This is a genomic window from Streptomyces tyrfis (assembly GCF_037034285.1).
In the GTDB taxonomy this organism is placed as follows: Bacteria; Actinomycetota; Actinomycetes; order Streptomycetales; family Streptomycetaceae; genus Streptomyces.
The window spans coordinates 1-55892 of the sequence record NZ_JBAGJZ010000011.1 but is presented as its reverse complement, the minus strand read 5'-3'; the positions used below and the strand labels follow the sequence as shown (position 1 = coordinate 55892).

Sequence of the window (55892 nt, the reverse complement as noted above, 5' to 3'; positions counted from 1 at the left end):
GGCGTCGATGCCCTCCTCGGCGGCGACGCGCACGACCTCGTCGACGGTGCCGTTCATCGCCTGCTGGAGCCGGACGGCTGCCTCGTGGCCATGGAGCTTCGCGTAACGGTCGCGCCCGGCGATGCCGTTGTAGAGCCAGCCGCCGTTGCGCCCGGAGGCGCCGTAGCCGCAGAACCGGGCTTCGAGGACGGTGATGTTGAGGAAGGGGACCGCCTTCTTGAGGTAGTACGCGGTCCAGAGCCCGGTGTAGCCGCCGCCCACGATGCAGACGTCGGCGCTGCCGTCGCCGGGCAGGGGTTCGCGGGCGACGGGGGTGCCCCGGTCCGCGTACCAGAAGGATATGCCGCCGTTGACGGTGCTGACGGTGCTCATGCTGTCCCTGCTTCGTCCGGTGTGAAGACCTGTGTGTGAAGACCTGTGTGAAGACTTGTGTGTCAAGGCCCGCGTGTGAAGGCCCGCGGTGAAGACCTGTGGTGGGGTGGCGCGGCCGCCGGGCCCGGGGGAAGGCGGCCGTCCGGTGTTTTCTGCGGTTTTCTCCGGGCGGACGTTACTGCGCGCGGGGGGTTCTCGTCCCGTGCCGGGGCCGGGTCGCCGGGTGGTTCGTCCCGTGCCGGGCCCTGGTCAGCGGGTAGCAGGCGAGGCCGATGAGCACGGCGGTGAAGTGGCCGAGGTCGGTGAAGCTGCGGCCGGTGATGAGCGGGACGCCGTAGAAGACGACGACGGCGAAGAGGTACACGTGCCGCCAGGGCGGCGGGACGCGGTAGGTGAGAACGGCCACGACGCCCGCGAGCGCGTAACTGACGCCGACGTCGAGGGTGTTGGCAGCGGCCGGCGGCACGTGTCCGTGCCGGATCGCCCAGGCCAGTACGCCCTCGCTGACGAGCGTGGCCAGGACATGGGCGGCGATGGCGACGGCGAGCCAGCGCAGGGTGCCGAGCCAGCGTTCGGCGGGGGCGTGGAAGACGGTGTAGAGGACGGCGTACGGGGCCCACAGCCCGTTGTCGATCCAGAAGGCGCTGGCGATCAGCACGCGCACGGGGTCTTCGGAGAGCTCGTGGATGTTGGTGGACCGCTGGCGCAGGAAGTCCGCTTCGAAGCGCGGTGACATCTGGTGCACGATCACGGTGGTGACGAAGAGCGCGGTCAGCCAGAGATAGGTGCCGGGGGCACTGCGGATCCAGGCCCCGGCGCGGCGGAGCCAGGGGCCCGCGGCGCGGAGCCACGAGGCGGGGGCGGTGGGGCGTGGCCGGGTGGGCGGGGCGGGGCTGCTCGGGGCCATATCCGATTGACGCACGGTTCTACGATTGTCGGCGTGATCGACATCCCGGACGAACTGATCGCCACCCAGTCCAAGTACAACGGGGATGCCGGGCGGGCCTTCCTCGCGGCGCTGCCGGAACGGGCCGTCGGGTTCCTGGAACGGTGGGGGCTGCGGCGGGACGGCGCGGCGCGCCACGGGGTGTGCGCGCTGGTGCTTCCGGTGGTGCGGGAGGCGGACGGCCGGCGGGCGGTGCTGAAGCTCCAGCCGGTGGACGAGGAGACGGCGGGGGAACCGGTCGCGCTGCGGGCGTGGGCCGAGGCGGGCGCGGGGGCCGTGGAACTGCTGGACCACGACCCGGCGACGGGGACGATGCTGCTGGAACGGCTGGACGCCGGGCGTCCGCTGACCGCCCTGCCGGATGCGCGGGAGGCGGTCCGGGTGCTGGCCGGGCTGCTGGCCCGGTTGTCGTCCGTGCCTGCGCCGCCGGGGTGCGGGCTGCGGCGGCTCGGGGATGTCGCGGCGCGGATGCTGGAGGAGGCGCCGGGCGCGGCGGCGGCGCTGGCGGACGCGGGGGAGCGGCGGCTGCTGGCGGACTGCGCGGCAGCGGTGCGGGAGGTCGCGGGGGAGCCCGGGGACCGGCTGCTGCACTGGGACCTGCACTACGGGAACGTCCTGGCGGGCGAGGCGGGCGAGGCGGGCGAGGCGGGCGAGGCGGGCGAGGCGGGCGAGGCGGGGGAGATGGACGAGGCGGGCGGCGGCCGGAGGACAGCGGCCGATGGCCGTCGGGCGACGGATGATCGTCGGGCGGCGGGTGGTCCCCGGGAGAAGACTCACCGCTGGGTGGCGATCGATCCGAAGCCGTTGATCGGTGATCCGGGGTTCGAGCTGCTTCCGGCGCTGGTCAACCGCCCCCAAGCCCTGGAGGGACAGGGAGGGGCCCCCTCCGACGCGGCGTCGGTGCGCTGGCGGTTCGATCTGCTGACGGAGACGCTGGGCCTGGACCGGGCGCGGGCGCGGGCCTGGACCCTGGGGCGGCTGCTGCAGAACGGACTGTGGGCCGTCTCGGACGGGGAACGGCGGCTGGAGCCGGAACAGGCCGAGATCGCGCGGCTGCTGCTGGGGCGCACCTGACGAGTCCCCGCGGCGGGGAGGGGGCGTGCGGGGGGCGCGGGATGGCGGTGTCCCCGGTCGTGCTTACGCTGCCCTCATGATTCGTACCGCGACACCTGACGACGTCCCCGTCATCCACGCCATGATCCGCGAACTGGCCGACTACGAGAAGGTCCTGCACGAGGCGAAGGCCACCGAGGAGCAGCTGCACGAGGCGCTGTTCGGCGAGCGGCCCGCCGCCTACGCGCATGTCGCGGAGTCGGACGAGGATGGCGAGGCGGTGGGATTCGCGCTGTGGTTCCTGAACTTCTCCACCTGGCGCGGGGTGAGCGGCATCTACCTGGAGGACCTGTACGTACGGCCGGAGCGGCGGGGCGGCGGGCACGGGAAGGCGCTGCTGACGGAGCTGGCGCGGATCTGCGTGGAGCGCGGCTACGGGCGTCTGGAGTGGTCGGTGCTGGACTGGAACGCCCCGTCCATCGCCTTCTACGAGTCGCTGGGCGCGCGGCCGCAGGACGAGTGGACGGTGTACCGGCTGACGGACGAGGCGCTCGCCGAGCTCGGCGCCGCCCGGTAGGGGCGCTTCCGGTCCCGTGTCGTCCGGTCCCTGACCTGGGGCGCCTCAGGGCGGGCCCGCGACTGTCAGTGGGGTGGTCCACGATGGGGGCATGGCACGAGGCAACACGAAGAAGGGGGCCGTCGCGGCCGCCCGACGTCCGGAGGTACGGCTTCCGCCGCTGGTTCCGTTCGACGGGAAGGGGCTGGAGCCGGACGGCGACTACGACGGTCTCCGCTTCGACGGGACGGACCTCGCGGACCAGTCGGGTCCGGGCGCGCGGTTCATGGACTGCGCCCTGGACGGCTGCGCGCTGGACGGCGCGGGCCTGGCCCGGGCCCGTTTCATCGACTCGGTGCTGACGGGCGTCCGGGGCGTGGGCACCGACCTCGCGGGCGCGTCGCTGCGGGACGTGGAGGTGACGGACGCCCGGCTCGGCGGGGTGCAGCTGCACGGCGCCGCGCTGGAGCGGGTGCTGGTGCGCGGCGGGAAGATCGACTACCTGAATCTGCGGAAGGCGCGGCTGAAGGACGTGGTCTTCGAGGGCTGCGTGCTGTCCGAGCCGGATTTCGGGGACGCACACCTCGTACGGGTGGAGTTCCGTGACTGCGTGCTGAGACGGGCCGACTTCAGCTCCGTACGGATGGAGTCGGTGGACCTGCGGACGGCTGCGGAACTGGACATCGCCCGGGGCGTGGAGCGGCTGGCGGGAGCGGTGATCAGCCCGGCGCAGCTGATGGACCTGGCGCCGGCGTTCGCGGCGCAGATCGGGGTGCGCGTGGAGGCGTAGGCGGGCCGGGCGAACGGCCCGGAGAGCGAACGGTCCGGAGAACGGACGGTGCGGGAAGCCAACGGTCCGGAGAGCGAACGATCTGGACGCGTCCGGACGAGTCCGGACCGTATGGGCGAGGCGGCGGTGGGGGGGGGCGGAGCCGGGGGCGGGCCCGGGGGTCAGATCCTGGGGAAGCGGGCCTGGAGGTCCCAGATCGCCGGGTTGTCCGCGAGGCCCTCGTGCATGTCGCAGAGGTCCGCGATCAGATCGTGCAGGAAATCGCGGGCCTCGCGGCGCAGTACCGCGTGGCCGAAGGTGAGCGGGGGCTCGTCGCCGGGCATCCAGTCGGCCTCGACGTCCACCCAGCCGAAGCGGCGCTCGAAGAACATCCGGTCGGACGACTCCGTGAAGTCCAGCTCGGCGTACTGCCGCTCGTGCGAGCGGCTGCCGCGCGGGTCCTGGTCGATCTGCTCGACGATGTCGCACAGGGCCCATGCGAAGTCGAGCACCGGCACCCATCCCCAGGCTGTGGACAGTTCGCGGTCCGCCTCGGTGTCCGCGAGATAGACGTCCCCGGAGAACAGGTCATGCCGCAGGGCGTGGACGTCCGCGTGGCGGTAGTCGGTCTGCGGAGGGTCGGGGAAGCGCCGGGAGAGGGAGTAGCCGATGTCGAGCACGGTTCGATGGTGTCATGCCGTCGGCCCCGTCAATGTCGCGGCGTCGAACTCCTTCGATCAGGCGATTTAAGGGGAAAATGTCTTTCGGCACGTGCCAGAAGCATATTTTTGAAGCCCCTGGCTGTGGCGCTCAGGGCCACGGATGCCGATGCTGCGGCGGTCTTCGCCGAATTCACCGAGGCCGGTCTCGGAGACACGCGAGCCCGCAAGATCTGGAGGGATCTGATGAGCACGAGTCTCAGCCATTTCCGCGGCATCGTCGCCGAGAGTTTCCGCGACGAGGGGCGTGTAGAAGGACGTGAACGTGTAGAAGGACGTGAAGAGGGGCGCGAGGAGGGGGTCGCGAAGGAGCGGGGGTTACGGCAGTAGCCGCTGTTCCTTCGCGACGGCCACGGCGCCCGCCCGGGTGTCGACGCCGAGTTTGTCGTAGATGCGGCCGAGGTGGGTCTTGACCGTGGCCTCGCTGATGAACAGGGCGCGGGCGATGTCCCGGTTGCCGAGGCCCTGGGAGAGCTGGGCCAAGATGTCGAGTTCTCGGCCGGTGAGCGTGGGCCGGGGCCGGCGCATCCGGGCCATGACCCGGTCGGCCACGGGCGGGGAGAGCGTGGTGCGGCCCTGGGCGGCCGAGCGGATCGCGGCGAAGAGTTCCTCCGGGCGTTCCGCCTTCAGCAGGTAGCCGGTGGCGCCCGCCTCGATGGCCCGGGTGATGTCGGCGTCCGTGTCGTACGTGGTGAGGACGAGGACGCGGACGCCCGTGGCGGCGATGCGGCGGGTGGCTTCCGCCCCGTCGATGCCCCGGCCCAGCTGAAGGTCCATCAGCACCACGTCGGGGGTGAGCTTGTCGGCCAGGGCGACGGCCTCCTCGCCGCTGCCCGCCTCGCCGACCACCTCGATGTCCGGTTCGCTCCCGAGGAGGGCGAGCAGTCCGGCGCGTACCACCGCATGGTCGTCGCAGAGCAGGATGCGTACGGGCGGCGTCGCCGTCATGCGGGGTCCTCCGGGGCGGAGGAGGGGGAGAGGGAGGGAGAAGAAGGGGGAGGGGAAGAGGAAGGGGCGAGGCCCGGGGCGGCTGCGGATGCTGCGTCCGGGAAGGGGGAGGGGGAGGGGAACGGGACGGCGGCGGACAGCACCGTGCCCTCGCCGGGCGCCGACTCGATCGTCAGCGTCCCGCCGAGCTGCCGCAGCCGGGCGCGCATCGCGGGCAGCCCGTGACCGCGTACGCCCCCGGTGGCCGCGGTGTGCCCGGCCGGGCTGAAGCCCTGACCGTCGTCGGCCACGTCCAGCACGATCCGGTCGTCGAGATGGGTGAGGGTCAGCCGCGCCTCCGTGGCGTGCGCGTGCTCCCGCACATTGGCCAGCGCCCCCTGGGCGATCCGCAGCAGTGCGGACTGCAGCCGGTCGGGCAGCGCGGCGTGCCGTTCGCCCTCCACATGGCAGTGGACGGTGAGCCGCCCCTGGGCCTGTGCCGTCTCGCGGGCGGCCAGTGCGCGCAGGGCGGCTTCCAGACCGCCGCCCTCCGCGAGGTCGGCCGGTGCCAGGTCGTGGACGAAGCGGCGGGCCTCGGCGAGGTCGCGTCCGGCGATGGTCGTCGCCGTACGGACATGGCGACGGGCGGTCTCCGGGTCGGCGTCCCAGACGCGCTCGGCGGCCTGCAAGAGCATCTGCTGGCTGGACAGGCCCTGGGCGAGGGTGTCGTGGATCTCCATGGCGAGCCGCTGGCGTTCCGCGAGGGTGCCCTCGCGGCGCTCGGTGGCGGCGAGTTCGCGACGGGTGCGCAGCAGGGCGTCGATCAGTTCCCGTTGTTGTTCGGACAGCGCGCGCTGGTATTCGGTCTGGCGCCTCATATGGACGAACACCGCGGTCGCGACGGCGGCCACGGCGGGCGGGGCCAGCACCAGGTACGGGTCGAAGCCGCCGGCCAGCCGCAGCTGCGCGGCGACGACGAGCACGGTGAGCAGGGCGACCAGCGAGAACGCGGCGCGCGGCGGAAGGATGCGCAGCCCGGTGTAGAACAGCGGTACCGCGCACCACGCGAAGCTCGGCGCGAGGACGACCACCACCAGCCACACGGTGACCAGCGCCCCCAGCCACACCAGGTTGCGCGGTGTCGGACGCGAACCGAGCACCGGTCCCAGCACGTACAGCGCGGCCAGGGCCACGGACAGCGCGATGATCCACGGGGCGCGGGCCTCGCCGGGATGCCGCAACAGGAAACGGGTCAGCGAGGCGGCGAGCAGCAGGAAGAACGCGGCGTGCATCAGGAGCGTCAGCCGGCGGGCATGGGGCTCGCCGAGGCCGTATGCGTCGGGGATGTTCATGCGGTGCGCGCCGTGCGCGCCGGGGACGCCCGTGCAGTGCGCGCCGTGCGCGCCGGGGACGCCCATGCGGTGCGCGTCGTGGTCGTCGGGGACGTTCACGCGGTGCGCACTGGATATGCCGAGGCCGTCCGCGTCGGGTTCTCCGGGACCGCACGCGTCGGGTTCTCCGGGACTGCACGCGCCGGGGGCGCCGAAGCCGCCCGCGCGGGGGGCGTCCGGGCCGTCCGCACGGGCGGTGGCGCGTGGGCCGCCGGTACCGGGCGCCGGTCGGGTCCGGTGTTCCTCCACCTCGTACCCCTCGCTGCTCACCGTCGTCATCATCGCTTCTGACCTGCGCGGACACACCCATGGTCACCCCGAAAGGCCCTGCCCGCATCAACCGATCGGCCGATGGGGCCGTCGGCCGTTCCACGAGCCGGGTCGAGCCGGTCCGCCGACCGTACGGCCCCGGAAACGGCCGGAGGATCGGTGGCGGAGCGGGAGACGCCCGCCCGCCGTCGTCGAACGCGGCGAAGTCGAAGGAGTCCATCATGAAGAAGAAGCTGTCGCTGCGCGCCCGTGTTCTGACCGGTGCCGTCGCCGTGGCCGCCCTCGGCGCCGGAACCTTCGGTGCCATGTCCGCCAACGCGTCCGCCCCGGCCGCGGCCCCGGCCTCCACCGTTCAGGCCGACACGGCGAACCGGAACCTCCAGCAGACCTCCCACCTGACCGTGGCCGCCGCCACCAAGGCCGCGCAGGCGGCCCTCGACGCGGCGAAGAAGGAGAACCAGCGGGTCTCCGTCGCCGTCGTCGACCGCAACGGCAACACCATCGTCACGCTGCGCGGCGACGGGGCCGGCCCGCAGTCGTACGAGGCCGCGGCGAAGAAGGCCTTCACCGCCGTCTCCTGGAACGCGCCCACCTCGGAGCTGGCCAAGCGCCTGGCGCAGGCCCCGACCCTGAAGGACATCCCGGGCACCCTGTTCCTCGCGGGCGGCGCCCCGGTGCAGGTCAAGGGCGCCCCGGTGGCGGGCATCGGGGTGGCCGGCGCCCCCAGCGGCGACCTCGACGAGAAGTTCGCGGGCGTCGGCGTCGCCGCCCTCGCCCGGTAACCCGTTCGACTGCCGGCCGACGTGCCGCCCGGCTCGCGTCCGGCTCGCGCTCGGCTCGCGCCCGGACCGCGTCCGGACCGCGGCGGGTTCGCGCCCGGCTCGCGGTCGGTTTGCGGCGGGCCTGGGGCGGGCCTGGGGCGGCGATTTCCGGAGTGCGTGCGGAGACGGTGTTTCCAGGTGATCCGCCAGATGCCCCGGACGATTCGCCGGGTGCCCCGCGGGACAAGCGGAACGTCACGGGCGGTGGAGGCAATCCGGCAAAGCGGGAACGCCCTCCGACGCCAGGGCCTCTCGACAACGGGGGCTCGCTCCGGCACCGCGGGCTCCCGGCAAGCGCCAGGGAATCGACGAACAGGAGAGAGACGAACATGAACGCCCTCGACCGCGAACTGCTCGACGCCGCACGCACCGGCGACACCGACGGGGTGCGGGCCGCGATCGAGAGCGGAGCCCGCGTCGACTGCCGCGACGAGGAGTTGCGCACCCCGCTGCTCCTCGCCGTTCACGGAGATCATGTCGAGGCCGCCCGACTGCTGGTCGACGCGGGCGCGGACCCGAACGCCCAGGACCGGCGCGAGGACAGCCCCTGGCTCGCGACCGGGGTGACCGGCAGCGTCCGGATGCTGCGTGTCCTCCTGCCGGCCGGTCCCGATCTGACGCTTCCCAACCGGTTCGGCGGCACCGCCCTCATCCCGGCGAGCGAGCGCGGTCATGTCGCCTACGCGCGGGAACTCATCCAGGTCACGGACATCGACGTCGACCACGTCAACCGGCTCGGCTGGACGGCCCTCCTGGAGGCCGTGATCCTCGGCGACGGAGGCCTGGCGCACCAGGAGATCGTCGAACTCCTGCTGGCGGCCGGAGCGGACCCGGGGCTCCCGGACGGCGACGGCGTCACGGCCCTGGAACACGCGGAGCGCCGGGGCTTCGCGGAGATCGCCGCACTGCTACGGGCCGCGCGATGAAGCCGCGCCGGCCGGCGGCCGCGTTTCGCGCGGCGGCCGCGTCCCACACGATGAACGCGTCCCACACGATGAACGCGTCCCGCACGATGAACGCGCCCCGTGCGGTGAACGCGCCCCGTGCGGTGAACGCGCGTCGGGCGGTGAGCGGACGCCGGGCGGTGAGCGGACGCCGGGCGGTGGACGGACGCCGGGCGGTGGACGGACGCCGGGCGGTGAATGTGCGTCGGGCGGCGGTGGCCGTCGCCGCGGCGGCCGTGTTCGCGAGCTGCGCGACCGATACGCGCGCCGGTACGCACTCCGGTACGCAGAGCGGCGCACAGTCCGGCGCGCGCTCCGGCGTACGGGCCGAGGCATCGGCCGGAGCAGCCCCTTCCGAATCCCCGTCCCCGTCCCCGTCTCCGTCTCCGTCTTCGTCTTCGTCTTCGTCTTCGTCCCCGTCCCGCTCCCCGTCCCCCGCGACCCCGCACGGCACCCTTCTCGTGACGGACTTCGGGTCCGACACCGTGACGTTCGTCGACCCGGATCCGGAGCGCCGCCGGCACACGCTCGCTTCGGTCCGGGTCGGCACCGTCCCGTACGGGCTCGTCGTCGGTGACGACGGGCTGGCGTGGGTGGCGACCGCCGAGGGGGTCGCGGTCGTCGACACCGCGAACCGCACCCGCCTCGCCCGTATCCCGTACCGGACCCGGACCGGCCCGGTCACGACCGGCGAGTACCGGGGCGGCGGCATGGGGATCGCGCTGGCCCCGGACGGCCGCCGGGTCTACGTCGGCGTCAACGTCCCCGGCGGCGACGGCGTGCTGGAGGTCGTCGACACGGCGCGCCGCGAGGTCGTCGCCGCGGTCCGGGTCGGCCGTCGGCCCTTCGACGTGGACGTCTCGCCGGACGGCGGCGAGGTGTACGCCACCGGCCACGACTCCTTCGACGTCACGGCGGTCGACACCCGGACCCTCGGGACCCGCCGGTACGAGGTCGCCCCGTACGGCACCGAGGGCGGTCTCGGCTCCTGGCTGAAGCCGCACTACGCCGTTGTGCGCCCCGCCGACGGCCGGCTGCTGCTGCCGTTCGAGGGCGAGCGGCTCGTCGTCCTCGACCCGCGCAGCGGAAGGTCCACGATCGAGCCGATGACCGCCGACACCCACCAGCACGGCGCGACGATCACGCCCGACGGCACTCTGCTGGTCGTCGGCACCGGCCCGGTCGCCGCCGGGGACAGGGGACCGTCCCTGACCGTTCGCGCCCCCGACGGGTCCGAGCGCGTGGTGCCGCTGGACGGCCCGCACGAGGACGTGGCGGTCTCCGCAGACGGCCGCACGGCGTACGTCACCAAGGGCTTCACCCGCGACGGGTACGGGAACGGCCTCACCGTCGTCGACCTCACGGGGAAGCGGCCCCCGGCCGAGGTGGACGCTGGCTCCCGCCCCCTGGGCGTCGCCGTCCTCCGAGCCGGCGACGGCCCCTCGCTCCGATGACCGCTCCCCGCCTCGACGGCGGTCCTTCGCTCCGATGACTGCTCCCCGCCCCGACGGCGGCTCTCGCCCCGTGGAGGTCCCGATGGCCTCCCCGTATCCGCCACCCGTGTCACTCACGTCACCCCGGCGGTCGCGCGCACCGGGTGCTCCGCCATCCCGCACCTCGCCCGTTTCTTGTCCGTTCCTCACCCACGCCTCACCCGCGCCTGCCCCATGTCCGCCTCGTGTCCGCCTCATGTCCGCCCGCGCCGTCGCGTGGTGCGGCGTCGCATGACCGGCGAGATGTGGCGGGCGAGATGTGCCGGACCCGGCCTAGGATCGCGGGTGTGAATCAGCGAACATCCGTACGCATACGGATGCGTGCGCGTCGCGTGGCACGCGTACGCCGCACGGCGCGCGCACGTCGCGCAGGGCTTGCGCGCCGGGCCGGGAGTGCATGTCGCGCCGGGCTCATACGCCGCGCGGAGCTCGCGCGTCGCGCCGGGCTCATACGTCGGACAGTGCGCGCCTCACGCGCCTCACGCGCCTCACGCGCCCCGCGCGCCCCGTGCCCGGCACCGGGCACGGGCCCCGCAGCGGCCCCCGCCGGCCACAAGGCCCCCAGGGCCCGCGCACCCCGCACCCCTCGCACACCCCGCATAGCCCCCACACCCCGCACCGCTTGCACACCCCGTACCGCCCGCACACCCCGCACGGCCCCCAGCCCCACCACACCTCCCACCGGCCGCGCCGTGCGGGCCGCCGTCCTCGCGCTGCTGGTTCTGGTGTCCGTCACCGGCTGCACCGGCGTCGGCGGGGTCGAGGGCACCCCCGGCGCCTCCGGCCTCCGTGATCCGTACTTCCCGAAGCTCGGCAACGGGGGCTATGACGTCACGCACTACGATCTCGTGCTCGACGTCGACCCGGACGCCCACCGGCTGCGCGGCACCGCCGCCATCACCGCACGGGCCACCCAGGACCTCAGCGCCTTCAACCTGGACTTCGCCGGGCTCGGCGTGCGGTCCGCGACCGTCGAGGGCCGCCCGGCCGCCGTCAACCGGGCCGGCCACGAGCTGACGCTGCGCCCCGACGCCGGGATCGCGGACCGGCTCCGCGAGGGCCGGACCTTCCGCACGGTCGTCCGCTACTCCGGCTCGCCGGAGACCCTCACCGACCCGGACCGCTCGGAGGAGGGCTGGCTCAGGACGGCGGGCGGGGCGGTCGCGCTCGGTGAACCGGCCGGTGCCATGGCCTGGTTCCCCGGCAACAACCACCCGAGCGACAAGGCGACGTACGACATCACGGTCACCGTCCCCAAGGGCTTGACGGCCGTCTCCAACGGCGAACTGGTCTCCCGTACGACCGAGGGCGCCACCAGCACCTACCACTGGCACGTCGCCGAACCGATGGCCAGCTATCTCGCCACGCTCGCCGTCGGCCGCTTCGAGACGAGGGAGTCGACGACCCCGGACGGGATCAAGGTGTTCACCGCCGCCGAATCGACGGTGGCGGCTCGCAGCGCGGCGGTCCTGGCCCGGATTCCGAAGATCGTGGCGTGGGAGGCGGAACGATTCGGCCCGTACCCCTTCTCCGCCACGGGCGCGATCATCGGGCGGCAGGGGGACGCCGGTTACGCGCTGGAGACCCAGAACCGGCCGTACTTCCCGGGGCCGCCGTCCGTCGGGCTGCTGGTCCACGAGATGGTGCACCAGTGGTTCGGTGACTCCGTGACGCCCGCGAGCTGGCGCGACATGTGGCTCAACGAGGGGCTGGCGACCTACGCGGAGTGGCTGTGGGAGGACGACGAGAAGGGCGAACCGGTCCAGGGCCGCTTCGACGCCGCCTTCGACAACGACGACAACTGGGCCTTCCCGCCCGCCGATCCGCCGACGGCCGCGGACATCTCGCGGGCCCCGGTGTACGGGCGCGGCGCGATGGTCATCCACAAGATCCGGCAGGCCATCGGTGACGACGATCGATTCTTCGCGCTCGTGAAGGGCTGGACGAGGGCCCACCGGCACGGCAACGCCGCGACGGCCGACTTCACTTCCTACGTGGAGAGGACGACCGGCGAGGACTTCACGGAGCTGTGGAAGACCTGGCTGTACGGGGAGAGCCGGCCCGCCTCGAAGGACTGACCGGCTCCCGCTCCGCGGTGTTCTGCGTTCCGCTCTCTCATTCCCCTGCCGCGCGGAACCGAGTGGACCGCGCGGAACCGCGCGACCGTGCGCAACCACGTGGAACCGCGCGCTCGTGCGGGCTACGCGGAATCGCACGAATCGTACGGAACCGCGTGGCCCGGCGCGTTACTTCACGTTGACGCCGTCCCAGGCGGCGTTGACGGCGGCGAGCTCGTCGCTGTCCGCCCCGTACAGGTCGGTCGCGGCCTTCTCGGTCGCCGTGCGGGCGTCCGCGTAGTCGGTGCTGGACGTCATGTACTCGGCGAGTGCCTTGTACCAGATCTGGACGGCCTTGTCCCGGCCGATGCCGGTGACGGTCGAGCCGTCGACGGTCGGGGAGTCGTAGTCGACCCCGTTGATGGTCTTCTTCCCGCTGCCCTCGGCCAGCAGGTAGAAGAAGTGGTTGGCGACGCCGGAGGAGTAGTGGACGTCGAGGTTCCCGACGCTGCTGTCCCAGTAGTCCGCGGAGCCGCCGTCCTTGCTCGGCTTGTCCATGTAGCGCAGCGGGGTGCCGTCGCCGTTGATGTCGATCTCCTCGCCGATGAGGTAGTCCCCGACATCGGTGCTGTTGTCGGCGGAGAACTCCACGGCGGTGCCGAAGATGTCGCTGGTCGCCTCGTTCAGGCCGCCGGACTCGCCGTAGTAGTCGAGGTTGGCGGTGGACGCGGTCAGGCCGTGGCTCATCTCGTGGCCGGCGACGTCGAGGGCGGTGAGGGCGCTCTTGTTGCCGGCGCCGTCGCCGTACGTCATGCAGAAGCAGCTGTCGTCCCAGAACGCGTTGACGTACTCGTTGCCGTAGTGGACCCGCGAGTACGCGGCCTTGCCGTCACCGGCGATGCCGTCGCGGCCGAACGCCGACTTGTAGAAGTCCCAGGTCTTCGCCGCGCCGTAGGCGGCGTCGACGGCGGCGGTCTGGCGGTCGTTCCCGGTGCCGTCGCCCCAGGTGTCGTCGTCGTCGGTGAAGAGCGAACCGGTGCCGCTCTCACCCTGGTTGAGGTCGTACGTCTTGTGGCCGCCGCGGTCGGCGTCGGTCAGCTCGTAACCGGAACCGGTCTTGGTGGTGCTCAGCTCGACCTGGCCGCTGTACTGGCTGTTGCCGATGCCGGTCTCGATGGACTCGTACCGGCGGAGCTCCTTGCCGGTGTTCGCGTCGGTGATGATGTGCAGCCGGCTGGGCGTGCCGTCCTTCTGCTTCCCGGTCCGCACCGACTCGAAGGCCAGGACGGGCTTGTCGCCGCTCGCCCAGATGACCTTGCGGGCGCTCGCCGCGGTCTTGATCTTCGCCGTCGTCGACGGCACGGATATCCGGGCGTCCGTCGCCTTGGTGACGCCCTTGAGCCGTCCGTCGCGGGCGGTGTGGGTGACGAGGTCGCCGCCGAGGACCGGGAGGCCCGCGTAGGTGCGCTCGTAGCGGGTGTGGACGGTGCCGTCGGCGTCCTTGATCACGTCACGGGCGATCAGTTTCTCCTGGCCGCCGAGCCCGAGCGACTCGGCGGCCGAGGCGGCGTCGGCCTGGGCCGACGTGATGGCGGCGGTGCGGTGCGATGCGTTGTTCGCGCCGAAGGGGACGACGCTGCGAGTGGCGGAGAGGGAGGCGGATCCGTGGCCGGGCGCGGCGTTCGCCGCCCCGGTCTGGACTCCTACGACGACCATCGCGGCCACGGCGGCCAGGGCTGCGGCGCGACGGGTGTTCATGTGGGGGGTCATGCGTTCTCCGTTGCTCGTTCCGTGGGGGGTTACGAGCGGAGAGCGTGCCACCGAATGACCAAGATTGACGGTGCACTAACAAACACCTCACATTTTTTTGACCACTTCTTGTCCGACTGGGGTGCGTTCGTGTCCGTTATTCGGCGGTGTTCGGCGCGTTCTGATCGTTAGTCAGCAGTCAGCAGTCAGCAGTCAGCAGTCAGCAGTCAGCAGTCAGCAGTCAGCAGTCAGCAGTCAGCAGTCAGCAGCCATCGGTCATCGGTCACCGGCGCGGGCGCTGGCGCGGGCACCGTTCCGCGGGTGGACGCACGGGAGCCCCCGGCCGCAGGACGAGCGGCCGGGGGCTCCCGGTGTCTGCTGGATCCGGGCCCGCCGGACCCGGAGGCGTCGGACGCCGATGGGGCGTCAGACGCCGGGCGTCGGACGCCGGTGAGGCGTCAGGCGTCTCGGGCGTTGGGCGCGGACGTGGACGTGGACGGACGTCAGACGTTGACGCCGAAGTCCTGGGCGATGCCGGTCAGGCCCGAGGCGTAACCCTGGCCGACCGCGCGGAACTTCCACTCCGCGCCGTTGCGGTAGAGCTCGCCGAAGACCATGGCGGTCTCGGTGGCGGCGTCCTCGCTCAGGTCGTAGCGGGCGATCTCCGTGCCGCCGGCCTGGTTGACGATGCGGATGAACGCGTTGCGCACCTGGCCGAAGTTCTGGCTGCGGGTCTCGGCGTCGTAGATCGAGACCGGGAAGACGATCTTGTCGACCTCGGCCGGCAGGCCCGCCAGGTTGACGTTGATCTGCTCGTCGTCGCCCTCGCCCTGGCCCGTGACGTTGTCACCGGTGTGGACGATGGTCTGGTCCGGCGTCGACTTGTTGTTGAAGAAGACGAAGTGGCCGTCGGAGACGACCTTGCCCGCCTGGTTCACGGCGATGGCCGAGGCGTCGAGGTCGAAGTCGGTGCCGGTGGTGGTGCGGACGTCCCAGCCGAGGCCGACGGTGACGGCGGTCAGGCCCGGGGCCTCCTTGGTGAGGGAGACGTTGCCGCCCTTGGACAGGCTTACAGCCATGGGAAGTCCCTTTCATCGTCGAGTGCGGGCTTCATGCCATCACGAAGCTACCGTCACTGGTCATAACGCCGACAAGGGACTGGGAGGTTCCTTCCCCCTTTACTTTCTTTACCGAAGTCCCCCGGTCGGCCCGGGGCCATCCGGCCCTGCGCGCGGGCCCCGTGCGGGATGCCGCGCGGGGCGCCCGCACGGCGAAGGGGGGCGCCCGCACGGCGAAAGGGAGCGTCCGCACGGCAAAAGAAGGTGACGAACCCCCGGCGGAGCGAGGAACATGGGTGTCATGTCCGGGCCCCATGTCATCCGCGGCTCGGTCTCCCTGCCGGAGGCCGAGCTCATGTGGCGTTTCTCGCGGTCCTCCGGCCCCGGCGGTCAGCACGTCAACACCAGCGACTCCCAGGTCGAGCTGCGCTTCGACCTGGCGGCGACCGAGGCGCTCCCCGAGGTGTGGAAGGAGCGGGCGCTCCAGCGGCTGGCGGGCAGGCTCGTGGGCGGGGTCGTCACGGTACGGGCGTCCGAGCACCGCTCCCAGTGGCGCAACCGCGAGACCGCTCTGGTGCGGCTCGCCGCCCTGCTGGCCGAGGCCACGGCGCCGCCCCCCAAGCCGCGCCGCAAGACCCGTATCCCGCGTGGCATCAACGAACGCCGGCTGCGCGAGAAGAAGCAGCGCGGCGAGACGAAACGAGGCCGCTCCGGCCGCGACTGGTGACGGCCCGCGGCCGTCGAGCCGCCTGCCCGCCGAGCCCCGCCGGCCGAGCGTCTGCCCGCCGAGCCCCGCCGGCCGAGCGTCTGCCCGCCGAGCCCCGCCGGCCGAGCGTCTGCCCGCCGAGCCCCGCCGGCCGAGCGTCTGCCCGCTGAGTGTCTGCCCGCCGAGCGCCCGGCGGTCGAACTCTGGGCCGCCGAGCGTCCCCCGTTCCGGCCGTGGCACCCCCCCGGTGCCCCGCCCGCGCCGCGTCGGCTCAGCCCAACTGCCGGTAACGCCCGCGGAAGTACATCAGCGGCGACCCGTCCCCGCTGGGCAGGTCCGCGCTCAGCACACGGCCGATCACCAGGGTGTGGTCGCCCGCCAGGACCCGCTGCTCGGTGCGGCACTCCAGCGTGGCCAGCGCGCCGCCGACCAGCGGCGCGCCGGTGAACTCCCCGCGCCGGTAGGGGATGTCCTCGAACAGCAGCCGGTCGCTGATCCGGCCCTTCATCGCGAACCGCCCGGCGATGTGCCGCTGGCTCTCGGCGAGCACCGAGACCGCCCACAGCGGCTGCTCCGACAGCAGGTCGTCCATCCGTGAGTCGTTGCGCAGGCTGACCATGACCAGCGGCGGGTTCAGCGACACCGACATGAAGGCGGTCGCCGTCATCCCGACGTCCTCGCCGCGCCGGTCCTCGTCCAGCGGCGGCTCCTCGGCCGTGACCAGCACGACCCCTGCGGCCAGCCGGGACAGGGCGGCCCGGAACTCATCGTTGCTCACCCCCTCAGCATGGGGGACGAGGCCGGGGGTGACGGAACCGGAACGCGGCGCGGGACCGGGGAGCGGGGCGGAACCGGAGAGCGGGGCGGAACCGGAGAGCGGGGAGGGGGAGTCTGTCTGCAACACACCGCGCACGCTAACCGCGGCCGGCGCCCCGCCGCATCGGGCCAGGGGACCAGCCTGGTCCTAGGACCTGTCTTCGAACTGCCGTCGTTCGGCCGTGCCCGGGAGGGCCGCACGCCCTTCGCCGCGGCACCCGGATTTGCGTTCAGGAAAGGCCGGACTGCCCAGAGGCCGCTCCGGATTTCTTTACCATATCTTGTGACTTGAGTCACAGAGGGCGGTAATTGCTGACCCTGTGTACCGACGGATCAGCTCATTGTGATTCAGTGGCCGTGACACTTCAATGAGTAAGTCATCTAAGTGAGTCATCCAAGTACGTCGTCCAGGTACATAACCAAGTACGCCGATATGAACATGGAGTGCTGTCGAGGTCTCGGGGAGTGCGAGCAATGGAGGCCGAGTCGGAGCCGTATGTCCGTCTAGCGACGCTGCGGCAGCTGCACCAGGCCGTGGGTGAGCTCAACACGGCGCGGAGCCTGGCCGACACCCTGCAGACCGTGGCCGACGGAATCGTCTCGGGCCTCGGCTACGGACTGGCCTGCGTGAACCTGGTCCGCGCCGACGGGGACCTCGTCGTCGCCTCCTTCGCCGGCAACAGCGCCGCGGAGGCCCTGATCACCGGCCGCATCGGTTCGCGCGCCTCCTGGGAGCGCAGGCTGAACATGGGCGAGGCGTGGGACGAGCTCCGTTTCATCCCGTACACCGACGGCTGGGTCCTCCTCGACGACGACGTGCCGCAGTGGCACACCGAGGGCCCCGAGCCCCGCTTCGAGGACGAGTGGCACCCCCAGGACCGCCTCTACGCCCCGATGTACGCCCCCGGCGGCGGGCGCGACCGGCGCGATCTGCTGGGCGTCATATCCGTCGACCGCCCGCGCAACGGCCGCCGTCCCGGCGCCTGGGGCCGGGAGGCCCTCCAGATGTACGCGTCGCAGGCGGCCATTGCGATCAGCAACGCCCGGCTCAGAGCAAACATGCAGCGCGCCCTGGTCCGCCTGGAGCGGGAGCAGCAGGCGCTGCGGGCCAGCGAGGAGTCCTTCCGGCAGGCGTTCGAGTACGCGCCCAGCGGCATGGCCATCGCCGAGATGGGCGGCGACCAGCACGGCCGGCTGCTGCGCACCAACGACGCCCTGTGCCGGCTGCTCGGCCGCCCCGCGTCCGTGCTCCGCCGCTACTCCTTCGCCGATCTCGTCCACCCCGAGGACATCGGCACCCTGCTGCGCACCTCCGCCGAGGGCGGCCGCGCCGAGCTGCGCCTGGGGCGGCGGGACGGCAGCTATCTCTGGGTCTCGCTGCGCAACTCCGTGGTCGCCGACACCACGGACGGCCCGCGCTTCCTGCTCACCCACGTCGAGGACATAGAGGAGCGCAAGCGGCACGAGCTGCATCTCGCGCACCGGGCCTCGCACGACGCGCTCACCGGCCTGCCGAACAGCGCGGAGCTGCGCGCCCGGCTCAGCTCGCGGCTCTGCGAGCGCCCGGACTCGGTCGCCGCCGGCCCGGTGGAGGCGCTGGACGCGGCGTACGCCGACCCCGACGACCCGGACGCGCGGACGCACGGCTACGACGTGGACGCGGGGCTGGACGGCGGGTACGACCACCATGTGCACTCCGTGGCCCCGGACGGTGAGCAGGACGACGGGGCGAAGGGGCTCGCGGTCCTCTTCTGCGACCTCGACGGCTTCAAGTCGATCAACGACCGGTTCGGCCACCACACCGGTGACGCGGTGCTGATCGAGGTCGCCCGCCGCCTCAGCACCGGCGTCCGCGACGGCGACACCGTCGCCCGGCTCGGCGGTGACGAGTTCGTCGTCCTCGCCGACGGACTCGGCGCGGCGGACGCCGCCGACCTGGCCGTACGCCTGCGCAACGCGATCATTCCGCCGATCCGGGTCGACGGCCGGGCGGTGCGGGTCGGGGCGAGTTTCGGCATCGGCTGGGCCGCCTGCGGGATGTCCGTGGAAGAGGTGCTGGCCTCCGCCGATCAACGGATGTACGTGGAGAAGCGGTCCCGCTCGAAGGTCAACCGCAGGGCCGGCTGATGTTCACGGCGCCGACGCGGGCCCGCTCCGGCGCCGTTCCGGTCCCCGTGACGACGCTTCCCGGGGGCCGTGACGACGCTTCCCGGGGACCGTGACGACGCTTCCCGGGGGCCATGACGGCAATTCTTGACGTGGCTCGTTCGAGGTAGGCTCGCCCGGTCGGCCACGGCTGGCGAAACACGGCGACGGCTGGCGAGATGGTGAGGAGTGACCAGGGAATGACGGCCGGGAACAACGGCGCAAACACGCCCGAGGACGACGATCCGTTCGGCTACCTGTACCAGGACGGGCAGGCGTCGGGCGCGCAGTCGCCGCGGCAGGGCGGTTACGGCTACCCCCCGGTGGCCCCGCAGCCCGGTGTGCCCCGGACCTCGTACAACCAGGTGCGGGCCGTCGGCGAGCGCCAGTACGGGCAGCAGGTGCCGCCGCAGCAGCCGTACGGCCGCCCGAACGCCCAGTACGCGGCCCCGGAGACCTACCCCGGCGGCCCCGCCGGACACGTCCCGCAGCAGGCCGGCCCGCCCGTCGGACCCGGCGGCTCCGGCAAGGGCGGCCCGAACACCAAGGGCCTGCTGATCGGCGCGGTCGCGGTGGTCCTGATCGTGCTCGTCGGCATCGGCGTCATGCTGATGAGCGACCAGGGCAAGAAGGACCCGAAGAAGGACGATGCCACCTCCTCGCAGAGCCCCGCCGACCAGGTCGAGGAGTCCCCGCAGCCCAAGCCCACCACCAGCGCCGAGGCCCCGGCCGAGCTCCCCAAGCAGGACGCGGCGACGCTGAAGCTCGGCGGCACGGCGGCCGTCGACCAGTCGGTCGAAGGCGCGGAAGGTCCGAACGGCTCGTACGTCACCGGCTTCAACGCGGTCGGGTCGTCCGTGACGTGGAAGGCGGCGATAGCGGAGGGCGGCAAGTACCGCCTGACGGTGCGCTACGCGATTCCCGCCAAGGACGCCAATGCGACGCTGGCGGTGAACGGGAAGCCGAATTCGCAGCCCATCGGTCTCAAGAACTTCATCTCCTCCTCCGACCCGAACTGGGAGAAGAACTGGCAGACCACCTGGGCGCCCGTCGACCTGGTCAAGGGCGAGAACGAGATCAGCATCTCGTGCCAGGAGGGGAATCAGTGCGACGTGATCCTGGACTGGCTGGAAGTCACCCCTGGTAAGGGGTAGCCCGTCGAGGGCCGACGCCCTGCGACCTCTCCCGGTGTCCGAACCCGGGAGAGGTCGCTTTTTTCTGCGCCGACCGGTGCGGCGTCCGTTGCTCCCCACCGCGCGAAGGCCCGCTCGTCGCGGGCCGGTCCGTCGGCAGTCCGGCCCCGCGACGGGCCTGGAGCGAGAAGACCCCGTCGTTCGGCGCGCGGATGCGCCGTGTGCGGCGGTCAGCCCATCAGGGCGAGGAAGCCCGCCACCGTCGCCGCCATCGCCTCACGGCCCGGCGCGATGTACTTGCGCGGGTCCACGCCCGTGGCGTTCTCGGCCAGGTAGGCCCGCACCGCGCCGGTGAACGCGGTGTTGAGCGCCGTGCCCACGTTGATCTTGACCATGCCGGAGGCGACGGCCCGGCGGATCTCGTCGTCCGGGACGCCGCTGGAGCCGTGCAGCACCAGCGGCACCGGGACCGCGTCGCGCAGCCGGCCGATCAGCTCGTGGTCCAGGGCGGCGGTGCGCTCGGTCATGGCGTGCGAGGAGCCGACCGCGACCGCCAGCGCGTCCACGCCGGTGTCGTGGACGTACGCGGCGGCCTCGGCCGGGTCGGTGCGGACGCCGGGGGCGTGGGCGTCGAGCGGGGGCTCGCCCTCCTTGCCGCCGACCTTGCCGAGTTCGGCCTCGATCCAGATGCCGTGCTCATGGCCCCAGGCCACCGCCTCGGCCGTGGCCCGCACGTTCTCCTCGTAGCCGAGTTTGGAGGCGTCGAACATCACCGAGCCGAAGCCCTCCGTGTGCGCCTGGCGCAGCAGGTCCACGGACTCGACGTGGTCGAGGTGGAGGGCGAGCGGGGCGGCGGAGGCGCGGGCGACGGCGGCGGCCGCGGCGGCGACGGGGGAGAGCCGCCCGCCGTGGAACTTCACGGCGTTCTCGGATATCTGCAGGACGGCGGGCGCCCCGGCACGCTCCGCACCGGCCGCGATGGCCTCCGCGTGCTCCAGCGTGATGACATTGAAGGCGGCGATCCCGCGTCCCTCGGCCTGGGCGGCGGAGACGAGTTCACCGGTGCTGACGAGCGGCATGCTGACCTCTGTTGCTCTTGCGGGTGGTGCTGCTTCGGCTTCTGTTCCTGCGGCTCAGCCGGCCGGCGGGTGCTCCTCGACGCCGACGCGGGGCAGCAGCTCCTCGTACACCGCGCGGTCGAAGTCACCGGCGGTCGGGGACAGCACGGTCGCCGTCGACAGCGCCACCGCCCGCCGCAGCCGGTCCGGCCAGCCCAGTCCCTCGACGAGGCCGGACAGCAGCCCGGCCACCGCGGAGTCGCCCGCGCCGGTCGGGTTGCCCCGGACCCTGGCGGGCGGGGACGCCTGCCAGACGCCGTCCGGGGTGACCGCCAGCATGCCGTCCGGGCCGAGCGAGGCGACGACCGCGTGCGCGCCGCGGCGGCGGGCGTCGCGGGTGGCGCGCAGCGGGTCGCGGGAGCCGGTGAGCTGGGCGAGTTCGTCGGCGTTCGGCTTGATCAGATCGGGGCGGGCGGCGATGCCGCGGCGCAGCGGCTCGCCGCTGGTGTCCAGCAGCACGGGGACGCCGGCGGCGCGCGCCGCGCGGATCAGTTCCGCGTAGGCCCCGACGTGGATGCCGGGCGGCAGGCTGCCGCAGAGGGCCACGGCGTCGGCGCCGACGAGGAGTTCCTCGTACCGGACGAGCAGGGCGGCCCACTCCTCGGCCCCGACGACCGGGCCGGGCTCGTTGAGCTGGGTGGTGTCGCCGGTGGCCCGGTCGACGACGGCGATGGTGCGGCGGGTGTTCCCGGCGACCTCGACGAGGGCGTCGCCGATCGGCGCGGGGGCGGTCCCGGCGCCGACGGGCCCGCCGCCCCGGGGCGACAGCCCGGCCAGCAGCTCGCGCAGCACCGCCCCGGTCGCGCCCCCGGCGAAGCCCGTGACCACCGTTTCGTGGCCGAGGGCGGAGAGCACCCGGGCCACGTTGAGGCCCTTGCCCCCCGGGCGCTCGGAGATGTCGCTGACGCGGTGGCTGGCGTGCGGGACGAGTTCCGGGACGCCGTACGTCAGGTCGAGTGCCGTATTGAGTGTGACCGTGAGGATCACCGCGGCCGCTCCCTCGATCCCTGCCTGGAGCGCGATTCCTCGGAATGGAATGCGCTTTCTCTGCCTGTTTCCGGGCGTTCGGGCCGCCCGTCTTGGGGACGATCATGTCAAAGAGACGGCGGTCGGCCCAGACCCCGGGACCAACCGCCGTCTCTTCGTTACGTATGCAACGCGCCGCGCGTGCCACACGCCGTGGACGGCGGTCGGCGACGCTCGAACAGCCGTCGTCGGCGGAGACGGCGGTGGGGCGGTGGGGGGCGCAAGCGCGGCACCCCACGGCACGCAGGCCGCACCCGGTCGCACCCGGTCGCACCCGGTCGCGGGTGACCGCGAACGGCCGGTGCGGGCGGCGGGATCGGCCCGTCGTCAGTCGGACCAGGGCTTGCTGATCCATTCGCCCTTGCGCATGACGCCCTTGAGCGTGAAGTCCGCGTCCAGCACCACCAGGTCGGCGTCCTTGCCCGGTTCGAGCGAGCCGACCCGGTCGTACACCCCGAGCAGCCGGGCCGGGTTGGCGGAGATGGACTGCACCACGTCCTCGACCGGGATCCGGTCGACGGTCACGGCCCGGTGGAACGCGGTGTCCAGGGTGAGTGTGGAACCGGCGATCGAGTTGCCCTCGACCAGCCGTGCGACGCCGTCCTTGACCTCGACCGCGAGCGGGCCGAGCTGGTAGCGCCCGTCGCCGAAACCGGCCGCGTCCATGGCGTCCGTGATCAGCGCGACGCGGCCCGCGCCCGCGTGGTGGTACGCCAGCTCCAGGGCGGCGGGGTGCAGATGCGTGCCGTCGTTGATCAGCTCGACGGTGACCCGCTCGTCCTCCAGCAGGGCGGCGATCGGGCCCGGCGCGCGATGGGCCAGCGGCGGCATCGCGTTGTACAGGTGGGTGGCGACGGTGGCGCCCGCGTCGATCGCCGCCACGGTCTGCTCGTACGTGGCGTCCGTGTGGCCGATCGCGGCGATCACGCCGTGCTCGGCGAGCAGCCGCACCGACTCGATGCCGCCGGGGAGTTCGGTGGCGAGGGTGAACATCCTGGCGGTGCCGCGCGCCGCGTCCATCAGCTTGCGGACCTCGGCCGGGTCCGGGTGGCGCAGCAGGTCCTCGCTGTGCGCGCCCTTGCGGCACGGTGAGATGAACGGCCCCTCGAAGTGGATGCCGGCCAGGTCTCCCTGCTCGACCAGTTCGGAGAGGACCCCGGCCCGCTGTGCGAGGAAGTCCAGTTCGCCGGTGACCGTGGAGGCGACCAGCGTAGTGGTGCCGTGCTCGCGGTGGGTGCGGATGCCGGTGAGGACCTCGTCCACCGTGCCGGAGGTGAAGGACGCGCCGCCGCCGCCGTGGTTGTGCATGTCGACGAAGCCGGGGACCAGCCAGTGGCCGCTCAGATCGACGGTCCGGGCGTCCTCGGGCGCCGCGCCGGCGATCCGGGAGCCCTCGACGATCACCCGTCCGTTCTCGACGGTCCCGGTGGGAAGCACCACCCGGGCACCTGCGAGAACCGTGCTGTCAGCGCGTCCGGCCATCAGGCGGTCACCTCCGTGGAGAGAAGATCCCAGGCGAGCAGCCCTGCGCCCAGGCATCCGGCGGTGTCCCCGAGGGCCGCCGGGACGATGTGGGGCAGTTTCTGGAACGTGACGCGTTCCTCGACGGCCGCACGGAGCGGTGTGAACAACGTTTCCCCCGCCTCGGCGAGTCCGCCACCGATGATGAGCATGCGGGGGTCGAGCAGCGTGACGGCGGTGACCAGCCCGGCGGCGAGCGCGTCGACGGCGTCCTGCCAGACCGCCACGGCCGCGGGTTCGCCCGCCTCGACGGCCTTGGCGCAGTCCGCCGCGTCCGCCTCCGGGTCGCCGGACGCGGCGGCCCAGGCCCGGGTCACCGCGGAGGCCGACGCCAGGGTCTCCAGGCAGCCGCGCTGCCCGCAGCCGCAGGCGGGGCCGTCCGGGCGGACCACGATGTGGCCGATCTCGCCCGCGTATCCATGCGCCCCCGACTCGATGGCGCCCGCGATGCCGATGGCTCCGGCGATCCCCGTGCCCAGCGGCAGGAAGAGGAAGCGGTCGGTGCCCCGGCCCGCGCCGATCCGGCCCTCCGCGAGTCCACCGGTGCGCACGTCGTGGCCGAGCGCGACGGGGACGCCGCCGAGCCGCTCGCCCAGCAGCCGCCGCATCGGCACGTCGCGCCAGCCCAGGTTCGAGGCGTAGACCGCGATGCCGTTCTCTGCGTCGACGATGCCGGGCACGGCGACACCGGCCGCGACGGCGCTCTCGCCGAGGTGCTCCTCGCCGTGCGCGCGCAGGTCCGCGGCGAAGGTGAGGATCGACTCCACGACGGCGTCGGGGCCGCGCTCCCGGCCGGTGGCGCGCCGCGCCTCGTACAGCAGAGTGCCGTCGGCTCCGACCAGTGCGGCCTTCATTCCGGTGCCGCCCACATCGAGGGCGATGACGTGTTTCACGGGAAACAGTCTCGCCCGAGAACCCCAATAGGTCTAGTCCACTCTTCCGGTTTGTTACGGATCTATACAAAAGCGTGCCCATGACATGCGACGGCATCCATCGGGCACTCGGGCCCGCCGCACCCGCACTCCGTCACACGTGTGCCCGCGTCGCGCCTCCGCCATCGGCCGCCTGCCGGTTCCGTCGCATGCCGGTCGCGCCCCGGTCGCGTGCCCGCTCCACTTCGCAGCCACGATCAAGTGCCTTGTGTGCACGGCGAGTTGAACGCTCAAGGTGAATCACGCGGCGGCCCCTGACGCGTCAACCGGGCGTGTGAAAAAGGCTGTTGCGAAAGTGATAAGTCTTTGGTGTAGACCTTCGGCGGCCGACCCGGAAGGATCAAAGCTCGTCGGAGGGCTTTCGCGAGAACGGAACTGTGCTGTGCGGCGGCGTTACTTGGGGATGGCGGCGGCTGCGGTCGCGCTGGGGATGACGGCGGCGCTCGCGGGCTGCGGCGGGGGAGACGGTTCGGGGAACGTGACCCTCCGGCTCGTCGCGGCGGACTATGGCACGGGCGCGGCCGACAGTTCCGAGAAGTACTGGAACGGGGTCGTGAAGGGCTTCGAGGCGTCCCACCCCGGCATCAAGGTCGACGTCAGCGTCTACTCCTGGAAGGACATCGACCGCCAGGTCGCCTCGATGGTGAAGAACGGGGAGGCGCCCGACATCGCCCAGATCGGCTCCTACGCCGACTACGCGAAGAAGGGCGCGCTCTACCGGGCCGACCAGCTGCTGTCCATCCGCACCCAGGCCAACTTCCTGCCGCGCCTGACCGACGCGGGCAGCCTGGACCGCACCCAGTACGGGCTGCCGTTCGTGGCCAGCACCCGGCTGCTCTTCTACAACAAGAAGCTGTTCGCCGACGCCGGCCTGTCCGCCCCGCAGACCTGGGACGACATCCGCGACGACGCGGCGGCGCTGAAGCAGCACGGTGTGACGTACCCCTTCGCGCTGCCGCTGGGCCCGGAGGAGGCCCAGGGCGAGACGATGATGTGGCTGCTCAGCGGGGGCGGCGGCTATATGGACGACTCCGGCTCGTACGCGTTCGACTCGGCCGAGAACGTCCGGACCTTCGACTGGCTGAAGAAGAACCTGGTCGACAAGGACCTGGTGGGCCCGGTCGCCCCCGGCGAGCTCGACCGGGGCAAGGCGTTCGCCGCGTTCACGCGGGGCGAGGTCGGCATGCTGAACGGCCATCCGACGCTGATGCGGGAGGCGAGGAAGAACGGCGTCTCCGTCGGCATGGTGCCGCTGCCCGGCACCGAGGGGCCCGGCAAGAGCCCGGTGGGCGTCGCGGACTGGGTCATGGGCTTCAAGCAGCGCGGGCACCGGGCGCAGCTGGGCAAGTTCTTCGAGTACCTCTTCGACGACAAGAACGTCATCGACTTCGCCGACCGGTACGACATGCTGCCGGTCACCGGCAGCGCCTCCGCCGCGATGGAGTCCGACGCCGCGCACGAGCCGCTGCGGAAGTTCCTGACCGCGCTGCCGAACGCCGAGTTCTACCCGTACGGGAAGACGTCCTGGGCCCGCGTCAACGAGTCGATCAAGGAGAACATCGGCAAGGCGGTCGCGCCGGACGGGAGCCCCGCGGGCGTGCTGGGCCGGATCGCGCAGGACGCGGCGAAGGCGGAGGCCACGGAGTAGCGGAACGGCGGGGCAGCGGAACGGAGGAGCGGCGGAACAGCGGGCAGCGGGCGGCGGAACGGAGGGGTGGCGGAGGAGCGGCGGAACGGCGGGGTGGCGTACCAGCGGGGATGGCGGTCTTTCGGCCGGGCGTTATGTTGGCTGATATGACCACCCCCGAGCACGGCCCCGACGACCCGGCCCGCCCGGCCGGACCGGCCGACGGCCCTGCCGGGCCACCGGCACAGCCCGCTTCCACTTCCGGCCCCGCTTCCGCTTCCGGCCCCGGGGCGCCCTCCGGCCTCTCCGAACGGGAACGTGCCGTGCTCGCCGTCGAGCGCCGGTCGTGGGCCGGTCCCGGGGCCAAGGAGCGGGCCATCCGCGAACGGCTCGGCATCTCGCCCACGCGCTACTACCAGCTGCTGAACGCGCTCCTCGACGACGTACGGGCCCTGAAGGCGGACCCGGTGACGGTGAAGCGCCTGCGCCGCCTCCGGGACGCGCGCCGCGGCCGCCGCTGATCCGGCCCCGTACCCCGCCCGGCGGACGGCGTCCCACACGCGGCGCACCCGTCCCGTCCCGCCGCTATAGGCTCGCCCCATGGGCAGCAACCCGCACGCACCCGCGCCGAGCGCGAACCCGTCCGAGTTCCCGACCCCCACCACCCCGGCCGGCCGCGAGGCCCTCGCCGCGATCCTCGCCCGTCCCGAGCGCGCCGTCGTCGCGCTCGACTTCGACGGGACGCTCGCCGACATCGTTCCCGATCCGGACCAGGCCCGCGCCCACCCCGGCGCCGTCGACGCCCTCGCCGCGCTCGCCCCGAAAGTGGCTTCCGTCGCCGTGATCACCGGCCGCCCGCCCGACGCCGCGGTCCGGTACGGCGGCTTCGCCGGAGTCGCGGGCCTCGACCACCTCGTCGTCCTCGGCCACTACGGAGCCGAACGCTGGGACGCCGCCACCGGCGCCGTCCACGCCCCCGCCCCGCACCCCGGCGTGGCCGCGGCCCGCGCCGAACTGTCCGGAGTGCTCGACCGGCACGGCGCCTGGCGCGGCACCTGGATCGAGGAGAAGGGCCGGGCGCTCGCCGTCCACACCCGCCGCGCCGCCGATCCGCAGGGCGCCTTCGACGCCCTGCGCGAACCCCTCGGGGAGCTCGCCGCCCGGCACGGACTGATCGTCGAACCCGGCCGTCTGGTCCTGGAACTGCGCCCGCCCGGCATGGACAAGGGCGTCGCGCTCGCGCGCCACCTGCGCGAGACGAGCGCCGAGTCCGTCCTCTACGCGGGCGACGACCTGGGCGACCTCGCCGCGTACGCGACCGTCGAGAAACTCCGCGCCGGAAGCGCCGGAAGCGCCGGAAGCGCCGCGAGAGCCGAAAGTGCCGCAAGAACCGGCGGCCCCGACGGCCCCGACGACATCCCCGGCCTGCTGATCTGCAGCGGCAGCGCCGAGGTGACCGAACTGGCCGACCGCGCCGACCTCATCCTGGACGGCCCGGCCGCCGTCGTACGCTACCTGGCGGCCCTGGCCGCCCGCCTCTGAGCCGTCACCCGGGGGCCGAGCCAGAGGGCAGAGGCGGGAGAGGCAGGGACAGAGGCGGAGGCAAGGGCAGAGGCAGAGACAGCGGCGGGGACAGAGTCCGCAGCGGGGGCACCCCGATCGTCCCGGCCGTCCGCGACCGTTCCGCCGGCCGTGCCCGGCCCCGGCCGCCCGGGACCGCCCGCCTCGCTCCCCGCCCGGGGCGTCAGTCGCGCAGCGCGTTCAACTGGTCCAGGAACCACTGCTGCGGCGGCAGCGCCACCGCCGCCGCGGCCAGCCGTTCCGTGCGCGCGGCCCGTTCGTGGTCGGCCAGCGTCAGCGCCTCATGCAGCGCCCGCGCGGTGGCGGACACGTCGTACGGGTTCACCACGACCGCGTCGCCGCCCAGCTCCTCGTACGCCCCCGCCTCCCGCGACAGCACCAGCGCGCAGCCGTGGTCGGAGACGACCGGGACCTCCTTGGCGACCAGGTTCATGCCGTCGCGGATCGGGTTGACGAGCGCCACGTCGGCCAGCCGGTACGCGGCGAGCGAGCGGGCGAAGTCGTCCTTGACGTGCAGGACGACCGGCGTCCACGCCGCCGTGCCGTACGCCTCGTTGATCTCGTCCGCGACCCGCCGGACCTCGGCGGTGTAGTCGCGGTACACGGCCAGGTCCTGCCGCGAGGGATAGGCGAACGCGACGTGCACGACGCGTTCGCGCCACTCGGGCCGTTCGTCGAGGAGCGCGCGGTACGCCAGCAGGCCCCGCACGATGTTCTTGGACAGCTCCGTCCGGTCCACCCGTACGATCGTCCTCCGTCCGGGGCCGATCTGCTCGCGCAGCGCGGCCATCCGTTCCTCCACGTCCGCCTCGTGCGCGCGCCGGCGCAGGAACTCGGCGTCCGCGCCCAGCCCGTGCACCCCGATCCTGGTCCGCCCGGTGCCGCCCAGGATCCGCGCGCAGCAGTCGGTGAACGCGTCCGCCCAGCGCCGGGTGAGGAAGCACGCGCGGTCGGCGCCCAGGATGCCGCGCAGCAGCTGCTCGGCGATGTCGTCGGGGAGCAGCCGGAAGTAGTCCGCCGGTGCCCACGGGGTGTGCGAGAAGTGCCCGATCCGCAGGTCGGGGCGGAGCTCCCGGAGCATGCCGGGCACCAGCGCCAGGTGGTAGTCCTGCACCAGGACCGCCGCGCTCCGGCCCGCCCCCTCCGCCAGCGCCTCGGCGAAGGCCCGGTTGTACGTCTCGAAGGAGGCCCACTGCCGCCGGAACTCCGCGTCGAAGACCGGCTCCAGCGGGGTCTGGTACAGCATGTGGTGGACGAACCAGAGCACCGAGTTCGCGATGCCGTTGTACGCGTCCGCGTGGACGGCGGCGTCGATGTCGAGCATCCGCACGCCCGGCTCGCCGACCCCGCGCCGGACCGCCTCCCGGTCCCCGTCGCCCAGCGCGGCGCACACCCACAGCTTGTCCTCGACGGCGCTCAGCCCGGAGACCAGCCCGCCCCCGCCGCGCCTCGCCTCCAGCGAGCCGTCCGTCTCCAGGGTGTACGACACGGGGCCCCGGTTCGACGCGACGAGGACCTGGGCGGAGGACGACGGCGGTACGGACGCGTCCCCGGCGGACCGGACGGCGTCCCCGGTCCCGGACCGGGTCTGGGACCGGGCTTCGGACGGGGCTTCGTGCTCGGAGACCATGTTGCGGAATCTAGCCCGATCGCGAACCGCCCAAACGTGCGAAGTCGGCCGTCCCCGGACCGCGGGCCCCGGGCGCACGCCGGGGCGCGGCCCTGTCACGCGGCGCGTCCGCCGCGTACCCCCGCACGTTCGCCCCGGCCCACGCGCCTGCGCCCGATCACGGCACATCGCGCCCCGGCCCACGCGCCGACGCCGGTCACGTCACGCCGCGCTCCGGCCCACGCGCCGACGCCGGTCACGTCACGCCGCGCACCGGGGCACGTCATGCCGCGACGCCCGGTCACGTCATGCCGCGCGCCGGGCGACGTACTCCTCGATCTCGCGCATCGGCGGCCGCTCCTCCGTGTCCACCGCGTGGGTGCGCGGCACGAAGCCGTCCTCGCCGCGCTCGAACTGGGTCAGCTCGGGGCGCACCAGATGCCCCCGGGACAGCCGGAGCTGGGCGGTCCGGTAGATCGCCGCCGCCATCCGGCCCAGCGCCTGCCCGTCCTGGTGGCGGTGCCTGCGCACCCCCACGTCGACCTGGGCCAGCGCGTCCAGCCCCACCGTGTGCAGCGCGTCGACGAGCAGGCCCAGCTCCACCCCGTACCCGACGGGGAAGGGCAGCTGTTCGAGCAGGGAGCGGCGCGCCGCGTACTCGCCGCCCAGCGGCTGCACGAATCCGGCCAGCCGGGGCCAGTGCAGGTTGAGCAGCGGCCGGGCGACCAGCTCCGTGACCCGTCCTCCCTGGCCCGCGGCCCCGCCGGAGCCGGGCTCACCGGGCGCGTCCCCGAACGGCCGGTCGTACATCGCCTTGACGAACCGCAGGTCCGGGTCGGTCAGCAGCGGGCCGACGATGCCGGAGACGAAGTCCGCCGAGAAGTCCCGCAGATCGGCGTCGACGAAGCAGACGATGTCCCCGCTGGTCACCAGGAGCGACCGCCACAGCACCTCGCCCTTGCCGGGCACGGCGGGCATCCGGGGGAGTATCTCGTCCCGGTGCACCACCCGGGCGCCCGCCTCCCGGGCGGCCTTCGCGGTGGCGTCGGTGGAACCGGAGTCGATCACCACGAGCTCGTCGACCAGCGGGGCCTTCTCCATCAGCTCGCGCCGGATCGTCGCGACGATATCGCCGACCGTCGCCTCCTCGTTCAGCGCCGGCAGGACGACGCTCACGCTCCCGCGCCTCGGGTCCCTCGCCTTGGCGGCCAGGAGGCGGTCCAGCGGGCGGTCGGCGACCGACCAGGAACGCCTGGTCAGCCAGCGTTCGACCTCTTCCAGCACGCTCGGCACTCCCTGTATGTGATCAATCTCGCGGTTCGGACCACTGTCTCGGCGGTCCCGTACTTCGGTTACAGTCTTGAACAACGCGGACGCCGGTCACATGCCGGGGTCGGTCCGCCGACAAACGCCTGGAGCACGCCTCCAGTGCCATAGCGCTCATCCAGAGGGACAGAGGGAACGGCCCGTTGAAGTCCCGGCAACCCTCCTGCCGACCGCGAGGTCACGGTGGGGAAGGTGCCAATTCCGGCTCGTGGCGAAACGCGTCACGGGAAAGATGAGGAGAAAGGGCCTCCGCCATCATGGCCGTGCAGACCGCTGCGACCGCTTCAGCGAACACCGCTTCTTCCGCCGACGCCGCTTCCGGCGCCTCCGCCTCCGTCGACCTCGGACCCGCCGCGGCGCTCTCCTGCCGCGAGTGCGGCGAGCGTTTCCCGCTCGGGCCGATCTTCGCCTGCGTCTCCTGTTTCGGGCCGCTCGAAGTGGCGTACGACCTGCCGACCGGTTCCCCGGAGGAGCTGAGGAAGCGCATCGAGGCCGGGCCGAACAGCATCTGGCGTTACGCCCCGCTGCTGCCGGTGCCCGCCGACGTCGCGGACAAGCCCAATCTCAACCCCGGCTTCACCAAGCTGGTCAAGGCCGACAACCTCGCCCGCGAGCTGGGCGTCACCGGCGGCCTGTACGTCAAGGACGACTCCGGCAACCCGACGCACTCCTTCAAGGACCGCGTCGTCGCCATCGCCGTCGAGGCCGCCCGCGCCTTCGGCTTCACCACCCTCTCCTGCTCCTCCACCGGCAACCTGGCCGGCGCGGTGGGTGCCGCCGCCGCCCGCGCAGGCTTCCGCTCCTGCGTGTTCATCCCGCACGACCTGGAGCAGGGCAAGGTCGTCATGGCCGCGGTGTACGGCGGCGAGCTGGTCGGCATCGAGGGCAACTACGACGACGTCAACCGCTTCTGCTCGGAGCTCATCGGCGACCCGCTCGGCGAGGGCTGGGGCTTCGTCAACGTCAACCTGCGCCCGTACTACGGCGAGGGCTCCAAGACCCTGGCGTACGAGATCTGCGAGCAGCTCGGCTGGCGGCTGCCCGACCAGATCGTCATCCCGATCGCGTCCGGCTCGCAGCTCACGAAGATCGACAAGGGCCTTCAGGAGCTGGTCAGGCTGGGCCTGGTCGAGGACAGGCCGTACAAGATCTTCGGCGCGCAGGCCGAGGGCTGCTCCCCGGTCTCCACCGCGTTCAAGGCGGGCCTCGACGTCGTCCGGCCGCAGAAGCCGGACACCATCGCCAAGTCCCTGGCGATCGGCAACCCGGCCGACGGCCCGTACGTCCTGGACATCGCCCGCCGCACCGGGGGCGCGGTCGAGGACGTGAACGACGACCAGATCGTCGACGCGATCAAGCTGCTGGCCCGCACCGAGGGCATCTTCGCCGAGACGGCGGGCGGGGTGACGGTCGGCGTCACGAAGAAGCTGATCGAGGACGGGGTGCTCGACCCGTCGCTGACCACCGTCGTCCTCAACACCGGCGACGGCCTCAAGACCCTGGACGCGGTGGCCGCCACCTCGCAGGCGACCGCGACGATCCGCCCCAGCCTGGACGCGTTCCGCGCCGCCGGCCTCGCCACCGCCTGATCCCCACCGCGACCGAAGAAAGGCACACCCATCATGAGCGTCAAGGTCCGTATCCCCACCATCCTCCGCACCTACACGGGCGGCCGGTCCGAGGTCCCGGCCGAGGGCGCGACCCTCTCCCAGGTCATCGAGTCCCTGGAGGCGAACCACCCGGGCATCGCCGCCCGCGTCCTGGACGACCAGGGCAAGCTGCGCCGCTTCGTGAACGTGTACGTGAACGACGACGACGTGCGCTTCGAGGACGGCCTGGAGACGGCGACCCCGGACGGCGCCGGGATCTCGATCATCCCCGCCGTCGCGGGCGGCTGCTGACGGTCCGAAGGCTCCCCGCGCGGCGGCCGCCCGCCGACGGATCCCCACCGTCCGCCGGCCGCCGCCGGCGCCGCGGCGTTATCCGAATTGCCCTCTCCGCGAGAAAGCGGAGGGGGCAATTCTGCATGGTTGAGCGCGGTAGAGTGGGGGAAGTCCCCCCAACTTCACGTGCCGCCCGCCAATGAGAATGCGCCTGGCCACGATAAGAAGTGGCCAAAGTGTGCGATCTTCATGCGCCATAAGTCGTCTTTGCCCGGCCCGACTTGCCCCGGAATCCTGTGAATTCCTCCGGTCCGGGCGATCGGTGCTGCCCGGAATTCTCGTCCGATTGACCTGTTGCAGAGGGCAGTTGGGCAGATACATTCGGCCGCGGTCGACGCGTTCCGGCGCACACACCCTCTCCTGTCGGAGGGTGAGTTCTGACCCGGGTCCGCGAAGTGCGGTCCTGCGCAAGGGCCAGTAATAGGGGAGTTAGGCATGGCTCAGGGCACCGTCAAGTGGTTCAACGCGGAGAAGGGGTACGGCTTCATCGCGGTCGACGGTGGTGCGGATGTTTTCGTCCACTACAGCGCGATCCAGATGGACGGCTACCGCACCCTCGAAGAGGGTCAGCGAGTTGAGTTCGAGATCTCGCAGGGCCAGAAGGGGCCGCAGGCGGACATGGTCAAGCTCGCCGTCGGCTGAGTTCGGCGCGGTCGGCCACCGAAGACACCGCTCACGTACGGAGGGCCCGCACCCCGGGATGGACCGGGGGCGGGCCCTCCGTGCGTCTCCCGGCGCCCCGGCCGCGGGGGCGTTCCCGGGCCTCGGCCCCCGGCTCCGGTCCCGGGCTCCGGTTCCCGGCTCCGGTCCCCGGGTCCGCCGGGCCCGGTGTCCCCCGGCTGCCGTTGCCGGTGCGCCGCGGGCGTCGGCGGTTGTCCACATCCCGAGGGAGACGCTTGCACTCGACGGGGTCGAGTGCTAATCATTGGCGTTAGCACTCTCCGGGTGAGAGTGACAGAACTTGGGCCGGGCCGGTGAGGCCCGCGAGCCCGGTGGGGCAAGGAACCGCTGGGTACGCAGGCCGTCCGTCGCGGGCGCCACTCGGTCCGGAGAAAATCCACCCCTGTCCGGGAGGACCACTTCACATGGCCAAGATCATCGCGTTCGACGAGGAGGCCCGGCGCGGTCTCGAGCGCGGCATGAACCAGCTCGCTGACGCCGTCAAGGTCACCCTTGGCCCCAAGGGTCGCAACGTCGTCCTTGAGAAGAAGTGGGGCGCCCCCACGATCACCAACGATGGCGTGTCCATCGCCAAGGAGATCGAGCTGGAGGACCCGTACGAGAAGATCGGTGCGGAGCTGGTCAAGGAGGTCGCCAAGAAGACGGACGACGTCGCCGGCGACGGTACGACCACCGCCACCGTTCTGGCCCAGGCTCTCGTCCGCGAGGGTCTGCGCAACGTCGCCGCGGGCGCCAACCCGATGGCTCTCAAGCGGGGTATCGAGAAGGCCGTCGAGGCCGTCTCCGCCGCTCTCCTGGAGCAGGCCAAGGACGTGGAGACCAAGGAGCAGATCGCTTCCACGGCCTCCATCTCCGCCGCCGACACCCAGATCGGCGAGCTCATCGCCGAGGCCATGGACAAGGTCGGCAAGGAAGGCGTCATCACCGTCGAGGAGTCCCAGACCTTCGGGCTGGAGCTGGAGCTCACCGAGGGCATGCGCTTCGACAAGGGCTACATCTCGGCCTACTTCGCCACCGACATGGAGCGTATGGAGGCGTCCCTGGACGACCCGTACATCCTGATCGTCAACTCCAAGATCAGCAGCGTGAAGGACCTCCTGCCACTGCTGGAGAAGGTCATGCAGTCCGGCAAGCCGCTGCTGATCATCGCCGAGGACGTCGAGGGCGAGGCCCTGTCGACCCTGGTCGTCAACAAGATCCGCGGCACCTTCAAGTCCGTCGCCGTCAAGGCCCCGGGCTTCGGCGACCGCCGCAAGGCCATGCTCGGCGACATCGCCATCCTCACCGGTGGCCAGGTCATCTCCGAGGAGGTCGGCCTCAAGCTGGAGAACGCCGGTCTCGACCTGCTCGGCCGCGCCCGCAAGGTCGTCATCACCAAGGACGAGACGACGATCGTCGACGGCGCCGGTGACAGCGACCAGGTCCAGGGCCGCGTCAACCAGATCCGTGCCGAGATCGAGAACTCCGACTCGGACTACGACCGCGAGAAGCTCCAGGAGCGCCTCGCGAAGCTGGCCGGCGGCGTGGCCGTCATCAAGGCCGGCGCCGCGACCGAGGTCGAGCTGAAGGAGCGCAAGCACCGCATCGAGGACGCGGTGCGCAACGCCAAGGCCGCCGTCGAGGAGGGCATCGTCGCCGGTGGTGGCGTGGCCCTGCTGCAGGCGTCCGCCGTCTTCGAGAAGCTGGAGCTCTCGGGCGACGAGGCGACCGGCGCCAACGCCGTCAAGCTGGCCCTGGAGGCCCCGCTCAAGCAGATCGCCGTCAACGGCGGCCTTGAGGGCGGCGTCGTCGTGGAGAAGGTGCGCAACCTGGCCGTCGGCCACGGTCTGAACGCCGCGTCCGGCGAGTACGTCGACATGATCGCCGAGGGCATCATCGACCCGGCGAAGGTCACGCGCTCCGCCCTGCAGAACGCCGCGTCCATCGCCGCGCTGTTCCTGACCACCGAGGCCGTCATCGCCGACAAGCCGGAGAAGGCCGCCGCGGCCGCTCCGGGCGGCATGCCGGGCGGTGACATGGACTTCTGATCCTCCGGGATCGGCAGTCCGGCCGCCGGCACAGCCTCGCGGTAGCGCGGGCCCCCGGGACCATCCGGTCCCGGGGGCCCGCGTCGTTTCCGGGGTCCGCGTCGATCTTCGGGGCGCGCGTCGTTTCCGGGGTCGTCGTTTCCCGGCCATGGGCCCGGGGGCGACGGGGCAGCCCTCAGGGAAGCTGGTCGAGGAGCCAGCCGCAGAGTTCCGCAGTCACGAGACTGTGGCCGCCGTTGCGGGAGGCGAGCTTGAACGCGTCGAGCCCGCTCTGCTCCGGCGGCAGGGCCGAGATGTCCGCGTATAGCGCCTCGTCCGTGTCCAGGTCGCGGATGTCGACGGCGCTGACGGACGGCACGAAGCAGTGCGAGCGGATACGGACGTCGGTCTTGAAGCCGAGGACCGGGTTGAGGGCGTTGAGGCCGTCGGCGAGGATGCCGAAGCCCTCCAGCGAGCCGCCGGGCGCGCCGTCGACCGACGGGAGCCCGGACGCGTGCACCTCGTCGTCCTTCAGCGTCACCACCCGCAGGTTCGCCACGAGTTCGTCGTCGCCCGGCACCTGGGTGTAGAGCTCGGTGCCGATGACCGACGGCCCCTTTCCCTCCAGGGCGAGTTCACCGGCCCGGACATCGGTGCCGGTGCCGTCCGCCACGCCGTTGGCGACGCCCACCAGCCGCGGCCCGCGCGGCCACTCGCCGACGCGCCGCATCTCTTCGAGGAACGCGGTGCGCTCCTCGCTCCGCCGAGGCGTCCCGTCCCACTCCGAGACGTGCCGCCAGAGCAGCTCCCGGGCGGCCGGGCTGTTGATCTGGTCGGAGAACCGGCTGTCGAGCACCCGGATGTAGTGCGCGAACGCCTGGAGCGCGAGCGGCACCCACGCGCCGCGATGCGGGCTGTCGTACGAGAAGTACAGCGCGGTCCGGTGGTCGACGCCCTCGCGCTCCAGCTTCGCCAGCGCGTGCCGGGCGATCAGGCCGCCCATGCCGAACCCGCCCACGGCCAGCGGCGTATCGCCCTGCCGTTCCCCGATCGCGCGGCTGATCGCGGCCTGCGCGGTACGGGAATTGTCCAGAATCGACGCACTGCGCTCGTGGAATCCCAGGAGGACGACGTCGTGTCCCCGGCGGCGCAGCTCGCTGATGAGCGCGTAGTCGCCGAACTCCATGACCTCCCAGAAGAAGTCCAGGCTGCTCGGTCCGGTGTTGAAACCGTCGGCGAAGATCACGGGCCGCGCGAGCCCCCGGTGCCCCTCGCCGTCGTACACCCAGGCGGTCCCGCCCGGCAGGTCCCACACGGTGCTGGGCGGCAACGGAAGCGCTCCGTGCGGCTCGGCGTCCAGGCGGAGGCCGGGAGTCAGGGCGATGGGCGGCTTGCTCCGCAGCGCCGAGGCGATCTGCTCGCGGGTCGGTTCGGACACAGGTCGTTTCCCCTTTGGGCCGATTCACTACAACAGGTGCCATGGTGAACACGTGGAGTAGCGAACGGATTCGGGAAGCGGAACAAACCACTCCCAGGTGGGAGCGGGTTTCGGACACTGCTGACGCGGCGGCCGGGTCCGGGGCCGGTTCTGGGGGGAACGGCTCCCGGGCTCCGGCCTGGCCGGGTGGCGCGTGACCGGACCACGGCTGCGGCGGAGAGGCGTCCAGGCTGCGGCTGCGATGGAGAGGCGTCCAGGCTGCGGCTGCGATGGAGAGGCGTCCAGGCTGCGGCTGCGGCGGGGAGGCGTCCGGGGCGCGGCCGGACGGAGCGGGTGGGGCCGCTTCGGTCACGGCCGCGACGAGGAGGGGCGTTCGGGATGTGGGGCGAGCGCGGCCCGGACCTCGTTCATCCGGTCGCGGACGAGGGACGCGGGGACGGCCCCGGGCGGGGCGGTGACGGGCTGCTCGCCGGGGTTGCCCCGGCAGCGGCCGCAGAGCCCGCCGATCAGGGCCTCCTGGCTGCCGGGGGCGCGGCACTCGCCGCATTCCAGGGTGCGCAGCACCGGGCGCGGGGGAGTCGGGGTGACCCGTTCGGGTGGGATCTTGTCGAGGAGCCGCCTGCGGACGAGGGCCGCCGGGTGATGGACGGGGGCGGGGAGGCCGTCGGTGAGGGCGTGCAGGATCTCCGGCTCCGTGGCGCCGCGCGTAACCAGTCGGTGACCAGCGGTTCCAGCGCCGCGCAGTCGGCCTGCGACAGGACGAGCGAGGGCGCGGTGCGCCCCAGCGCGGCCAGCAGGACGAACGACCGGGAACGGGTGGGCCGCCGCGGCCGCTCCCGGGGCGCGTCGCCCCGGGCGAACGCCTCCCACCAGTCGTCGTCCCGCGCGGTGCGGGAGAAGAACGTGCGGGTCACCCAGTGCAGGCAGCCGTCGTCGGCGGCGACGCACTCGCTGCCGCGTCGCAGATGGCCCTCCCGCTGGAGGCGGTTGAGGGCGGTCCGCAGCGCGCACTGCCCGTACGGGAGGACCTTGGCCAGCGTCTTCACCGAGATGTCGGCCCCGTCGGGCAGCCGGTCGAGGTAGGCCGCGATGGCCGCCTCGCGCGGCGGCAGATGTGAGAAGTCGTGTCCCGTGCGGGGGAGTTGAGCGGGCGCGGAGCGCTTGCCGTATCCCGGGTTCGCCATCGGGTGCGGACGCGAGGCCGTGGGCGGTGCTGCGGGCGGGGGCGTGTGCGGGGGACGCGGGGCGGCGTTAAGCTGGCTGACAGCCATGGATCGAGGTCCGATCGATCGAGTTGGTCAGACCCCTGTCCGGTGTTCGTAGCACCGGCAGGGGTCGCTTGTTGTTCGGCACGCTAGAGCGTCGGCACGGTCCGTGGCAAACCGGTCACGTCTCGTCAATTCGTGGGGTAGGGAGGGTGGGTGGGTAAGGGCCCGCCACCCATTCCTCTGAAAGAGCGCTCGGGCGTCGAGGCTTGAGCTCCGGGCGGGCGCGCGGGCCGGGAACCGCAGCCGCCCGCCCGGTGTGGACGTCCGCCGCCGGGCGCACACGTCCGCCGTTCCCCGGTGCTCGGTCGTCGCGCGTACTTTTGCTTTCGCGGTCCCCGGCGCCTGGTCGCCGTGCGTACGTCCGCCGCTTCCGGTGCTCAGTCGCGGCGCGGGCCGATCACCGACGTGCCGTCGTGCACGGTGATCGCCAGCGCCGGGCAGATGTCGGCGGCGTCCAGCAGCCGTTCGTCCGGCTCGACCCCCTCCGTCCTGGCCCGGGCATGTTCCCGTCCGTCCCGCTCGCCGTCCAGGGCGAACACCTCGGGCAGCGTGCCCGCGCACATGCCCGATCCCTGGCAGAGCTCCGGGTCGACGCGTACGTTCCACGTGGTCATCGGGGTCACCACCCGATCGGCATGACGCGCGGGCCGCGCACCAGCATCTCGGACTTCCAGGTCACGTCGCCCGCGAGCCGCAGCCCGGGGAAGCGGGTGATCAGGGCGCTCAGCGCCTCCTGGAGTTCCATGCGGGCCAGCGGGGCGCCCAGGCAGTGGTGCACGCCGTGGCCGAATCCCAGGTGCTGGTTGCTCTCCCGGGCGATGTCCAGCACGCCCGGGGCGGAGAACCGCAGCGCGTCGCGGTTGGCCGCGCCGACGGCGACCAGGACCGGGCTGCCGGCCCGGACGAGGGTTCCGCCGACCTCGATGTCCTCGGTGGCGTAACGCGGTTGGCCGGAACCGCTGCCCAGCGGCACGAAACGCAGCAGCTCCTCGACCGCGTTCGTGATCAGCTCGGGCTCGGCCCGGAGCCGGGCCAGCTGGTCGGGGTGGTCCAGCAGGGTGAGCACGAAGTTGGGGATCTGGGAGGCCGTGGTCTCGTGCCCGGCCACCAGGATGCCGACGCACAGGTCGACGAGTTCGAGCTCGGAGAGACGGTCGCCGCCGTCGCGGGCCTCGATCAGCGCGGTCATCAGATCGTCGCGCGGCTCCGCGCGGTGCTGCGCGATCAACTCGGCCATGTAGGCGCGCAGTTCCTCGCGGTTCCGGTCGAACTCCTCGGCGGTGAGCGAACTCGTCGACAACGCGGCATCGCTCCACACACGGAACTTCGGGCGGTCCTCGGTCGGCACGCCCAGCATCCGGCAGATCACCGCGACCGGCAGCGGCAGTGCGAACAGGTCGACCAGATCGGCGGGTTGACCGGCCGCCTCCATGGCGTCGAGCAGCTCGGACGTCAACTTCCGTACCTGCGGGCGCAGTTTCTCGACCTGGCGGACCGTGAACGCCTTGGCGACCAGGGAGCGCAGCCGGGTGTGGTCCGGCGGGTCCATGCTGAGGATGCCGCTGTCGCGCCGCCCCTCGGACTGCCGGGGCTCGTCGCGCGAGACGGCCATGGCCCGGCTGAAGCGCTGGTCGCCGAGGACGAGCCGGGCGTCCGCGTAACGGGTGACGAGCCAGGCCGGCTCGCCGTACGGCATCTGGACGCGTAAGAGACCCGGCTGGTCGCGTACGCGCTCGTACTCCTCCGCGAGCTCCAGCCCCGCGGCGGTGTTGAAGGGATAGGCGAGAGGTGTGACGTCTGCTGTGGTCACTGCGGCCTCCATATGTAAGCAGCTGCTTACAACGGTAGGAGGGGCCGTGCGGCAGGTCAACGACGCATTACGGCCGTTATCCTGACGGGCCGCTCCGAGAGGAAGGCCGCCATGGAGTCCGCCCCCGCCCTGCCGTCCCAAGAGCGCCGCCGGGACGCCGCGGCCACGCGCCGTCGACTGCTGGACGCGGCCCGTGACCTGTTCGCGGAGCGGGGGTACGAGGCGACGACGGTACGGAGCATCGCGGCGCGGGCCGGGGTCAACCAGGCGCTGCTGTTCCGCTACTTCGGCTCGAAACAGGGACTGCTGACCGAGGTCCTGGCCCAGGGCGGACTGGAGCAGGTGCGCGCCACCCCGCCCGAGGAGCTCTTCGAGGCCGCCCTGCGCTCGATGCTGACCCGCAGCGGGGGCGGCGGCACCGGGGACCGCTCCCTGGAGGTGTACCTGCGGTCCATCGGACGGGGCGACGAGGCGGCCGGGACCCTGCGGGAGCTGGGCGAGGAGTACCAGAAGGCGCTGGCCGGGCTGTCCGGTACGGCGGACGGGGAGCTGCGCGCGGATCTGGCCATGGCGTGGCTGCTCGGGATCGGCCTGATGCGGACGGTGGTGGCCCGCGAGCCCCTGGCCGGGGCGGAGCCGGACGACGTCTGTCGCCTGGTGCTCGGCACGCTCGACCACCTCTGGTCGGCGCCGGAGCGGGACGGGCCGGAGCGGGACGGGGCGGAGCGGGACGGGGCGGGGCGCGACGCGGCGGGGGAGCCCGCGGGGGGCGATGTGGCGCGGGGGCCGGCGGGGGGCGTTCCGGGGGACGTTCCGGGGGGAGTGGCGTGGGATGGGGTGCGGGACGTGCCGGGGCCCGGTCCCGGAGCTTGAGCCCCGGGGCCGGGCCCTGGTGGATGCGGGGTGCGGTGGCGGCCCTTTGCCTATCGCTGATCCCGCTCTACCACTGGTGTCGTTCTACCGGTGGTTTCGCTCGAAGGCGGTGAAGGCCGCCTCCTGACGCCACTCGGTCGCCGCCTTCGGGTTGTCGGCGAGGTAGCGGGCACAGCGCGTGCCCGGGTGCCCGTCGCCCGGCCGGTCGGCCCGGCAGGCGGCGACCATGCGGTAGCCGGTGGGGGCGGAACCGGCCACCCACAGGCTGCGGCCGTTGCGGAACGCGTACTCCAGCGAGGCGCGCGCCAGGTCCTTCAGCTCGGTGTAACGCAGCCCGTACGTCCTGGCCGCGTACTCGTACTCATGGCTGATGTCGATCCGCGACACCCCCGGGTCGTCGGTCGCGAGGACGACCGGGACGCCGTAGCGGCGGTACGCGTTGAACGGGTGGGCGTCGCCCGAGACGCCGAGGATCTGCTTGTTGCTGCTGAACGGCACCTCGACCGCCACGCCCCGCCGCGCCATCGTGCGGGCCAGCTGCCGCCAGTCGTCCTCGTGGACCAGGTCCACGCCGTGCCCGATGCGTTCCGCGCCGGCCACGAGCACGGCTTCGCGGATGTGGAACCGCAGGTCCTCCGGCTTGACCACGCCCGGGGCCAACTCGCCCGCGTGCAAGGTGAGGTGCGAGCCCGGGTAGACGCCGCGCAGGTACTTCAGCATGCGCATCTGGAGGCTGTAGTTCTCCAGTGAGCTGTCCCAGTCCTCGGGCTGCACGAGGTTGACCGCGACGAATCGCGGGTCGCGCTCGGCCAGCCGCATCCCGACCGCCATCTGGGTGAACACCCGGGCCGGCGAACTCCCCCTGGACACCTGGGAGATCCACCGTACGGGCAGGCGACAGCCCGGGTCGGGGCGGGCGGTCCCGCAGTGCGCGGCGGCCCGGAACTCCGCGTCGGCGTCGTCGGCCTCCTTGACCGCCTCGGCCACGACCCGGTCGAGCTGCCCGCCAGCCGTCAGCCTGCGGTGGAACGCGGCGAAGTCCGGGTCGTAACCCACCTTCTCCGCAAGCTTCTTGGAGCTGTCCGACGCCGGGGTGACCAGCGTCTCCAGATAGAACTGGTTCTGCTCGGCCGCCGTGTTGGCGACATTGGCGAGGAGCTTGCCCCGGTCCCAGGTCGCCATCCCGAACTTGTCGAACGTGGCGAAGAAGTGGTCGTGCCCGGACTGGTCGGCCGGGAAGTCCTGCATCGACCAGGCCCGTACGATCTCCTGCCGGAACGCGGCGTCGGTCCGCGCGTCGGCGGCCGGGCGGGTGCCGGGGCCGCACGGCGGCGCCACGGCCGTCATCGTGGCGTCGATGCACAGGCCCTTCTCGCCCGCGAGCTTGATCAGGAACTCGGTGTCGGCGGCTCCCGACAGGTGGTTGTGCAGGTCGCCCCCCTTGGGCAGGGCCTTGAAGAACGCCTTCAGCCGCCCGGTCCGGTGCTGCAGCGAGTCCAGGTACGCGGAGGTCCGCCGCTCGGCCGGGGTCACCACGCGGGGCGAGGCCGGCGCGACGGCCGAACGGGGCGCCGCGTCCCCGGCGGACGCCGCGGCGGAGGCCGGTACCGCGGGGAGCAGGGACAGCATGGTGAGCGCGCCGATCCCGGCGGACAGAAGGGACTTGGGACGATGAGTCGTCCGATTCGATGAGATCACCGCCGAATGATGGCGCTCGGCGGAGAGTGATTCTCACCGAATCCACATGTATGGCCGAAAACTCCCACTCGATCGGGTGCGCGTGCGGTCGTGTGCGCGCGTGCGTGGCCTGCCGGAGTCCGACGCCCGCGTATTCCGAACAGATGACCTGGACAATTCGCGTGAAATTTTGACACGGTGGGCGTGCCCGGCCCGGATATCGAAAGCGGTTCGGATACCGGGAACGGTCCGGATGCCGAAAACGACCGGCGGCCGGAAATGGGCCGCCGGTCGTAAACAGCCCGGATGTCGAAAATGGCCCGGCGGTCGGGAAGCGGCCGGCAGCCGGGAATGGTCCGGCAGCCGGGAACGGTCCGGCAACCGCCGGAAGACCCGACGGCCGGGAACAGCCCGACAGCCGCCGGAAGACCTGGCAGCCGGGAACGGTCCGGTAGTCGCCGGAAGACCCGACGGCCGGGAACGGTCCGGCAGCCGCTGAATGCGCCCAGCAGTCGCAAACGGGGGAGATACCGCGATGCAGTCCGCACGCCCGACACCGGCCGAGGCCGCCTTCTACATCGCTCAGAGCGCCTTCACCGACCCCGGCCCCCTCGTTCACCGCTATGCCGGGCTGCCCGCCGCACCACGCCGACTCGCCGATGTGGCACGGGGGGTGATGATCCACCGTGAGGAGGGCGGACTCTTCGGCCATGCCCTCGCCCGCGACCGCCTCCACCACGACGCCGAGACGCGGTACCTCGACGAGATCCTCCGGCGCGTCGTCGAGCGCGACGACGCGCCGTTGACGCGGCGGCGCGGGGCCGGTGAGCGTTTCGTCGGGGTCTGCCGCGACTTCGCGTTGCTGCACTGCTCGTTGCTGCGCCACGCGGGGGTCCCGGCCCGTCTGCGGTGCGGGTTCGCCGACTACTGCGGGCCGGAGGGGATGTACGGCGACCACGTGGTCACCGAGTACTGGGACGAGACGCGCGGCTGGCTGCTGGCCGACGCGCAGCTGGCCGACCCGGTGGTGCGCGACGCGTTCGCGGTGGACTTCGACCCGATGGACGTGCCGCGCGACCGCTTTCTCGTCGCGGGCTCGGCGTGGCGGGCCGTCCGGACGGGCGAGGCGGACCCGATGACGTTCGGGCACTGGAGGCCGGAACGGCCGTTGCTGGGCGAGTGGTTCGTGGCGGGCGCCGTCCGGCTCGACCTCGCGGCGCTCAACAGGGTCGAGACGCTGCTGTGGGACGTCTGGGGGACGGGGGCGGGAAGCGACGAGGAGATGACGGACCCGATCCGCGACCTCTACGACCTGGCCGCGCGGGTGACGGGCGACGAGGTGCCCTTCGACGCGGCCCGAGCGCTCTTCACACGGAACGAGGGACTGCGTGCCCCGGACACGGTGCTGTCGCTGGCCCCGTTCACAGGACCGGCCCGGGTGACCCTGCGACATGGCGTTCCCCGGCAGTCATGACATCGAGGCCGGGGCCGATGACGCACGCGTGGGCACTGCGTCGCGTCTCACCCCCGTCGGCGCACGCGCGCCCGCCGCGCCGGTGCGAACCATGGTGACGCCGGGCGGCGGTCCGGCACACTGGGATCACCAACCGCGCACTCTTGGCCTTCGGTTGGCGGGTTCCGGGTCCGGGGGTCGCAGCCCAGGATCCGGGATCCGGGATTTGGGATTCGGGTTCTGATCGCGGGACCTGCGGGGGAGTGGTCACAGCATGCCGAAGCCTGGTCGTCTTTCCTGTTACCTGGCCCTGGCGGCCGCGCTGGTGCTGAGCGGCTGCGCCGGTGGGGCGCGGCCCGAGCCCGGCGCGCCGTCCACCGCTGTCCCGGGGCATTCCGACCCGCCCCCGGCCGGTGAACGGGCGGAGCCCGACGAGGGCGACCCGGCGGCCGAGGCGGCCCGGCCGGTCGGTGGCGGGCGAGTCCTGCTGTCCGTCGCCTCCAGGCGGGGGAACGCCGAGCTTCCGCTGACCGAGCGGATCGGCGCCGGAGACCTCGCCGTCCAGGCCGACTGCCGGGGCATCGGCGCGCTTCGGGTGTCCGTCGAACCGGTGGGGCTCTCCTTCCCGCTGGAGTGCGCGGGCGACGAGGGCGGCAGCACGTACCACGCGATCCGGCTGACGGGCGCGCACGCCGGCGGGAACGTGCGGGTGACGGCGCCCTCGACCGTGGTCTGGGCCCTCGCGGTGGAGCGGTAGGGGGCCGGTGCCACCCGGGCGGGGCCGAGGGCCGGTCCGGGGGAGGCGTCGGGGGCGTCGCCGCGAGGCGGGCCCGTAGGGTGTCGTCCGTGGCATGCAACTTCTCCTGAGCGGACCGGCCGTATCCGCTGCGATTCGCCCGGCGGTCGCCGGGCGCCCTCGGCGTGCCCGCCGCACGCGCGACTCAGGAGAGACGACTCACCATGTCCGCCCGTTCCCCCCGCTCCGCCCGTTTCCCTCGTTCCCCCCGTTCCGCATGTCCCGCCCTGGACGACCGCATCGACCGGCTGCGGCAGATCGCCCACTCCGATGACCGCCTCGAAGGGGTCCTGCTCTACGGTTCCTGGACCCTGGGCGAGGCCGACGCCCACTCCGACATCGAGGCATACCTATACATTCGCGAGGACCGGCTGGACGATTTCGACGGCCCCGCCTTCCTCGAACAACTCGCCCCCCTCAGCCTGGCGTATACGAACATGTACGGCGTCCTCGCCGTGGTCTTCGACGATCTGATGCGCGGTGAGTTCCACCTGACCGCCGCCGGGCCCGGGATCGACGAGGTGCCCTCATGGGCGGGCATGGTGCACCTGCCCCGTCCGGAGCAGGCCGTGCTCCTCGACCGGACCGGCCGACTGACGGGTGCGGCGAAGGAGTTGGCCGAGTTCAGGCCGCCCGAGCCGGTCGGCGCCGGTCAGCGGCTCGTCGACGAGCTGACCAACTGGACGCTCATGCTCGCCCATGTCCTGGCCCGTGGTGAGACCGCCCGGGCGCATGCCCTGCTGCACACCGTCGTCGCGCCGCAACAGCTCCAGCTCTGCCGTCTGCTGCGTGGCAGCACCGCCCACTGGCTGACCCCCAGCCGGGCGCTGGAGCGGGACCTGCCGGCCGCCGACCGCCACCGTTACGCCGCGACCACGGCCGTCGCCCGGGATGCGGACATGCGTGCGGCCGCACGCCGTAGTTGGGGCTGGAGCAGGGATCTGGGGGAGGAGGCGGCCGAGCGCTGGGGCGTTCGTCTGCCGCGCGCGCTCCACGACCGGATCAGCGGCCTTCTGAGCGGTCTGGGCTGAGCCGGACGGCCGGGGCCCCGGGCGGTTTCCGGGGCCCCGGCCGGGTGGTGTTCGCGGCGGAAGCGGCGCGCGGGGCGGCTCGAAAATCCGGCCGAACAGGGGGTCTCTTGTGGGCTTCGAGCGTTCAGCGACGCAGGCCCCATCGCCGCCCCCGCCGACGGGGTGATGGCGCGGAGACGTGTGCGCGGTCGCGCCGTGGGCAGATCGTGGTCGGAACCGCTGGTTTTCATGGGGGCGGGCTTCTGGGCCCCGGCATGACAACTCCCTGTGACACACGTGCGGTTGTTGGTTGTGCGCCTCTTCCGGGCCGGCCGCGCGTTGGACACGCTGGGTGTGCATCGTCATTACTCAGAGTGGAAAGGTATGGATCATGACGACGACGGAACGGCGCAATGCGGCGGAGGGGAAAGTGCGGGCGGTGGAGGACGCGGTGGCGCGGTTGAAGGAGGGTTTCTCGGAGGTGGGGATCACGCTGCCGTCGCTGCGGGTGGACCCGGTGTCGTGCGCCGGCAGCGACCCGACGCCGTTGATCGAGCTCGGCCGGTGCAACCTCGACACGGCGTTGCGGCTCAGCGCGGTGCTGGAGGAGCGGGGGAAGGCCGGACATGACGAGTGAGGGGCTGGAGCAGACGGCACAGGGTGTGCCGGAACCCGGGGCGTTCGCGGTGGACACCCGGGACGGCCGGGTGGGCCGCGTGATGGGGCACGTCGGCCCGTACGTACAGCTACGGGCACCGGGCGGCGGGGCGGAATGGGACTGTCCGCCGCACCTCCTGCGCGAGGCGCCGCCGGGACTGGCGCTGCGGGCGCGGGTGACGGAGATCAACCGGGAGGGGCGGCTACCGCGCTGAAGGCGGGGCGCGCGCCGACGGCCCAGGCCGATGCCTTCGGGAGGCCGACCTGGGCCGGAGGGGCGGTGCGGCGGCGGACGGACGGCGCCACACCCGGGTCGCGCCGTCGATGACGAAGGTTCCTTCGGCCCGTTGGGCGCCCGCGCGCCATGGGCGGCCGTCAGCCGAGACCGCCGTTGCTCTGCAGAAGCTGGGCGTTGATCCATCCGCCCTCGGGCGAGCAGAGGAACGTGACCAGATGCGCGCAGTCCTGCGGCACGCCGAGACGCCCCAGCGGCGTCGAACCGATCAGGTCCGCCTTCAGTTCCTCGGTCATCCAGCCCGTGTCGGTCGGCCCGGGGTTGATCGCGTTGCAGGTCACGCCCAGGTGGGCGAGTTCGCGGGCGGCGGCCCGCGTGATCCGGTCCAGCGCCCCCTTGCTCGCCCCGTAGGGCAGGTTGCCGGCGGTGTGGTCGCTGGTCAGGCTGATGATCCGCCCGCTGCCATGCTTCCCTCGGAACCGCAGCCCGTACTCCCGGATCAGCAGCCAGGATGCCCGTGCGTTGACCGCGAAGTGCAGGTCGAAGCTCTCCACCGTGGTGTCCAGCAGGCCCGAGTCGACCGACTCGGCATGGCAGAGCACCAGCGCGGTGACGTCGCCCAGTTCGCGCTCGACGCTGTCGAAGAGCCGAGCCGGGACGGCCGGATCGCTCAGATCCGCCTCGACCGCATGCGTTCTCGCCCCGAGGGCCGCCGCCCGCTTCCGCAACTCCTCGGGCGCGCCCGGCTCCATGCCCCACTGCATGCGGGCGTCGTACGGGGTCCAGTAGGTGAAGGCCACGTCCCATCCGGAACCGGCCAGATTCAGGATGACGGACGCCGCGATCCCCGCTGAACGCCCCGCCCCCGTGACCAGGGCGAGCGGGCGCCGCGCCCCTCCCGTGTCCTGCCGCCCCGCCGGGCGCGTCTCGTCGCTCATGATCCTCATCCTGACGGGCCGCCCCGCGTACGGCATCCGGTTTCTCGGGCACCCGCTTGCGGGACGCGGAGAACGCGGAGGACGCATGGGACGCGGAGGACGCGTGGGACACGGAGAACGCGGGCGAGGAACGGGTCGGCCGGGAGGGGCGGGCGGGAGGGGCGGGCGGTTACCGGCCGGCGGGCTCCTTGGCCTGGTCCGGGGACGGTCCCGGGGCCGGGGGCGCGGCGGCGTCCGGTGTTCCGGCGGCCGGGGGCGCCGACGGTGTGCCGGGGGTCGTGGCGTCGGCGGGTACCTGCGACACGTTGAACTCGGCCAGCAGCTCCTTGCCGAAGCCGAAGAAGTACGTGGCGAGGAACCCGGTCAGGTAGCCGACCAGCAGCCCGCCGCCGTAGATCGCGGCCGTGGTGCCCAGGCCGTGGTTGCCGTCGAGGAGGGGGAACAGGGCCCAGCCGGACGGGCCGATGGCCGTGGAGCCGACCTTGTCCCCGAGCTGGTTGAACAGGCCGATGAAGCCGCCGCCGAACGCGCCGCCCACGCACGCCGTGACGAACGGGCGGCCCAGCGGCAGGCTGACGCCGTAGATCAGGGGCTCTCCGACGCCCAGCAGACCGGCCGGGAGGGCGGACTTGATGGTGCGACGGATCGATCCGTTGCGGGGGAGGCGGAAGTAGACCGCGACCGCCGCGCCGACCTGGCCGGCGCCCGCCATGGCGAGGATCGGGAGCAGGACGGTGTAGCCCTGCTGCTCGATCAGGGTGGTGTGGATCGGGATCAGCGCCTGGTGCAGGCCCAGCATCACCAGGGGCAGGAACAGGCCGCCCAGGACGAAGCCCGCGCCCGCGCCGCCGTGGGAGAGCAGCCAGTCCGCGAACGAGCCGATCGCGGTGGAGACCTCACCGGCCACGTACATCAGGCCGAAGATCGTCACCAGGCCGGAGACCAGGACCGTGAGCGTCGGGGTGACCAGGACGTCCAGCGCCTCGGGCACCCAGCGGCGGCACCACTTCTCCACGTACACCGCGAGCACCGCCGCGCCGAGCGCGCCCAGCACACCGCCCTGACCGGGGGAGAGCTTCTGGCCGAACGCCTCGATGTTGGCGACGCCCGGGAAGACGATGATCGCCGCGACCGCGCCGCCGAGGATCGGCGTGCCGCCGAACTCCTTCGCCGTGTTGAACCCCACGAACACGGCGATCAGCGCCATGAACCCGGACGCCATCGCGGCGAGCGCGGGCGTCACGGAGGGCAGCCAGCCCAGGTTGACCAGCAGGCCGTTGAGACCGGCGATGATGCCGCAGCCGATGAGCGCGGGGATCAGCGGTACGAAGATGTTCGCGATCCGGCGCAGGAACAGCTTGAACGGGGTGGCGTTCTTCGCCTTCCGCGCCGCCCTCATCGCCGCGCCCTGGGCGGCCAGCTCCGCCGCCGAGTCGGAACCGGAACCGGAGGCGGGGTCAGGGCCGGGGGCGGAGCCGGAGCCGGGGGTGCGGGCGGTGGCGGCGGCGGGGACCGGGGTGGGCGGGGGTCCGTCCGCGGCCGCCCCGGCCTCCTCCACCAGTCGCTCGAACTCCGGCGTGACCCGGGCGACGGTGCCCGGCCCGAGGACGATCTGGTACGTGTCGTCCTCGACCACGCCCATGACGGCCGGTACCGCCTTCAGGGCTTCGTCGTCGACGAGTGAGCGGTCGCGCAGACCCAGCCGGAGCCGGGTCATGCAGTGGGCGATGGAGTCGACGTTCGCGGCGCCACCGACGAGCGGAAGGATCGCGGCGGCGGTGGCGCGGTTCTTGTCTTCTGGTGCCATGGTGCGTGGTGCCTTGCTGTGCGGGGATGGTGCGGGTGGTTCAGGCGGTACTGCGGGGAGCGGCGGTGAGGGCGGCGCGGAGGTGGCCGTCGGAGGCGGTCAGCAGGCGTTCGGCCGTGGGGCCGTCGACTTGGCCGAGGATCGTGAGAATGGCGTTCTTCACCTCGCCGCCGGTCGCGGCGAGCGCCGCCTCGATCTCCGCGTCGGGGGCGCCGGTGGCGAGCGAGACGATCCGGCGCGAGCGGGCGCGCAGCTTCTCGTTCGAGGCGCGGACGTCGACCATCAGGTTTCCGTAGGTCTTGCCGAGCCGGATCATCGTGATCGTCGAGATCATGTTCAGGACGAGCTTCTGCGCCGTGCCCGCCTTGAGCCGGGTGGAGCCGGTGAGCAGCTCGGGGCCGACGACGACCTCGATGCCGTGCTCGGCGGCGGCGGCCAGCGCGGAGCCCTCGTTGCAGGAGAGGCCGATGGTCAGCGCGCCCTCGGCGCGGGCGTGCTCGACGGCGCCGACCGCGTACGGCGTACGGCCGGAGGCGGAGATGCCGACCACTGTGTCGTCGGCGGTGAGCCCCAGGGCGTCGAGGTCGGCGGCGGCCAGCTCCTTGCTGTCCTCGGCGCCCTCGACGGCCTTGACCATGGCGGACGGGCCGCCCGCGATCAGGCCGACGACCTGCGACGGGTCGGTGTTGAAGGTGGGCGGGCACTCACTGGCGTCCAGCACACCGAGCCGGCCCGCGGTCCCCGCGCCCGCGTAGATCAGCCGGCCGCCCCGGGCCATGCGCTCCGCGGTGCCGTCGATCGCCGCGGCGATCTCGGGCAGCCGGGCGCCGACGGCCGCCGGGACGGACTGATCCTCGCCGTTCATGATCCGGGCGATGTCGAGCGTGCCCATCCGGTCGATCTCGGCCAGCTCGGGGCGGAACGCCTCGGTGGTCAGCGTTTCGAGCTGGGCGCGCAGTTCTCCGTACCCGGCGGGGGCGGTGGCTTCGGTGCCCGACTGGTCGGCGTCGGTCGTGGAGGTCATGGAGGAAGGCTCTGCTTTCTCGGTCTCGGTCTCGGTTCCGGTCGCGAACGATGCCGCGAACGATTCGGTGGGCGGGGGAGGAGTGCGGGTGGCGGGTGAGGGGTGGTGCGTGCGGATGCCGGTGGTCTGCGGGCCGGGGGCGGTGGGCCGCGGGCCGGGGGTCGGGGCGGGTTGTGCGGTGCGGGTCCGGGGGAGGGGCGGCGGGTCCGGGGGTCAGCGGGGGCGCGGCGTGTGGCGGTGGGCCAGCGCCTCGTAGGAGGCGGCGAGGGCGGGGGCGGCCGTCTCGTAGGTGCGCTGGGCGACGCCCACGAACAGGCAGTCGACGACGAGCAGTTGACTCGTACGGCTCGACATGGCGGCGGGTCTCAGCTCGGTCTCCCGGGCCGTGGACGTGGTCAGCACGTGGTCGGCGTACTGCGTGACCGGACCGTCGGGGCGGCCGGTGATCGCGATCGTCGTCGCGCCGTGGTCGAAGGCGACCCGCAGCGGCTCGATGACGTCGACGGTGGAGCCGGAGTGCGTGATCGCTATGGCCACGTCGCCGGAACGGAGCTGCACGGCGTTGGTCACCGCGAGGTGCGGGTCCGTGTGGGAGTGCGCGATCAGGCCGATGCGGGCCAGCTTCTGCGCCAGGTCCTGGCCGACGAGGGAGGAGGCGCCCACCCCGTAGATGTCGATCCGGCGCGCGGAGGCGGCGGCGGACACGGCGGCGCCCAGCTGGACCGTGTCGAGACCGGCGGCCGTGTCCGCGAGGGTCTGCTGCTCGTCGTAGGCCAGCTTGGCGACCACGTCGGCGATGGGGTCGTCGACCGCTATGTCGGCGGTGACGGACGGGGCCCGGCCCGACTGCTGGTGCGCCGCGAGACCGGCGAGGGCGAGGCGCAGGTCGCGGTAGCCGGGGTAGCCGAGGAGGCGGGCCGTGCGCACCACCGTCGCCTCGCTGGTGCCGGTGAGCTCGGCGAGACCGGTGACCGTGAGAGCGGCGCAGCCGGCCGGGTCACCGGCGACGGCCTCGGCGACACGCTGCATGGAGCGGGTCATGGACGGCGCGAGCGTACGCACCTTGGCCGCGAGGGCCGCCGGGGCGGGCGGGGAATCAGCGCTGAAACTTTCCTTCAGGTCGTTGGTCACCTTTGAAAGATATTTTCAACCTGTGGGCCCGTCAACCCCCCTTTTCGGGTGTCTGTCCGAAAGGCGCGACAGGCGGCCAGGGCAGGGCGGCCATGCCAGGGCAGAGCGGCCATGCCAGGGCGGCAGGGCGGCAGGGCAGCAGGGCAGCAGGGCTGCCATGGCCGGTGCGGCAGCGATGACATGCGTGGCGAGTGCGGCGGGCGTGGCCGGCTGGTGCGGCGGGTGCGACAGGCGCGGAGCGGGCGAGGTGCGGGCGCGGGAAGGCGGTCCGGGGCCGGGTGACAATGGGCGCATGGAGATGAATCCCCTGGAACAGGCGTTGCACACGGCCCGCGCGCTGGTCATGGCCGACCTCGCGGCAGGCGACGTCGCCGAGGCCGGGATCGTCTCGCTGGTCGAGGACGCGGTGACCCATCGGCGCTGGTGGGTCGAGCAGTGGCCGGAGGGCGCGTCGTTCGTCGTGGGCCTGGTCGCTCAGGACGTGCAGGACGCGTTGCTCGAACGGTACGGACGCTGGCCGCTCTGCCCGGTGTGCGACGCGGGCGACCCGCACGCCCTGGACGTGGAACCGGAGCTGGGCCCCGACCCGCACTGGGTGTGCAGCAAGGCCGCCGTCGCCGTCGCACCGGTCGGCTCGCTGGGCGGGATAGCGCGCCGGTGACGGTCTATATCGACCCGCCGCAGTGGCCGGGACACGGGCGACTCTGGTCGCACCTGGTCAGCGACGTGTCCTTCGAGGAACTGCACGCCTTCGCGGCGTCCATCGGCTGCCCGCGCCGCGCGTTCGACCGGGACCACTACGACGTACCGGAGTCGCGGTACGCGGACGCGGTGCGCGCCGGGGCTAAGGAGGTCGGCTCGAAGGAACTCGTCCGCCGGCTCACCGAGGCGGGACTGCGACGCCCCAAAGGACGCCCGGCCCCCGGTTCCCGCTGAGGGCAGCGGGGACCGGGGCCGGGCGGGGAGCAGCCGGTGGGGGGACGGGGCGGGTCAGACCCCGGGGGCGCTCGTCTCCGAGGCCCTTCCGGAGGTCCCGCCGGTCCCGGTCGCCGCCGCCGGCACCGTCTTCGACGTGGACACGGGTACGGGCACGGACCCTGACGCGGACCCGGACGCCGATGCCGTCGCCGTGGGCGATCCGGCCACCCGCAGCGACCCGCCGCCGCGCTGCTGGAGCCTCAGCGAGCACACCACGGCCACCAGCGCCAGTACGGTCATGGCGGCCCCCGCCCACGCGGTCGCGGCGTAGCCGAAGTCCGCGTCGATCACCGCGCCGCCCAGCCAGGGACCGCCGGTGTTGCCCAGGTTGAACGCGGCGGTCGTCGTCGCGCCGGCCAGCGTCGGGGCGGCCCCCGCCACGTTGAACATCCGGGCGTTCAGGGCCGGGGCCGTGTAGAACGCCGACACGCCCAGCAGGAACGACAGCCCGATCGTGGCCACCTGGTACGAGGCGAACAGCGCCAGCGCGACCAGGAACACCGTGGAAGCCGCGATACCGCTCATCAGCACTCCGAAGAGGTGCGCGTCCGCGACCCGTCCGCCGATCGTGGTGCCGACCAGCGCGCCGATCCCGAACAGCGCGAGCACCGTCGGCACCCAGCCGGAGTCCAGCCCGGCGACATCCGTCAGCAGCGGCGCCAGATAGCTGAACGCGCAGAACACACCGCCCGCGGCGAGCGCCGTGATCACGATCGACAGCCACACCTGACGGTCCCGGTAGATGGCGGTCTCCTGCCGGAGCTGCGGCCTCCGCTCCGGCAGCGGGATGCGCGGGATCAGGGTCGTCACGCCGACCAGCGCCACCGCGGACGCCGCGCCCACGGCCCAGAACGCCGAACGCCAGCCGAGGTTCTCGCCGAGCAGGGCCCCCAGGGGCACGCCCAGCACATTGGCGATCGACAGACCGCCGATCATCACGGCCATCGCGCGCGCCCGGGCGTTCATCGGCACCATCGCGATGGCGACGGCCGCCCCCACCGCCCAGAACCCGGCGCAGGCGAAGGCGCTCACGACCCGGGAGACGAACAGCACCTCGTACGTCGGGGCCAGCGCGCCCACGACCTGTCCGAGGCCGAAGACGGAGATCAGGGCGATGAGAGTGGTGCGGCGCGGCAGCCGCAGCGTGGCCACGGCGAGCAGCGGCGCACCGATCACCATGCCGATCGCGAAGGCGGATATGAGGAGTCCGGCCCGGGGAATGGACACGTTCATGTCCTCGGCGATGGGCGGCAGCAGCCCGGAGAGCATGAACTCGCTGGTGCCCAGGGCGAAGACCGAGAGACCGAGGATGTAGACGGCCAGGGGCATAGGGGCACGGCGGGCGGAAGAATCGGGCATGACTGCTGACAACCGTGCCCGCGACCGCCTCATTCCCGCCGTCGCCGCTTTTACGCACGTGTCACATGCCCGTCATGTCCGGTGCCCCGGCCGTGCCCCCGCCCGTCGTCCGACGCCCGCGCCTGTCGTACGGCGTTTCGCGCTTGTCGTCCGGCGTCCGCGCTCGTCGTCCGCGCACCGGCCGCCCGGCGTCAGCGGCTGAGCAGCTCCAGTTCGGTCAGCAGGTTCTGCCGTGCGCGGGGCTGCCAGTGCTCCGCCCCGTACGGTGTGCGGAACAGGCAGGGCAGACTGAGCAGTTGGCGCAGCACGGCCGCCCGCCCCTCCCGGAACGCCTCGTCGGGCACGAAGGCGTACTCCTCGCGGACCTGTGCCGCGTAGGCGGCGTACTCCTTCGGGGGCGCCGCCAGGATCGCCAGGTCGGCGTCGCACAGCACCTCGCCGTTGGCGTCGCCGTCCGCCGGGTCGTGGCCGACGGTGAGCCGGACGAGCCGGGCCACCTCGGCGGTGACGTCGTCCGGAACGCCCGCCTCCGGCAGGGCGCGTTCCGCGAGGGCGGCGCTGCGCTCCTCGTTCTCGGACCGGTCGGGCCGGTACACCGCGTCGTGGAACCAGGCGGCCAGGCGTACGGCGTCCGGGTCGGCGGCGTACCGGGCGAGCGTGTCGACGCGGTCGAGCACCGCGAGCAGGTGCGCGGTGGTGTGGTACCGCCGCTGCGGCTCGGCCCAGCGGGCCAGCAGATTGTCGGCGTACGGCAGCGGATCGGGCCCGTCCGCCCCGCGCCGGGCGGCGACGAGCGCGCCCCGCCAGCGGTCGCGCAGGTCCTGCCGCTGGTCGTGGCCGTCCTGGCCGGCGCCGTCCGTCCCCGGGACCGAGCCCGTGCCGTCGGCCGGCCCGTGGGGGCTGTGTTCGCGTGAGTGCTCGCGTGAACTGTCGGTCATGGCACGACCCTACGGGCTGCGCGGCGGGCCCGTCCGCACGTTCCGGGCCCCGCGCCACCGGTCCCGGACACGGCCGTACGCGGCGGCCCCGGCCCCTGCGCGGCGGCCCCGGCGCCGCGCCGCATGCCCCGGACACGGCCCCCCGCGCGTGCCGCACTCCCAAGCGCCGGACCCCCGCGCCGCACCCCCGCCCCGGCGCACGCGACGGGGCCCGTCCGGCGCGAGAAGCGGCCGGGCGGGCCCCGAGGGCGGGAAGGGACGAGGGACGAGGAGGGACGAGGGACGAGGAGGGACGAAGGACGAGGAGGGACGAGGGACGAGGAGGGACGAGGGACGAGGAGGGACGAGGAGGGACGAGGGACGAGGAGGGACGAGGAGGGACGAAGGACGAGGAGGGACGAGGGACGGATGAGGGAGGGGCGAGGCGGGGAGGGGAAGGCGGAGGGGCGGTGTTACGCCGCCGCCTTGAACCCCCGCAGCCGCAGCGAGTTGCCGACCACGAAGACCGACGAGAACGCCATCGCCGCACCCGCGATCATCGGGTTGAGCAGCCCGGCCGCGGCGAGCGGCAGCGCGGCCACGTTGTAGGCGAAGGCCCAGAACAGGTTCGTCCGGATCGTGCCCAGCGTGCGGCGGGCCAGCCGGATCGCGTCCGCGGCGGCCCGCAGGTCCCCGCGCACCAGCGTCAGGTCGCCCGCCTCGATCGCGGCGTCCGTGCCGGTCCCCATCGCCAGACCGAGGTCGGCCTGGGCCAGCGCCGCCGCGTCGTTGACGCCGTCGCCGACCATGGCGACCGAACGCCCCTGGGACTGGAGCTCCTTGACGACGTCGACCTTGTCCTCCGGCATGACCTCGGCGTACACCTTCTCGATCCCGACCTCGGCCGCGACCGCCTCCGCGACCGCCCGGTTGTCACCGGTCAGCAGGATCGGGGTCAGGCCCAGGGCCCGCAGGCGCTCGATGGCCTCCGCGCTGGTGTCCTTCACCGCGTCGGCGACCTCCAGGACCGCCCGCGCCTCGCCGTCCCAGGCGACCGCGATCGCCGTCCGGCCCGCGGCCTCCGCCGCGGCCTTCCGGCGGGCCAGCTCCGCCGGCAGACCGATCTCCCACTCCGCGAGGAGCTGCTCGCGGCCGACGAGGACGGCGTGGCCGTCGACGACGCCCTGGACGCCGAGTCCGGGGACGTTGGCGAAGTCGTCGGGGGC

Annotated in this window: 51 protein-coding genes, 1 pseudogene and 1 riboswitch (1 of these 53 running past the window's edge); of the genes and pseudogenes, 26 read left to right on the top strand and 26 right to left on the bottom strand. The window is 72.7% G+C overall.

Features of this window, described 5'->3' with window-relative positions; all coding sequences use genetic code 11:
- Positions 1 to 372, bottom strand: the start of a protein-coding gene (locus WA762_RS10945; RefSeq protein ID WP_335935224.1) for an NAD(P)/FAD-dependent oxidoreductase. 1029 nt of this gene lie to the left of the window's left edge; 372 of the gene's 1401 nt are visible here — the first part of the coding sequence; the start codon lies at positions 370 to 372; its stop codon lies off the left edge, out of view.
- Positions 373 to 547: 175 nt separating this feature from the next.
- On the bottom strand, positions 548 to 1279 hold the full coding sequence (locus WA762_RS10940) for a rhomboid-like protein (protein WP_335935417.1): 732 nt from the start codon (positions 1277 to 1279) through the stop codon (positions 548 to 550).
- A gap of 33 nt (positions 1280 to 1312) precedes the next feature.
- Here WA762_RS10940 and WA762_RS10935 point away from each other — a divergent pair, with 33 nt between their 5' ends.
- From WA762_RS10935 to WA762_RS10925, 3 genes are all read left to right on the top strand, one after another.
- Entirely contained in the window at positions 1313 to 2392 is a 1080-nt protein-coding gene (locus WA762_RS10935; protein ID WP_335935222.1) for an aminoglycoside phosphotransferase family protein, read from the top strand.
- A gap of 76 nt (positions 2393 to 2468) precedes the next feature.
- Positions 2469 to 2948, top strand: coding sequence for a GNAT family N-acetyltransferase (locus WA762_RS10930; RefSeq protein WP_335935220.1), 480 nt, complete (start codon positions 2469 to 2471; stop codon positions 2946 to 2948).
- Positions 2949 to 3039: 91 nt separating this feature from the next.
- A complete protein-coding gene (locus WA762_RS10925; protein ID WP_335935218.1) occupies positions 3040 to 3717 on the top strand; it encodes a pentapeptide repeat-containing protein in 678 nt (225 codons plus the stop codon).
- A gap of 161 nt (positions 3718 to 3878) precedes the next feature.
- Here WA762_RS10925 and WA762_RS10920 read toward each other — a convergent pair whose 3' ends face one another.
- A complete protein-coding gene (locus tag WA762_RS10920; protein ID WP_335935216.1) occupies positions 3879 to 4376 on the bottom strand; it encodes a hypothetical protein in 498 nt (165 codons plus the stop codon).
- Between the two features lie 108 nt (positions 4377 to 4484).
- Here WA762_RS10920 and WA762_RS10915 point away from each other — a divergent pair, with 108 nt between their 5' ends.
- Positions 4485 to 4745: a hypothetical protein gene (locus WA762_RS10915; RefSeq protein WP_335935215.1), complete on the top strand. Its 261-nt coding sequence runs from the start codon at positions 4485 to 4487 to the stop codon at positions 4743 to 4745.
- Here the strand turns inward: WA762_RS10915 and WA762_RS10910 are convergent.
- Complete coding sequence (locus tag WA762_RS10910) at positions 4734 to 5363, bottom strand: response regulator transcription factor (RefSeq protein WP_335935214.1); 630 nt, start codon at positions 5361 to 5363, stop codon at positions 4734 to 4736. The genes WA762_RS10915 and WA762_RS10910 overlap by 12 nt on opposite strands.
- On the bottom strand, positions 5360 to 6694 hold the full coding sequence (locus tag WA762_RS10905) for a sensor histidine kinase (protein WP_335935416.1): 1335 nt from the start codon (positions 6692 to 6694) through the stop codon (positions 5360 to 5362). The genes WA762_RS10910 and WA762_RS10905 overlap by 4 nt, the downstream gene beginning before the upstream one ends.
- A gap of 530 nt (positions 6695 to 7224) precedes the next feature.
- Between WA762_RS10905 and WA762_RS10900 the strand changes: the two genes are divergently transcribed.
- From WA762_RS10900 to WA762_RS10885, 4 genes are all read left to right on the top strand, one after another.
- Complete coding sequence (locus WA762_RS10900) at positions 7225 to 7785, top strand: GlcG/HbpS family heme-binding protein (protein ID WP_335935213.1); 561 nt, start codon at positions 7225 to 7227, stop codon at positions 7783 to 7785.
- A 368-nt stretch (positions 7786 to 8153) separates the two neighbouring features.
- Complete coding sequence (locus WA762_RS10895) at positions 8154 to 8750, top strand: ankyrin repeat domain-containing protein (protein WP_335935212.1); 597 nt, start codon at positions 8154 to 8156, stop codon at positions 8748 to 8750.
- A gap of 50 nt (positions 8751 to 8800) precedes the next feature.
- Positions 8801 to 10222: a hypothetical protein gene (locus WA762_RS10890; protein ID WP_443080563.1), complete on the top strand. Its 1422-nt coding sequence runs from the start codon at positions 8801 to 8803 to the stop codon at positions 10220 to 10222.
- 731 nt (positions 10223 to 10953) lie between these two features.
- Positions 10954 to 12339 (top strand): M1 family metallopeptidase, encoded by a 1386-nt coding sequence (locus tag WA762_RS10885; RefSeq protein ID WP_335935211.1) that lies wholly within the window; start codon positions 10954 to 10956, stop codon positions 12337 to 12339.
- A gap of 168 nt (positions 12340 to 12507) precedes the next feature.
- Here the strand turns inward: WA762_RS10885 and WA762_RS10880 are convergent, their stop codons facing one another.
- Complete coding sequence (locus WA762_RS10880) at positions 12508 to 14088, bottom strand: M4 family metallopeptidase (RefSeq protein WP_335935210.1); 1581 nt, start codon at positions 14086 to 14088, stop codon at positions 12508 to 12510.
- Between the two features lie 482 nt (positions 14089 to 14570).
- Positions 14571 to 15146, bottom strand: a complete 576-nt coding sequence (locus tag WA762_RS10875) for a TerD family protein (protein WP_335935208.1) — start codon at positions 15144 to 15146, stop codon at positions 14571 to 14573.
- Positions 15147 to 15417: 271 nt separating this feature from the next.
- Between WA762_RS10875 and arfB the strand changes: the two genes are divergently transcribed.
- Positions 15418 to 15852, top strand: coding sequence for an alternative ribosome rescue aminoacyl-tRNA hydrolase ArfB (arfB, locus tag WA762_RS10870; protein WP_335935206.1), 435 nt, complete (start codon positions 15418 to 15420; stop codon positions 15850 to 15852).
- Between the two features lie 250 nt (positions 15853 to 16102).
- On the opposite strand, the gene WA762_RS10865 is transcribed toward arfB, so the two are convergent.
- Entirely contained in the window at positions 16103 to 16609 is a 507-nt protein-coding gene (locus tag WA762_RS10865; protein WP_335935204.1) for a flavin reductase family protein, read from the bottom strand.
- Positions 16610 to 17121: 512 nt separating this feature from the next.
- On the opposite strand from WA762_RS10865, the gene cdgB reads away from it, so the two are divergent.
- Together cdgB and WA762_RS10855 are read left to right on the top strand one after the other, a co-directional pair.
- Entirely contained in the window at positions 17122 to 18774 is a 1653-nt protein-coding gene (cdgB, locus tag WA762_RS10860; RefSeq protein ID WP_335935202.1) for a diguanylate cyclase CdgB, read from the top strand.
- A 218-nt stretch (positions 18775 to 18992) separates the two neighbouring features.
- Positions 18993 to 19946: a CBM35 domain-containing protein gene (locus tag WA762_RS10855; protein WP_335935201.1), complete on the top strand. Its 954-nt coding sequence runs from the start codon at positions 18993 to 18995 to the stop codon at positions 19944 to 19946.
- 209 nt (positions 19947 to 20155) lie between these two features.
- Here the strand turns inward: WA762_RS10855 and WA762_RS10850 are convergent, their stop codons facing one another.
- The 4 genes from WA762_RS10850 to WA762_RS10835 all read right to left on the bottom strand — a co-directional run bounded on the left by WA762_RS10850 (position 20156) and on the right by WA762_RS10835 (position 24483).
- Complete coding sequence (locus WA762_RS10850; RefSeq protein WP_335935200.1) at positions 20156 to 21004, bottom strand: class II fructose-bisphosphate aldolase; 849 nt, start codon at positions 21002 to 21004, stop codon at positions 20156 to 20158.
- A 54-nt stretch (positions 21005 to 21058) separates the two neighbouring features.
- On the bottom strand, positions 21059 to 22030 hold the full coding sequence (locus WA762_RS10845) for a 1-phosphofructokinase family hexose kinase (protein ID WP_335935198.1): 972 nt from the start codon (positions 22028 to 22030) through the stop codon (positions 21059 to 21061).
- 366 nt (positions 22031 to 22396) lie between these two features.
- On the bottom strand, positions 22397 to 23551 hold the full coding sequence (nagA, locus tag WA762_RS10840) for an N-acetylglucosamine-6-phosphate deacetylase (RefSeq protein WP_335935196.1): 1155 nt from the start codon (positions 23549 to 23551) through the stop codon (positions 22397 to 22399).
- Complete coding sequence (locus WA762_RS10835; protein ID WP_335935194.1) at positions 23551 to 24483, bottom strand: ROK family protein; 933 nt, start codon at positions 24481 to 24483, stop codon at positions 23551 to 23553. Before WA762_RS10835 ends, nagA begins: the two co-directional genes overlap by 1 nt.
- Positions 24484 to 24925: 442 nt before the next feature.
- On the opposite strand from WA762_RS10835, the gene WA762_RS10830 reads away from it, so the two are divergent.
- From WA762_RS10830 to otsB, 3 genes are all read left to right on the top strand, one after another.
- Positions 24926 to 26170 carry an ABC transporter substrate-binding protein gene (locus tag WA762_RS10830; protein ID WP_335935414.1) on the top strand — a complete coding sequence of 415 codons (1245 nt, stop codon included), beginning with the start codon at positions 24926 to 24928 and terminating at the stop codon, positions 26168 to 26170.
- 146 nt (positions 26171 to 26316) lie between these two features.
- The gene (locus WA762_RS10825) at positions 26317 to 26670 is read left to right on the top strand and encodes a DUF3263 domain-containing protein (protein ID WP_335935192.1); all 354 of its coding nucleotides are present in this window, start codon (positions 26317 to 26319) and stop codon (positions 26668 to 26670) included.
- Between the two features lie 79 nt (positions 26671 to 26749).
- A complete protein-coding gene (gene otsB, locus WA762_RS10820; protein ID WP_335935190.1) occupies positions 26750 to 27691 on the top strand; it encodes a trehalose-phosphatase in 942 nt (313 codons plus the stop codon).
- Between the two features lie 202 nt (positions 27692 to 27893).
- Here otsB and WA762_RS10815 read toward each other — a convergent pair whose 3' ends face one another.
- Positions 27894 to 29360 (bottom strand): alpha,alpha-trehalose-phosphate synthase (UDP-forming), encoded by a 1467-nt coding sequence (locus WA762_RS10815; RefSeq protein ID WP_335935188.1) that lies wholly within the window; start codon positions 29358 to 29360, stop codon positions 27894 to 27896.
- A gap of 285 nt (positions 29361 to 29645) precedes the next feature.
- Complete coding sequence (locus tag WA762_RS10810; protein ID WP_335935186.1) at positions 29646 to 30623, bottom strand: glucosyl-3-phosphoglycerate synthase; 978 nt, start codon at positions 30621 to 30623, stop codon at positions 29646 to 29648.
- A 153-nt stretch (positions 30624 to 30776) separates the two neighbouring features.
- Positions 30777 to 30904: riboswitch (SAM riboswitch) on the top strand.
- Positions 30905 to 30922: 18 nt separating this feature from the next.
- Here WA762_RS10810 and thrC point away from each other — a divergent pair.
- The 4 genes from thrC to groL all read left to right on the top strand — a co-directional run bounded on the left by thrC (position 30923) and on the right by groL (position 35316).
- Entirely contained in the window at positions 30923 to 32254 is a 1332-nt protein-coding gene (gene thrC, locus WA762_RS10805; protein WP_335935184.1) for a threonine synthase, read from the top strand.
- A 33-nt stretch (positions 32255 to 32287) separates the two neighbouring features.
- Positions 32288 to 32566, top strand: coding sequence for a ubiquitin-like small modifier protein 1 (locus WA762_RS10800; RefSeq protein ID WP_335935183.1), 279 nt, complete (start codon positions 32288 to 32290; stop codon positions 32564 to 32566).
- A gap of 477 nt (positions 32567 to 33043) precedes the next feature.
- The gene (locus WA762_RS10795) at positions 33044 to 33250 is read left to right on the top strand and encodes a cold-shock protein (protein ID WP_003967346.1); all 207 of its coding nucleotides are present in this window, start codon (positions 33044 to 33046) and stop codon (positions 33248 to 33250) included.
- Positions 33251 to 33693: 443 nt separating this feature from the next.
- Positions 33694 to 35316: a chaperonin GroEL gene (gene groL / locus WA762_RS10790; RefSeq protein WP_335935154.1), complete on the top strand. Its 1623-nt coding sequence runs from the start codon at positions 33694 to 33696 to the stop codon at positions 35314 to 35316.
- A 175-nt stretch (positions 35317 to 35491) separates the two neighbouring features.
- Here the strand turns inward: groL and WA762_RS10785 are convergent, their stop codons facing one another.
- The 4 genes and pseudogenes from WA762_RS10785 to WA762_RS10770 form a co-directional block, all read right to left on the bottom strand.
- Complete coding sequence (locus WA762_RS10785) at positions 35492 to 36733, bottom strand: esterase/lipase family protein (protein WP_335935152.1); 1242 nt, start codon at positions 36731 to 36733, stop codon at positions 35492 to 35494.
- Between the two features lie 348 nt (positions 36734 to 37081).
- Positions 37082 to 37917: pseudogene (locus WA762_RS10780) on the bottom strand (hypothetical protein).
- 461 nt (positions 37918 to 38378) lie between these two features.
- Positions 38379 to 38615, bottom strand: coding sequence for a ferredoxin (locus WA762_RS10775; RefSeq protein ID WP_335935150.1), 237 nt, complete (start codon positions 38613 to 38615; stop codon positions 38379 to 38381).
- 5 nt (positions 38616 to 38620) lie between these two features.
- The gene (locus tag WA762_RS10770) at positions 38621 to 39811 is read right to left on the bottom strand and encodes a cytochrome P450 (RefSeq protein WP_335935148.1); all 1191 of its coding nucleotides are present in this window, start codon (positions 39809 to 39811) and stop codon (positions 38621 to 38623) included.
- Between the two features lie 111 nt (positions 39812 to 39922).
- Here WA762_RS10770 and WA762_RS10765 point away from each other — a divergent pair, with 111 nt between their 5' ends.
- A complete protein-coding gene (locus WA762_RS10765; RefSeq protein ID WP_335935146.1) occupies positions 39923 to 40684 on the top strand; it encodes a TetR/AcrR family transcriptional regulator in 762 nt (253 codons plus the stop codon).
- Positions 40685 to 40768: 84 nt separating this feature from the next.
- On the opposite strand, the gene WA762_RS10760 is transcribed toward WA762_RS10765, so the two are convergent.
- Positions 40769 to 42382, bottom strand: coding sequence for an adenosine deaminase family protein (locus WA762_RS10760; protein ID WP_335935145.1), 1614 nt, complete (start codon positions 42380 to 42382; stop codon positions 40769 to 40771).
- 514 nt (positions 42383 to 42896) lie between these two features.
- On the opposite strand from WA762_RS10760, the gene WA762_RS10755 reads away from it, so the two are divergent.
- The 5 genes from WA762_RS10755 (at position 42897) to WA762_RS10735 (ending at position 46492) form a co-directional block, all read left to right on the top strand.
- Positions 42897 to 43835, top strand: coding sequence for a transglutaminase-like domain-containing protein (locus tag WA762_RS10755; RefSeq protein ID WP_335935143.1), 939 nt, complete (start codon positions 42897 to 42899; stop codon positions 43833 to 43835).
- A 253-nt stretch (positions 43836 to 44088) separates the two neighbouring features.
- Positions 44089 to 44571 carry a hypothetical protein gene (locus tag WA762_RS10750; protein WP_335935141.1) on the top strand — a complete coding sequence of 161 codons (483 nt, stop codon included), beginning with the start codon at positions 44089 to 44091 and terminating at the stop codon, positions 44569 to 44571.
- 203 nt (positions 44572 to 44774) lie between these two features.
- Positions 44775 to 45641, top strand: a complete 867-nt coding sequence (locus WA762_RS10745; RefSeq protein WP_335935139.1) for a nucleotidyltransferase domain-containing protein — start codon at positions 44775 to 44777, stop codon at positions 45639 to 45641.
- A 370-nt stretch (positions 45642 to 46011) separates the two neighbouring features.
- Positions 46012 to 46257 carry a hypothetical protein gene (locus WA762_RS10740; protein WP_335935137.1) on the top strand — a complete coding sequence of 82 codons (246 nt, stop codon included), beginning with the start codon at positions 46012 to 46014 and terminating at the stop codon, positions 46255 to 46257.
- Positions 46247 to 46492 (top strand): hypothetical protein, encoded by a 246-nt coding sequence (locus WA762_RS10735; RefSeq protein WP_335935135.1) that lies wholly within the window; start codon positions 46247 to 46249, stop codon positions 46490 to 46492. The genes WA762_RS10740 and WA762_RS10735 overlap by 11 nt, the downstream gene beginning before the upstream one ends.
- A gap of 160 nt (positions 46493 to 46652) precedes the next feature.
- On the opposite strand, the gene WA762_RS10730 is transcribed toward WA762_RS10735, so the two are convergent.
- The 4 genes from WA762_RS10730 to WA762_RS10715 all read right to left on the bottom strand — a co-directional run bounded on the left by WA762_RS10730 (position 46653) and on the right by WA762_RS10715 (position 51412).
- Positions 46653 to 47459, bottom strand: a complete 807-nt coding sequence (locus tag WA762_RS10730; protein WP_443080562.1) for an SDR family oxidoreductase — start codon at positions 47457 to 47459, stop codon at positions 46653 to 46655.
- Between the two features lie 160 nt (positions 47460 to 47619).
- Complete coding sequence (locus tag WA762_RS10725) at positions 47620 to 49257, bottom strand: PTS transporter subunit EIIC (RefSeq protein ID WP_335935132.1); 1638 nt, start codon at positions 49255 to 49257, stop codon at positions 47620 to 47622.
- Between the two features lie 40 nt (positions 49258 to 49297).
- A complete protein-coding gene (murQ, locus tag WA762_RS10720) occupies positions 49298 to 50281 on the bottom strand; it encodes an N-acetylmuramic acid 6-phosphate etherase (RefSeq protein WP_335935130.1) in 984 nt (327 codons plus the stop codon).
- Positions 50282 to 50494: 213 nt separating this feature from the next.
- Positions 50495 to 51412: a MurR/RpiR family transcriptional regulator gene (locus WA762_RS10715; RefSeq protein WP_335935129.1), complete on the bottom strand. Its 918-nt coding sequence runs from the start codon at positions 51410 to 51412 to the stop codon at positions 50495 to 50497.
- A 292-nt stretch (positions 51413 to 51704) separates the two neighbouring features.
- Here WA762_RS10715 and WA762_RS10710 point away from each other — a divergent pair, with 292 nt between their 5' ends.
- Positions 51705 to 52073, top strand: a complete 369-nt coding sequence (locus WA762_RS10710; protein WP_335935128.1) for a hypothetical protein — start codon at positions 51705 to 51707, stop codon at positions 52071 to 52073.
- Positions 52070 to 52348, top strand: coding sequence for a DUF4031 domain-containing protein (locus WA762_RS10705; RefSeq protein ID WP_335935126.1), 279 nt, complete (start codon positions 52070 to 52072; stop codon positions 52346 to 52348). Before WA762_RS10710 ends, WA762_RS10705 begins: the two co-directional genes overlap by 4 nt.
- 54 nt (positions 52349 to 52402) lie before the next feature.
- Here the strand turns inward: WA762_RS10705 and WA762_RS10700 are convergent, their stop codons facing one another.
- The 3 genes from WA762_RS10700 to WA762_RS10690 form a co-directional block, all read right to left on the bottom strand.
- Positions 52403 to 53719: a Cmx/CmrA family chloramphenicol efflux MFS transporter gene (locus WA762_RS10700; RefSeq protein ID WP_335935124.1), complete on the bottom strand. Its 1317-nt coding sequence runs from the start codon at positions 53717 to 53719 to the stop codon at positions 52403 to 52405.
- 221 nt (positions 53720 to 53940) lie between these two features.
- The gene (locus tag WA762_RS10695; RefSeq protein WP_335935122.1) at positions 53941 to 54687 is read right to left on the bottom strand and encodes an HD domain-containing protein; all 747 of its coding nucleotides are present in this window, start codon (positions 54685 to 54687) and stop codon (positions 53941 to 53943) included.
- 452 nt (positions 54688 to 55139) lie between these two features.
- A partial coding sequence (locus WA762_RS10690) for an HAD-IC family P-type ATPase (RefSeq protein WP_335935121.1) occupies positions 55140 to 55892 on the bottom strand: 753 nt, incomplete at its 5' end.

Bases quoted from the DNA above. Each gene is read 5' to 3' on its own strand.
- WA762_RS10910 (WP_335935214.1), bottom strand. From the start codon at position 5,363: ATGACGGCGACGCCGCCCGTACGCATCCTGCTCTGCGACGACCATGCG.
- WA762_RS10710 (WP_335935128.1), top strand. From the start codon at position 51,705: ATGGAGATGAATCCCCTGGAACAGGCGTTGCACACGGCCCGCGCGCTG.
- WA762_RS10765 (WP_335935146.1), top strand. From the start codon at position 39,923: ATGGAGTCCGCCCCCGCCCTGCCGTCCCAAGAGCGCCGCCGGGACGCC.
- WA762_RS10750 (WP_335935141.1), top strand. From the start codon at position 44,089: ATGCCGAAGCCTGGTCGTCTTTCCTGTTACCTGGCCCTGGCGGCCGCG.
- WA762_RS10700 (WP_335935124.1), bottom strand. From the start codon at position 53,719: ATGCCCCTGGCCGTCTACATCCTCGGTCTCTCGGTCTTCGCCCTGGGC.
- WA762_RS10740 (WP_335935137.1), top strand. From the start codon at position 46,012: ATGACGACGACGGAACGGCGCAATGCGGCGGAGGGGAAAGTGCGGGCG.
- WA762_RS10815 (WP_335935188.1), bottom strand. From the start codon at position 29,360: ATGGTCTCCGAGCACGAAGCCCCGTCCGAAGCCCGGTCCCAGACCCGG.
- WA762_RS10800 (WP_335935183.1), top strand. From the start codon at position 32,288: ATGAGCGTCAAGGTCCGTATCCCCACCATCCTCCGCACCTACACGGGC.
- WA762_RS10930 (WP_335935220.1), top strand. From the start codon at position 2,469: ATGATTCGTACCGCGACACCTGACGACGTCCCCGTCATCCACGCCATG.
- WA762_RS10855 (WP_335935201.1), top strand. From the start codon at position 18,993: ATGACGGCCGGGAACAACGGCGCAAACACGCCCGAGGACGACGATCCG.
- WA762_RS10875 (WP_335935208.1), bottom strand. From the start codon at position 15,146: ATGGCTGTAAGCCTGTCCAAGGGCGGCAACGTCTCCCTCACCAAGGAG.
- WA762_RS10730 (WP_443080562.1), bottom strand. From the start codon at position 47,459: ATGAGGATCATGAGCGACGAGACGCGCCCGGCGGGGCGGCAGGACACG.
- WA762_RS10895 (WP_335935212.1), top strand. From the start codon at position 8,154: ATGAACGCCCTCGACCGCGAACTGCTCGACGCCGCACGCACCGGCGAC.
- murQ (WP_335935130.1), bottom strand. From the start codon at position 50,281: ATGACCTCCACGACCGACGCCGACCAGTCGGGCACCGAAGCCACCGCC.
- thrC (WP_335935184.1), top strand. From the start codon at position 30,923: ATGGCCGTGCAGACCGCTGCGACCGCTTCAGCGAACACCGCTTCTTCC.
- WA762_RS10745 (WP_335935139.1), top strand. From the start codon at position 44,775: ATGTCCGCCCGTTCCCCCCGCTCCGCCCGTTTCCCTCGTTCCCCCCGT.
- WA762_RS10880 (WP_335935210.1), bottom strand. From the start codon at position 14,088: ATGACCCCCCACATGAACACCCGTCGCGCCGCAGCCCTGGCCGCCGTG.
- WA762_RS10890 (WP_443080563.1), top strand. From the start codon at position 8,801: ATGAACGCGTCCCACACGATGAACGCGTCCCGCACGATGAACGCGCCC.
- cdgB (WP_335935202.1), top strand. From the start codon at position 17,122: ATGGAGGCCGAGTCGGAGCCGTATGTCCGTCTAGCGACGCTGCGGCAG.
- WA762_RS10755 (WP_335935143.1), top strand. From the start codon at position 42,897: ATGCAGTCCGCACGCCCGACACCGGCCGAGGCCGCCTTCTACATCGCT.
- WA762_RS10735 (WP_335935135.1), top strand. From the start codon at position 46,247: ATGACGAGTGAGGGGCTGGAGCAGACGGCACAGGGTGTGCCGGAACCC.
- WA762_RS10925 (WP_335935218.1), top strand. From the start codon at position 3,040: ATGGCACGAGGCAACACGAAGAAGGGGGCCGTCGCGGCCGCCCGACGT.
- WA762_RS10900 (WP_335935213.1), top strand. From the start codon at position 7,225: ATGAAGAAGAAGCTGTCGCTGCGCGCCCGTGTTCTGACCGGTGCCGTC.
- otsB (WP_335935190.1), top strand. From the start codon at position 26,750: ATGGGCAGCAACCCGCACGCACCCGCGCCGAGCGCGAACCCGTCCGAG.
- WA762_RS10775 (WP_335935150.1), bottom strand. From the start codon at position 38,615: ATGACCACGTGGAACGTACGCGTCGACCCGGAGCTCTGCCAGGGATCG.
- WA762_RS10905 (WP_335935416.1), bottom strand. From the start codon at position 6,694: ATGAACATCCCCGACGCATACGGCCTCGGCGAGCCCCATGCCCGCCGG.
- WA762_RS10795 (WP_003967346.1), top strand. From the start codon at position 33,044: ATGGCTCAGGGCACCGTCAAGTGGTTCAACGCGGAGAAGGGGTACGGC.
- WA762_RS10825 (WP_335935192.1), top strand. From the start codon at position 26,317: ATGACCACCCCCGAGCACGGCCCCGACGACCCGGCCCGCCCGGCCGGA.
- WA762_RS10850 (WP_335935200.1), bottom strand. From the start codon at position 21,004: ATGCCGCTCGTCAGCACCGGTGAACTCGTCTCCGCCGCCCAGGCCGAG.
- WA762_RS10695 (WP_335935122.1), bottom strand. From the start codon at position 54,687: ATGACCGACAGTTCACGCGAGCACTCACGCGAACACAGCCCCCACGGG.
- WA762_RS10940 (WP_335935417.1), bottom strand. From the start codon at position 1,279: ATGGCCCCGAGCAGCCCCGCCCCGCCCACCCGGCCACGCCCCACCGCC.
- groL (WP_335935154.1), top strand. From the start codon at position 33,694: ATGGCCAAGATCATCGCGTTCGACGAGGAGGCCCGGCGCGGTCTCGAG.
- arfB (WP_335935206.1), top strand. From the start codon at position 15,418: ATGGGTGTCATGTCCGGGCCCCATGTCATCCGCGGCTCGGTCTCCCTG.
- WA762_RS10725 (WP_335935132.1), bottom strand. From the start codon at position 49,257: ATGGCACCAGAAGACAAGAACCGCGCCACCGCCGCCGCGATCCTTCCG.
- nagA (WP_335935196.1), bottom strand. From the start codon at position 23,551: ATGGCCGGACGCGCTGACAGCACGGTTCTCGCAGGTGCCCGGGTGGTG.
- WA762_RS10830 (WP_335935414.1), top strand. From the start codon at position 24,926: ATGGCGGCGGCTGCGGTCGCGCTGGGGATGACGGCGGCGCTCGCGGGC.